This window comes from Aeromonas sp. FDAARGOS 1409 (assembly GCF_019048705.1).
GTDB classification, from domain to species: domain Bacteria; phylum Pseudomonadota; class Gammaproteobacteria; order Enterobacterales; family Aeromonadaceae; genus Aeromonas; species Aeromonas sanarellii.
Window position 1 is genome coordinate 4273038 of the sequence record NZ_CP077395.1, and the last position, 57671, is coordinate 4330708.

Genomic DNA, 57671 nt, shown 5'->3' on the forward strand with positions numbered 1-57671 from the left:
CAGCCTGCGGGCCTTTCTGACCTTGGGTCACAGAGAACTGTACGCGCTGACCTTCAGCCAGGGTACGGAAGCCGTTACCTTGGATGGCGCTGAAGTGAACGAAAACGTCCGGGCCGTTTTCTTGCTGAATGAAGCCAAAGCCTTTGGTTTCGTTGAAGAACTTGACGGTACCGGTGATCATGTTGGACATATCTTTAAACCTGTATTCAAAATAATTACTTATGCTTTTCAGCGGATAAAGCTCAAAAAACGGGATTACTTATGAACAACAGGAAAAGATGCAAAACATCATATTCATTGACATAACTATCGCCCTTTCAAGCTGGTTGAGATTATACGTGCCTTTGTCGATTACGCAAACAAATTTGTACCCCGCCAGCGGCAGGGTACAAACGCTTACACCTCCGCGGATTCCAGCGCCTGAACCAGAGCCTTGAGGAAGCGCGCGGCCTCGCCACCGGTGCAGGCCCTGTGGTCGAACGTCATCGACAGCGGCAGCGCCCTGACCGGACGCGCCTCCCCGTGAACGAACACCACCTTCTCGAACAGCTTGCCCGCCCCTATGATGGCCACCTGGGGCGGCGTGACGATGGGGCTGGCGTAACGGCCCGCGATGGCACCGAAGTTGGTGAGGGTGATCGTCGCCCCCTGCAGCATCTCCCGCGGTACCGCACGGGCCTTCACGTCGGCGATCATCCGATCCAGCCCCTGGCGGATGTCCGCCCTATCCCGCTCGGCCACGTTCTCCATCACGGGCACATAGAGCCCGTGTTTGGAGTCGACCGCAATGGCCACGTTGACCTCGCTGAACAGCCGCCGCGACAGGGTCTCCCCGTCAAACCAGGCATTCATGGAGGGCTCGGCCCGGCAGGCGACGCCGATCGCCTTGATGAGGCGCACCGTCACGTCTTCGTCGGACCGCCAGTGGCGCAAGTCCACCTCGTCCGTGATGCTGACCGGCACCACAGTCCTGTGGGAGTGCTCCATCGCCTTGGCCATGGCCCGCCGCGACCCCTTGAGGAACTCGTTGCCGCTCCCCTGCATCGCCTCGAAGGCGCTCTGCACATCCTGCTCGGTCACCATGCCGGCGCTGCCGCTGCCCTGGATCCTGTCGATGTCGAGGCCGAGTTTTTGCGCCAGCAGGCGCACGGCGGGCATGGCCTGCACCAGGGTGCCACCGGGCGCCATGGCCCCCACCACGAAGTGATCCTCGATGTGCTGCTGATGGGCACTCACCTTGCCCACCACGGTGCCATCGTCCTCACCGCCCTCGAATTCCACCAGGGGGGCGCCGATGTGGAGTATGTCCCCCTCCTGACCGCACAGCCGGGCGATCACCCCGGCCACCGGCGAGGGCACATCCACCAGCGCCTTCGCGGTTTCCACCGACAACAGCACCTGATCGACGCTCACGGTCTCACCGGCGCGTACCTTCCATTCGACGATCTCGGCTTCGGCCAACCCTTCGCCCAGATCCGGTAATTTGAAAAATTTCATGACCCGTTCTCCATCCGCAGGAACATCACCAAAGGTTGAAAGATCTCATGGCTCTTGCTTGCCGGGGCGCCAGCGCGCCAACCTGTGAAAAAGGTCATAGCCATTTGTTCTCCATCAGCTGGCGAGCCGCATCGGCGATCTCCTGCTCGGTGATGAGGTAGTACTCCTCGTTGCGATAGTAGGGCACGGCAACATCCACCCCGGTGAGGCGTCTGGGCGGGGCCTTGAGGGCGGTGAGCGCCTCCTCGGTGACCCGCGCCACTATCTCGGCGCCCACCCCGAAGCTGCCACAGGCCTCGTGCACCACCAGCAGGCGCCCGGTCTTGCGCACCGAGGCCAGTATGGTCTCCATGTCCAGCGGCTTGATGGTGGCCAGATCCAGCACCTCGCACTGGATGTCCTGCTCCGCCAGCAGGGTGGCGGCCCGCATCACCTCCTGGATACAGGCCCCCCAGGCGACCACGGTCAGATCCCGACCCGGTCTCAGGGTGAAGCAGACATCCAGCGGCAGGCCGACCCCGTCATCCACCACCTCCGACTTCATGGAGCGATAGATGCGATCCGGCTCGAAGAACATCACCGGATCAGGGTCGCGGATGGCCGACAGCAGCAGGCCGTAGGCCCGCCTCGGGCTGGAGGGGATCACCACCCGCAGCCCCGGGATATGGGCAAACAGTGCCTCCACGCTCTCGCTGTGGTGCTCGGGGGAGTGGATGCCGGCCCCATAGGGCGAGCGGTAGACGATGGGGCAGGAGAGCCGCCCCCGGGTGCGGTTGCGCATGCGCGCCGCCTGGCAGACGATCTGCTCCATGCCGGGGAAGATGAATCCCTGGAACTGGAATTCGGCGACGGGCTTGAGCCCCTGGGTCGCCATGCCCACCGCCACCCCGGCGATCAGCCCCTCGGCGAGCGGGGTGTCTATCACCCGCTTGAAACCGAACTTGTCGCGCAGGCCCACGGTGGCACGGAACACCCCGCCGTTGACCCCCACGTCCTCGCCCAGCACCACCACGTCGGGGTCGTGCTCCATCTCGTGGTGCAGCGCCAGATTGATGGCTTCGAGCAGCGTTATTTCACTCATGGTGAGCCTCCCCGCCGTGCTGCTGCATACCCTTGGCGATGATGCGCCGGCGCTGTGCGCGGTAATCCTTCGGCAGCTCGGCAAACTGGTAGTCGAGCAGGGTCTCCGGCGCCTGCGGCATCAGGCCCTCATAGGCGGCCACGGCGCGCTCGACTTCGCGGCTCGCCTCCGCCAGCAGCGCCTGCTCCTGCGCCTCGTCCCACCAGCCCTGCCCGGCCATGAACTGGCGCAGCCGCTTGACGGGCTCCCTGGCCCAGGCGGCCTCCACCTCGGCGGAGTCCCGATAACGGGTTGCGTCGTCGGCGGTGGTGTGATCCCCGAGCCGGTAGCTGACGGCCTCGATCAGGGTCGGTCCCTTGCCGCTGCGAGCCCGTTCGACGGCGGTGCGGGTCGCATCAAAGACGGCCACCACGTCGTTGCCGTCCACCTGGAGGCTGCGCACGCCGGCCCCAATCCCCTTCTGGGCCAGGGTCGGGGCGCTCGACTGCAGCTTGCGCGGCACCGAGATGGCCCACTGGTTGTTGTTGATGATCATCACCATGGGGAGATGCCAGACGCCGGCGCAGTTGAGCCCCTCGAGGAAGTCCCCCTTGGAGGTGCCGCCATCCCCTATGGTGACCACGGCGACCCTGGGCTGATTGCGCAGCTTGAAGGCGGCCGCGATGCCGGCGGCATGGGTGATCTGGGTCGCGATGGGCACGCAGATGGGCAGATCTTCGGAAAGTTCGCCATCTGCCTTGTAAAAGACGCTGCCCCGTTCATCCCCGCCCCAGTACTGCAGGTTCTGCTCCATGGGCACGCCCCGCACGTAGAGAGTGGGCATGTCCCTGTAGTAGGGCACGTAGACATCCTCCGGCTGCATGGCGAGACCGACCCCTATCCCGACCGCTTCCGCCCCCAGGTGGGAGGGAAAGGTGCCGAGCTTGCCGGTTCGCTGCAGTGCAATCGCTTTCTTGTCGTAGCTGCGCACCATCACCATGTTGCGGTAGAAGGTGTGCAGTATCGCCTTGTCCAGCCAGGTCGGCAGTGTCGCGACCGGGCGCCCCTCCTCATCGAGGTAACGAAGGAAGGGGATGTCGACATGGGTCATAACTGGCTCCTTGCCGTTGTCAGCGTCACCACCATGAGGTGACCCCTAAAATGTAAACAACATGTTAAGTGCAGGGCAATGGGATTCACTCAGGTAAGACCAGTAGAAACTTCTTTAATTTAAGAAAGACACTGAGATCTTCGGCGAGCAGAAACGAAAAAGGGAGCCCATTCAGGCTCCCTGTCACGGCGAGTTCGGGATCGCTCCTCCCATCACAATGGCGCTGCGGGCCGCCAGGGAGGCAGATCCTGCCAGCACGGGCGGACCGGGATCACTCCCACAGCCGGGTCGGCACCACCAGCAGCATGGTGCGCTGGCCGATGGCCACGTTGGCGTTGGGGAAGACCACCGCCTCCCGCGGTTTCTCTACCCTGTATTGCCGATCCCCGTCTTCGGCCAGCACAAAACCCTGGGGAAATTCGGTGAAATTGTCCACATCGCTGGCAAACAGGAAACGGAACTGCTCCGACTGCTTGTTGATCACCCGATCGATGGCGAAGAGGGTGAAATCATCCGCCCGCCAGGGCTCGAGCAACACCTCATCCTGGGTCACCAGCTCCTGCAACGCCTGGCGCACCTCGATGAAGCGGGTCATGTCGTTCTCGCCGAAGGGGCGCACCTTGCCCAGCTCCACCGTGAAGGCATGGGCCCCGTGCTGGTGCGAACTGTAATAGCTGAAGGTGGTGGTCGGGCCGCTCGAGAGCAGTATGGTGCGCACGCCGCAGGCACCGAGGAAGCGGACCTGCTCCTTGCAGTGGGGGCGCTCGTGGGGGAAGGGATAGACGGCAAACTTCTCGTGGCGCGAGCCGCGGATGGCGGTGTGCAGATCGTAGTGATAGCGGGGCCTGGCGGGATCGGCGAAGAAGCGGCTCACATACTGCTCCAGGCGCATGGCGCGAATGCGCTCCCGGTTGCACAGCCCCTCCCCCCTGCTGTGGGCACCGGAGAAGAGCCGGTTCATGTTCTCTTCCACCTCCCGCACACCCTGGTTCATGGCGGCGGGGTTGCCAAACAGAAACAGCACCCGGTGACGGGCCCTGAGTTCTCCCCCGAGCAAGCGGCTCAGCAACTGGTTGCAGATCTCGATGGGGGCGGTCTCGTTGCCGTGGATGCCGCAGGAGAGCACTATGTCCTTGCGCCCGCCCGGCCTATCTTCCGCCCCGTGGGCGGGCTCCAGGCAGATCACGCCGGTGTCCCACACGCTCACCCTGGTGCCGTCGGGCAGGTCGAAGTCGAAGGGATCGAGCTGCCACTCGTGGCGACGCGTCAGGGCCAAAAAGTCATGCTGGGGAATCATCCGTCTCACCCTCTTGTCTGGAATACCATGGCCGGATTATACGCAAGGCGAGCGGGCTTAAAATCAATTTTTAAACAAATTCAAACAGTAACGACACAAAATTGGCGATGGTTGATGACAAGTCATTCAACACCAGGGGACGCGAGAGCAATACGGGGGAGGAAAAACGACGGCAGACGGCAAGGGGAAAGGGCGGCTCTTCACGAGGGGCATCAGGCCCCGGGGATCAGCGAGAGAAACGAGGCATCCGTGCCCGGCTGATCAACCACGCCAGAACGGCTTGGTGGTCTCTTGATAGCGATCGGCTTCGTTCAGACCGATGTCCTTGAGCAGGTAGGCGGGCAGCTCGGAGAGCTGGCGACGGCTGCGGCTGCGTTCCAGCCAGGTCAGGACGGTCATCTTGGCGCGAGCAACCAGGTTCGAGTCGCTGGAGTGCTGGTAACCGGCTTCGGTATAGGTCATGTTGGCCATGGTGTGGCTCCTCTAAGTTCTGCACTGGGTTCGTATTTTCTTGCGCAAAGCTTAGTCAGCCCGGTGAGGTGCCTCAATTGACGAATTTTGATACATGACATTAGTAAAAGTAATGGCTATTCTCCCCAGCCATAAAAACATAACCATATGATTTTTATCATAAATGTCAGGGCAACTTTCCCCCGTGCAACCCGACAGCATTTTCTCCTGCATCACGGGTTTCTAACTATGCAGTTTCCTACGTTAGCTATGCACGGACCGGCGCCGGACCCAAAGCCGGCCAGCCCGGTCTCACCACCAATTGTTAACCGAAAGTTTCATTAAAGATCGTTATTTAACAGAACGATGCAGCAAGGCAACGCCTTCGCCACGCACCGCGAGGCGACCCCGATCAGGGGCAGAAAGGGACACTTGGCACCCTGTCGACATGCTGGTATGGTTATTTATACAGTAGTCAGTCATGCTGCCTTTCCCCTCAATGCCGGACAGGCGACACACAGGATCTGCCGATGGACACCTTTACCCCCGCCGCCGCCCTGCGCCAACAGATGGCCCTGCTGGAAGAGGCCCTGGCCCGCCTCGCCAGTCGGCTCGCCCGGCTCGACTTGCAGGAGGCCCATGTCTATCCCCTCCCCGCCGTGGCGCAGGGGGAAGAGCACGAGCCCATCGAGGCCATCGAAGTCGGCCATCTGCAGGGCGACGCGGCGCTGGCCGCGACCCTGGCGGCCTTTCAGGATCACAGCGCCCGCCCCGGCTGCTCCACCAAGGCGACTCATCGCCTGCCGGGCTGGCTGCGCTTCCCCGCCGCCTGTGCCGCTGATCTGGCCCCCCTGATCGAGGAGATCAACGGCCACAAGCTCGCCTTCAAGGCCCTGGTGCAGGCCGCCGGCGGACGGGACGAGAAGTTCGAGCTGGTGCACGGCGCCCTGCCCGGCGTCATCACCCTGCAGGTCTATCGCAAGCTGACCTGGCTTCAGGGGGCGCTCCACTCCCTCGGTTTCACCTGGGCCGACAAGCAGAGCATCAGCCGCCTCAGCCGTGAGCAGGTGCTGGAGATGCTGGAGCGCAGCCGTCGCTACATCCCGGCCCTGTCGGACAACGAGGAGTGGAGCAAGATGGTGGATCAGGAGGTGTACGACATTCGCCGCCTGCCGGCGGATGCCCAGCTGCGCATCCGCCGGCCGGTCAAGACCCACCCCATGATCAACCTGCTCTGGCAGGACAGGGAGCCGCGCAAGCAGCAACTCAAGGCGAGCCTGCCGTTGCTGCTCTGCTCCGATACCTCGCCCAGCGTCACCCACCTGGGCCACTACCCGCCCAAGCTGCGTCAGGCGCGCCGGGATCGCAAGATTGGCGGCGAGCCCATCATCGAGCGGCTGCACCTCTACCTCTATCAGGGGTAGCTCGCCCGCACGGCCCCAACGACAAGGGGAGCATCCCAGATGCTCCCCTTGTCTCGCTCACCCGCACAGGCTGTCAGCTCATCAGCAGCGCTCTCAGGCTCTCCACGTCCAGCCCCTTCACCTCGGACTGGCCGCTCAGGAGGCCATCGGCCAGGGCCCGCTTCTCGTCGTGCAGGGCCACTATCTTCTCCTCCACCGTCTGCTCGCACACCAGCCGATAGACGGTCACCGGCTGGGTCTGGCCCATGCGGTGGGCCCGATCGCTCGCCTGATCCTCCACCGCCGGGTTCCACCAGGGGTCCAGGTGCAGCACGGTATCGGCCTGGGTCAGGTTGAGACCCGTGCCCCCCGCCTTGAGACTGATGAGGAACAGGGGCACCGCTTCGTGGCGAAAACGCAGGATGGACTCCTGACGGGACTTGGCGGAGCAGCCGCCGTCCAGATAGCAGTAGTCCCACTGCTTCTGCGCGATGCGCGCGCGCAGCAGGCTCAGGAGATCGACGAACTGGCTGAACACCAGCACCCGGTGGCCGCCGTCGATGGCCTCCTCCAGCAGGTTCATGGCCTCGTCCAGCTTGCTGCTGGTCTGGGACCACTCCGGCATCACCAGCTGGGGCGAGCAGCAGAGGCGCCGCAGCCGGGTCAGGCCGCTCAGCACGTGCATCAGGGCGCGGCCATCGGCGCTCTGCACCTGCTGCACCACCTCGCGCCTTGTCGCCTCGTAGAGCTGGCGCTCCTCGGGGGAGAGGCTGATGTGGTGGATGATCTCGGTCTTGTCCGGCAGCTCGGTCAACACCTGCTGCTTGAGGCGGCGCAGGATGAAGGGGCTGATCACCGCCCGCAGCATCGCCATGTGGCGGGGATCCTTCACCGCCTTGCCGAAGCGGCGCTTGAACTCGCCGAGGCTGCCGAGCAGGCCCGGGTTGATGAAGGTGAACAGGCTCCACAGCTCGCCGAGGTGGTTCTCGATGGGGGTGCCGGAGAGGGCCAGGCGAAAATCCCCGTCGAGCTGGAACAGCAGTTTGGCACGCTGGGTGCCGGCATTCTTGATCTGCTGCGCCTCGTCCAGCACCATGCTCGCCCAGTGACGGGACTTGAGCGCCTGGGAGAGGCTGCCGAGCATGCCGTAGTTCACCAGGATGATCTGCCCGGCCCTGGCCTCCTGGATCAGGGTCGCCCGCTCGGCGGGGTGCTCGAACACCACCACCTCCAGCTCGGGGGCGAACCGAGCCACCTCCTCCTGCCAGTTGGTGACCACGGACTTGGGCACCACCACCAGGGCGGGGCCGAGGTGCTGGCGCATGCGCAGCACCATGAGCGCCTGCAACGTCTTGCCAAGGCCCATGTCGTCGGCGAGACAGGCGCCAAAGCCATGGTGGGCCAGGGTCGCCATCCAGCGCACCCCCTCCTTCTGATAGTCCCGCAGCGCCGTCAACAGCTCGGGGGCACACTCCACCTCCTGCTGCCACTCCTGCTGCAAGTCGTACCAGGCGTCATCCCCGGCGGTGGTCACCGCCGACAACAGGCGGGCCAGGGGATAGGCCAGCTTGTTGTTGATGCGCTGCTCGGTGTCCAGCATGGCCCCCAGCATGGTGAGACGCTCCACCAGCTTGTCGCTCAGCATCAGGCTGGTCTTCTCGTCGAGCTGGACGGTGCGCTGCCCCGGGGTCAGCTGGCGCAGGATAAGGCGAAGATCGAGGATCTGGTGCTCGTCCAGCGCCAGCGCCCCCTCCACCTGGAACCAGTCCTGGCGCCGCTCGATGCGCAGGCTCAAGGCCGCCTCGTCGAGGCTCTTGAGGCGGGCGCTGTCCTGGTGCCAGTGCACCACCACGCCGGCATCCACCAGCTCGGGCAGGGCGTTGACCAGGGTCAGCGCCTGCTCGCCATCCAGCTTCCACTCGTTGCCCGGCAGGCCGATGGGCAACTGGTTGCGCAGGCGCTGGGCCTCGGCCTTCTCGGCGGCCAGATCCCGCTGCCAGTAGTGGTACTCCCGGATCCCCTGGCGCACCATGGCCTCCCCCTTGCCAAGGGGCAAGGGGGGCAGATCCCCCTCCCGGGTCACCAGTTGGACCACCAGCTGGCCCTCCTGCCAATCCAGCTGGACCGAGGGGATGCCGGGCCAGGGGGCCAGCTCGGCGTTGCCCTTGAGCCCCGCCACCTGGCTGTGCCAGGGAAGATCCGGGATGGCATCCAGGGTGCGCTGGAGCTCGTCGAGCCCGGCGGGCGGCAACGCAGGGATAGCCTCCAGGGCCGGCAGCCTGTCGAGCAGCGCCTGCGGAGTCAGAATGAGCTGCCACAGATCCTGGGCCAGGGGCACGATGTGCGCGCCACGGGCCGCGGCGGCCGGGCTCAGCACGGCGCGCATCTGCCGCCCATCCGGGTGCTGTTCGTCGGGCTCGGCCGCGACTATCTGCAGCAAGGGGGCGCTGATGGCCAGTTGCAGCTTCTGCCCCTTGGCATTGAACAGGCGGGGGTGGTCCGCCAGGGGGCGCCAGGCCTCTCGCGGCAGCTTGCCCATATTGCGCTGCAGGGTGCGCACCAGCGCCCAGTCCGCCTCGTCCAGCAGGTTGGCGTACTGGGTGGAGAGCAGGGCCGGATCGACCCGGCGCCCGGCGGTCCACTCCCCCTTGGTGCTCTGCTTCTGGATCTTGCACTCGAGCTCGGGCCCCTCGGCGTGGAGCAGCCATACCAGCCGCTCCTGAGGCTTGCGCACACCGCTCGAGCGCCCCAGCCCCTGCAACCAGTTGAGCCAGCTCGCCGAGGCGGGCGCCTTGCCCTCCTCGTCCTGTGCCCCCTCCTCGTCCTCATCCAGGGGGGAGGCGCGCAGCGAATGCAGCGGGGCACGCACCGCCCCCTGCCCCAGCAAGAGCCGCAACAGATCCTGGCAGAAGGCCATCAGACGGTGGCGCGGCTCGGCCTCCTGCAGGTGGGAGAGATCCCACTTGTGCAATATGGTCACCTGGGGACTCTGTTCGCCGTGGCGGGCCAGGGCGCAGAGATCGAGCCAGAGATAGCCCCAGTGCAGCTCCTCCAGCGGCAGTTGCAGGGTATCGAACAGCCCCACCGCCTGACCGTGGCGATCGCCCGCCCACTGTCCCAGCAGATCCGCCAGCAGGGGGGAGCCATTGCCCAGGCTGCGCTGCCACTTCTTGCGCTGTTCGCTCCCCTGCACGGGATCCGCCTGCTGCAACCAGCCGAGCCAGAGCAGGGCGCTGAACATCCTGGGCCAGGACCCGGCCCCCTCCTGCACCTGCCACTGCCCAAGCGCCCTCTGGAGCCGTTCGGCCAGGGTCTGTTCATCCTCCCGCGCAGCCAGTTGTTGCAGCGACGGCCAGTGAGTGGTCACCTCGCCGGTCAGCGGTCCACAGAGCCACTCCCACTCGGTGGCCAGCGCCTCGACCCGCGCCGCCAGTGCAGGGGCGCAAGGGGTGACCAGGGACGCCAGCGGCCAGCTCGCCTCCGGCTCGGCATCCAGCAGGGTCTGCAGGGCGAAGTGTTCGAGCAGCAGGGTTTGCCAGGCGGGGCTGGAGCCAGGCAGCAGGCGATGGGCGTCGGGCAGATCCAGCAGGCTCAGGAGCTCCGCGCTCTGGTAATAGGCCGGGATCTGCCCCGCCTCCCCCAGGCAGAGCTCGCGCACCACCCCTTGTGCCACCTCCTGCCCCGTGACCGAGGGCACCCGGCGCCAGTCCGGCATGGGGCAAGCCCCCGAGCGTACCGCCAGGATCAGGGTCAGGGTCCCCTCCGCCGTCAGGCTCCACTGCTGCTCCGTGCGCTGGCGGATCAGCCCGAGCCGCTCCAGCCGGTTCAGGGTGTCGGTCAGCGAATGCTGCCCATGCAGCGTGTCTTGCAGGTAACGGGTGCTGGCGGCGCGCTGCAGTTGCAGCTCGCAGAGCAGGGCATGGCAATCCGAAGAGAGGGTGAAGGCTGACATCGGAACTCACGGGCAGATGCAAAGGCGGAATTTTAACGGGAAAGCGGCGGCGGCTCGACCCTTAAGCGCGAATTAGCACAAAAAAAGCGGCGCAGGGATCTGGAGGCACCGCCACGGCCAGGGCTCAGGCTGCCGGCGCCATAAAAAAAGGCGCCGCAGCGCCTCTTGATTGAGCCAGGAGTCACCCTCAGCCTTCGAGCCGTGCCAGGCGGGATTCCAGCGCCTGCAACTGCGACTTGAGGCGTTCGACTTCCTCTTCCAGCTGGCTCAGGCGATCGGCGGCAGGAGAGGCGTGGCTGACTACCGGTGAGCTCTGTGCCAGGGCCTCCAGGTCTATCTCCCCGCCGAACAGGTGGGCGTAGCGGGACTCCCGCTTGCCCGGCTCCCGGGGCAGCTTGACCACATAGGGCCCCCGCTCGACGAGGCCGGCCAGCACGGCATCCACCTCGGTCACGTCGTCGAAACTGCACAGGCGATTGGTGCGCGAGCGCAGTTCACCCGGGGTCTGCGGGCCGCGCAGCAAGAGTTCGCAGACAATGCCGAGCTCCTGGGCCGTGAACTTGAGCTCGCCAAATTCGGTGTTGCAGAAGCGGTGCTGATAGCGCGGCACCCGGGCGTTGAAACCGGCGGTATTGACCACCAGGCGGCGGCGGATCAGCTCGTCGATCACGGCGCGGATGTCCAGCTCGGCGAGCTCCAGCACGGGCTCGCGGTTGCTCTTCTGGTTGCAGGCGTTGACCAGCGCATTGAGCGAGAGAGGGTACTGATCCGGCGTGCAGATCTCTTTCTCTATCAGGCAGCCGATCACGCGCGCCTCTAATGGGCCTAGTACTATCTCCATGTCATACTCCCTTGCCAAACAAGACGTTAAGACGGTTATCTTAGCCAAGACGCTCCCGCCGTCCAGCACTCAAGCCCGTTTTTGCGAGCCGATGACCCCCTTGGTGCAACCTTGTACAGCTCCTGCCCCGACGTGGCTATACAGACTTGTCGACCCGGGTGTCCGCTCCCGTGGTCAGGATGCGCACCCTGTCCCCCTTGGCGAAGGTGAGTGCGGGATCCTGCTCCTGCACGACGTTGAGCAGTTTGCCCGCCTCCGTCTTGATCAGCAGCTCGACCGTCTGCCGGCCCTGCTCGCTCTGCTGGTTAGCCTGGCGGCGGCGGGAGACTTCGGCCCCCGCGACGGCCCCCACTGTGGTGGCGACGGTCTGGCCGGAGCCACCGCCAAACTGGCTGCCGACGGCAGCTCCCAGCGCGGCCGCCCCTATGGTGCGAAGGGGCCGGGTAGTTCCCTGCCGGGGCGCCTCCTGGGTGAGGAGGCGGCTCTCCTGTACCGTGCCGTATTCCACCTGGGCGCTGGTGCCCGCGACAGCGGGCGACCCCGTCAGGGCGAGCAGGCTGATGACAATGAATGCACTCTTCTTCACGATGTCGACTCCGGTGACGACCAAGACCCGATGACGCCGACCCCGCCTTGGGCCACGCCATCCCCCCGGGGAGACTACACCACCAAAGCTGACTGCCAGCTTGCCCGAGGTGGAAATGATCACGGCCGCGAGGCGGCCGTGATGGAAAGACACCGAGGGCTGTCACTCCGGACTATGAAGAGGGCTTGCGCTCCAGGGTCGCGGCAACGGATCTCGCCGCCGAGCCGGTGAGCAAGGGCTCACCTGGATAAAGCACCAGGGCCTCGGCCCGCAGGCGATCGGCCTCCTCACGCCTCCCCAGGGCATTGAGGGCGATCACCATGTTGGCGTAAATATTGGCCCTGGGGGTATGGCGCACGAACCCCTGTCCCCAGTCGAGATAGGCCTCCAGCTCTCCCTTGTTGTTGCTCTGCAGGCCCACCATCAGCCGCACCGCGTTCACGTCAAACTCCACCCGGGTCAGCCAGGCCATGGGATTGACGATGTCGAGCAGAAGCGCCGGCTGCTTGTAACCGCCCCGCTCATACTTGGTCACCACCCAGGCGGTGTGCAGGGCCGTCAGCATAAAGGGCACGACTATGAGGGGAATGGCGATGGCCGCGAAGCGCAGCAAGAGCCAGGGGCGACAGACATGCTCCCGCCAGTTGGCGTGGCCGGCCAGCCCCTCCTCCTCCACTTCCGCATCCACCACATGGATGAGCAACAGCAGCGCCCACCACTGGGCAATGGCGTGGTAGAAGGGATATTCGGTCTGGATATGCAGCAGGATGGGCGTGACCATGGCCAGCAAGGCCCCCCCTCTGACGATGCCAGCACGACCCAGCCGCCACAGCAGGGCGCCCCCCATCAGCACCATGCCGAGCATGGGGGCCAGCCCCCCCTCCACCGCCCAGTAGAGAAACTCGTTGTGGGGGTGGTCCAGGTTGTATTCGATCTGCACCATGGCGGGGTTCAGCGCCTTGTCGGCCATGTAGTGCTGAAGAAAAACGGACTCGAAGCTGCCGTAGCCCCAGCCGCTCCAGGGTGCCTCGGCGATGAGCCTGGCAGCATAGGGCCAGTAGATGGAACGCATGCCGCCGGACTGGTATATCTCCAGTCCCCGTTTTGCCCCCGCCATCCCGTACTGGGAGGCCAGCCCGAGCGCAACCCCCAGGGCCACCAGACCCAGCACCCGGCCCAGCAACCGCTCACGGTGCAACCGGGGCACGAGCAGCAGCAAGGCCAGCACCCCGCCGAGTTGCCCCACCCTGGATTGCACCACCACCAGCAGCAGGGACGTTGCCAGGATCACCCCATAGCGCAGCCCCCTGAGCCAGGGGCGCCCATGGCCCCGCAGCTCCAGCCAGATGGCCAGCGACAAGCCGGTCGCCATAAAACTCGCCATCACGTTGGGTTGCTGGAAGATGCCGTAGGGGCGGTTAACCTTGGTGTCATAGCCCAGCCAGTTGCCCGGCACCAGCAGGTAGTACTGCACCAGGCCGAGCAGCGCCTCTATGGCGACGGCACCCAGCAGCAGATAGAGCAGCCGGTCGCGTGCGCCACGATCCAGCCGCCACTGGTAGAGGCTGGCGAGGAACAACAGGCCGGCAAACAGCCCCAGCAGCCGGGGAATGGCGTAATCCTTGAGCTCGAAGCCGGGATAGGCCATGGGCAGCAACAGCAGCAAGCCGCCAAGCCACAGGGCCGTCAGCAGCGGCGAAACCATCAGCCGCTGGTTGAGGGTGACCTGCCACAGCCCCAGGGCCATCACCAGGCTCGCGAAGATCCAGCCCCAGGCGTTGAACGGCAGGTAGAGCCCGGCCCCGCCGGGGTTGTGCATAAAGAAATGCATGCCCAGCAGCCAGTACAGCACGCTGATCACCCCAAAGGCCCTTGCTGTTGACGTCATCTTCCCTGACCTCCATGCATTCATGTTCATAACACTATCCCCCAGGCAACAAAAAGGGGGCCGAGCCCCCTTTGATGCACTTGGCAACGATTATGCCTGTTCTGGCTCGGGCTTGCGAAACGCATGGCGAACCAGCACTATGCCCACCCCCAGCATGCCGCCGAGCAGGGTGGCCAGCACCACGACCAAGGAGCGCTTTGGCTTGTCGCGAGTCAGAGGCTCATCGGGGGCATCCAGATAAGAGAAGGGACGGAAGCTTATTCCTTCTAAAGAAATTTGTTTCAAACGTGCCATCTGTACCTTTAACTTTGGTAACTCAGGCTTATAGAGTTCAATATCAAGAGATTTGAGCAAAGCGAGTCTTTCATCCAATCCCTTAGTTCCCAGCGAGATTGAGAAACGTTCACGACTGTCGTAGTTTTCTAACGGAGCACTGACTCCTGCTGCCTTAGCAATGCTGTTGGCTAATGCCGTCTCAGAAACATCCTGTTTCAGAGCGCGCTTGGCATCTTCCTGCATCAGTACATATCGGGTAGAGATCCCCTCCAGTTGGAGCACACGCTCTTCACTGAGTCGGTGAACCACCCTCTGTTGCTGTAACTTGATGATGTAATCGATATAACCTTCTAACATTACCAAGGAGCCCTCAGCTGTAGGGGCAGAGAAGCTGATCTCAATACCCGGAACCTCCCCCTTCTTGTCTACAGGTGCGGCTGACACCAATTTGGCCCAGTCACGCAGCCAGCGCCGACGAGCCTTATCATCAAGCCCCAACTCTTCTACCTGCTCGGCAAACAGTGGGCTTGCTTTCAAATATTCCCGACGATTTTCGTAAGCATTAAATTCCTGAATAAACTCTTGGTAAAGAACCTTACCACTAGGGAACCCCTTAAGTCCCAAGGCTTCGGCTTGCATCGCAACCTTGCGCATTGGCAACAAATCTTCCGGCTTGGGAACTGTGATCACTGCCTTGGTAGACCACTGTTCGGAGGCGAGCAATGCATAACCAACTCCAACAACAGCAAACAGCACTGTGATGATAAGAATCAGCAACTTCTGCTGCCATAGTACCAGCACTAGGTCGCGTAGATCGACTTCATCACTGGAGGAAGCTTGCCAGCCTTGTGGCAGGCTGGCACCAGATTTGGGGGTTATCTCTTTATTGGTCATAACAGCTGTCATTTCCTAATCAGTTTGGAGAGTTAATAAAAGGGGCCTGACGATCCTTGTCAGACAAGATCAAGGGGATATGTTCCATAAGCGGCCACACAATAGCCAACTCGGGGTCAGCCCAATGGAGCGTCCGCTCATATTCAGGACTGTAATAATCAGTGCACTTGTAAGGCACTGTCGCCATCTCGCTCAACACATAGAAACCGTGCGCAAAGCCGGGGGAGATCCAGAGCGACATGGGCGAATCGGCATTGAGGTGTAGCCCTACCCATTGACCATAGGTAGGACTGCTCCGACGCAAATCCACCGCCACATCGAAGATGGCGCCAGAAATGACCTGCACCAACTTGCCCTGTGGTCGTTCAATCTGGTAGTGCAGACCTCGCAGTGTACCTTGGCGGGAGCAGCTCAAGTTATCCTGCACGAAATTCACATCACCACGATCACCTCGATTCCGACAACAATGAGCGACAAACTCCTGCTGACGAAATAGCTCCATAAAGCTGCCACGCTCGTCGTGATGACGCGGATGGATGATCTGTATCACATCCGGAATCTTCAATGAAATAAAGTGCATAGGTGTTTTCTTTAGGATAGTGGGCAAGGATATATCACCCTATGGTGTAGCTCATCAATCCCAACCGGGATGCATCTTTCCAAATGGCTCCTACAAGAGGCGCAACAGATAGCCGCCATAGCCGCTCTTTGCCAGGGGCTGTGCCAGCACCTCCAGCTCCTTGTCGGATACCCAACCATGGCGCCAGGCGATCTCCTCCGGGGCCGCCACCTTGAGCCCCTGGCGTTTCTCCAGGGTCTGGCTGAAGCTGCTCGCCTCCTGCAGGCTGTCGTGGGTACCTGTATCGAGCCAGGCCGAACCACGCCCCATGAAGCAGACATCCAGGCTGCCTTGTGCCAGATAGCGCAGATTGACATCGGTGATCTCGAGCTCTCCCCGCGCCGAAGGTCGCAAGGTACGTGCAATCCCGCTCGCCGTGCCATCGTAAAAGTAGATGCCCGTCACCGCATACTGACTCGCCGGAGAGGCCGGTTTCTCGACGATCGTCTCTACCCGCCCCTGTCCATCGAACCCCAGGACACCATAGCGCTCGGGATCCTGCACATGGTAGGCAAACAGGGTCGCCCCTTGCTCCTTGGCGCAGGCATGTTGCAACTGGCGAGGCAACTCAGCGCCATAGAAGATGTTGTCCCCCAGGATGAGACAACAGGGGCTGCCCGCCAGAAAAGGCTCGGCGATAAGCAGCGCCTGTGCCAGCCCGGCGGGCTCCTCCTGCACCGCGTAGCTGAAACGCATCCCCCACTGGCTGCCATCCCCCAGCAACAGCTCGAAGCGGGGCAGATCCAGCGGCGTGCTGATGATCAGAATATCGCGGATACCCGCCTGCATCAGGGTCGAGAGGGGATAATAGATCATGGGCTTGTCATAGACCGGCAGCAGCTGCTTGCTGATGGCCAGAGTCGCGGGGTAGAGCCGGGTGGCCGAACCACCGGCCAGGATGATACCTTTACGCTGGTACATGGCACGCCTCGAGATGGACGGAGAAGGTGATTCTGGCTCCGCTCATGTCTGCCCACCTTCACATTGGCTGGCTAGCCAGCGGGTCATCAGCACCTGCCAGGTGGGAATGGGAATGCCAAAGGCGGCGGCGAACCGTCGGCAATCGAGCCTGGAGTTGAGCGGTCGGCGGGCCGCCTGGGGCCAGTTCGCCGAAGGAATGGGTTTTATCGGAACGGGCCGCGCCAGCAGGCCAAGCCGACAGCATTCCTGCACCAGGGCCGACGCAAAGCCATGCCAACTCGCCTCTCCTTCGGGACTCAGATGATAGAGACCGCACTTGTCTGGCGCCTTCACGACCTGCTCCAGCGCCAGGAGCACGGTCGTCGCCAGCCAGTCCACCTGCGTCGGCGCCCCCCATTGATCCGCCACCACCTCAAGGGGCTGGCCCTCTTTGGCACGGCGCAGAATGGCACGCGCGAAGTGTGCCCCCTCCCCGCCATAAAACCAGCTGGTTCGCACAATTAGATGATGGGGACACAGGGCCTGGATGGCCTGCTCGCCGGCCAGCTTGCTGGCCCCGTAGACATTAAGCGGGGATGGGGCATCCGCCTCGCGCCAGGGTCCACTGCCGGAGCCGTCAAACACATAGTCGGTGGAGAAGTGCACCAGCAGCGCCCCCCTGGCACTGGCCTCCCGGGCAAGAAGTGACACCGCCTCATGGTTGATGCGCTCGGCGAGCGCAGGCTGGGCCTCTGCAAGATCGACTGCCGTATAGGCCGCGCCGTTGAGGATGACATCCGGCTGATAGCGCTCCAGGGCACCGATCAGCGCACCGGGGTCTGTGATGTCGCACTCCGCCCTACCAAGGGGCGTCACCTGCCAATGGGGATAATCCCGGCAGAGGGCAGAAAAAAGGGCTCGTCCCAACTGACCACGAGCCCCCAGCAACAAGATCCGCATCGAGGATTACCGCGCGCCAAAGCCGGTCAGAATGGTGCGGATGGTCTTGAACACGATGAGCACATCCAGCCAGAGGGAGAAATGCTTGATGTAATAAAAATCGTGCTCGATCTTGATGCGGGTATCATCGGCATCGGCGGCATAACCGTGCACCACCTGAGCCCAGCCGCTGATCCCTGGCCGCACGATATGACGATACATGTAAAAGGGGATCTCCCGCTCGAACTGATCGACGAAGGTGCGCTGCTCCGGCCTCGGCCCAATCAGGCTCATGTCTCCTTTGAGGACGTTGAAGAACTGCGGCAGCTCGTCGATGCGCAGCTTGCGGATCACCTTGCCCACCCGGGTGACGCGCATGTCGCCATCCTGAGCAAACTGGGCACCGGCCTTCTCCGAATCCTTGCACATGCTGCGGAACTTGTAGATGCAAAAATCCTTGTTGCCCTTCCCCACCCGGTTTTGCAGGAACATCACGGGACCCGGGCTCTCCAGCTTGATGAGGATGGCCGTCACCAGCATCAAGGGGGAGAACAGCGGGATCGCAATCAACGCGGCCAGGATGTCCATCCCCCGCTTGATGAAGGCATAAACGGGGGAAGGCAAGAGGGAGCCAAGCTGGTTCTCATGGAGATGGTCGATCTTTACGCGTCCGGTCAGGGTCTCGCTGATCTGCTTGATGTGATAGACGGGGATGTGAGCCAAAGCACAGCGTGCCAGGAAACGTTCCCATTCCCCCGCCAGCTTCTCATCTCGAAGATCTGCCACCACAGCGTCATAACGAACCTCCCCCAGATCCGGTTTATCAAGCAGACGCCATTGTACACTCTCATGTCTGGTCAAGGGCTGATAATCACCAAATGGGAGCAAGGCATACTTGGGTGTCCGGTAACGGCGACCGATGAAGTAGACCAGCCAGCAGCAGAGCAGGGCCACCACATACGATTCGAACAACACCTGACGACTGTAAGGCAGGCGCAGGAAGAAGAGAATACCGACCAGGACACCATAGAGGGTGGTCACCGTGGGGATCATATAGGCCACCGGACTAGCCCCCGGGTAGCGCAGGAAGCGATGCAGCACAATCCCGGTCAGCAAAAACGCCATGAAGGCACCGCTCAAGGTATTGATCCGGACAGCATCAAGGTGATGCCAAAACTCCAGGCCCCATCGCTCTACGGCTGGCAGGCAGACCGCAAGCAAGGCTCCAAAGATGAACAAGGCAGGAGGGTTGAATAACACACGCTCATACCAGCGTGAATGACGGCGTTGGTAGCTCAATGGAGGCCTCAAAGTACTTTTACAATAAAAAAACAGATAGATATCAGTCAGAACCAAACAGATCACGAGTGTAAAGTTTGTCGATTACATCATCAAGTTCAGCTACCCGTCTGTTCGCCAAGATCACATCGCAACTTGCTTTGAATTCTGGCAAATCAGTTATTACCTTAGAATGGAAAAATTCTTTCTCTACCAGTGTGGGCTCATAGATCACGACTTCAATACCTTTTGCCTTGATCCGTTTCATCACTCCCTGGATTGCTGAGGCACGGAAATTATCTGACCCTGCTTTCATCACCAGTCGATATATCCCAACACGCTTTGGATTTTTACGGATCACCGAGTCGGCGATAAAATCCTTGCGTGTAGTATTGGAATCAACGATGGCGCGGATCAGGTTATTAGGCACCTTGTTGTAATTGGCCAACAACTGCTTGGTATCTTTTGGCAAGCAATATCCGCCATAACCAAAAGAGGGGTTGTTGTAATGATTACCGATACGTGGATCCAGACCAATGCCATCAATCACTTGCCGACTATCCAACCCGTGCATTTGGGCATAGGTATCGAGCTCATTGAAAAACGCGACTCGCATCGCCAGATAGGTGTTGGCAAACAGCTTGATTGCCTCTGCTTCTGTGCTGTCAGTAAAGAGCACAGGCACATCCTGTTTGATAGCACCTTGCAGCAACAAGTTGGCAAACATCTGAGCCCGTTCGGAGCGCTCACCCACCACAATACGGGAAGGGTACAGGTTATCATAGAGCGCGCGACCTTCACGCAAGAACTCCGGTGAGAAAATCAGATTTTCGCAGCCCAGCTCTTCACGCAGCCGAGTAGTAAAGCCGACCGGAATGGTTGATTTAATCACCATAACCGCATCGGGATTTATGGCCATCACATCCTTAACTACCGACTCCACCGTGCTGGTATTGAAGTAGTTGGTTTCGGGATCGTAATCAGTGGGCGTCGCAATAATAACGAAGTCAGCCCCTTGATAAGCCTCCTCTTTATTAAGGGTTGCGCGTAAATTGAGATCATGGCTGGCCAGATAACTTTCAATCTCTTTATCGACAATAGGTGATCGCCCTTGATTGATCATCTCAACCTTGCTGGCAATCACATCAACCGCCACCACTTCATGGTGTTGCGCAAGTAAAACAGCATTTGATAACCCGACATATCCCGTGCCGGCGATAGCAATTTTCATTTTTATTTCCTGTACTTAATAAAACCGTTTATAGCGTACCACCCAAAATACCATACACTTTGCAAAATATTTAAACCAACCACATCACGATATAAACGCCACTGATAACCAGCGGCATTGAGTTTATTCTGCGACATGCCACTATCTGTGCGATACTGCGCCAGCACCTCAGGGATACCATGAGCCACATCACAAAGCTTCAGTAATTTAAGCCACAGCCCCATATCTTGTCGTTTGCGAATAAGTGGCATGGTTTGACGGCCTAACACCTCGGCATTATACATGGCCGTGAGGCAACCAATTACACACCCTTTAAGCAATTGATTATGAGTAACTCGCGTTGGCGGTATAATGACGCCACCCAAACCTGCATCAGAAAATTTTTGATACGCTGTATAACTGAACAAAGCCCCAGTCTGTTCCATATAAGCAACTTGAGTACTCAGCTTATTTGGCAGCCAGAGATCATCAGCATCTAAGAATGCAATATATTTCCCTGTAGAACGCTCAATTGAGTGATTCCGAGAGAAACCAGCACCACTATTTAGAGTGTTAACTTCTATACTGATTCTTGTATCTTTTTTAGAAAACTCTTGAAGCAATATTACTGTATCATCTGTGGAGCAATCATCAGTTATCAACAACTCCCAATTAGTATAATCCTGCTTAATAACACTACTGATTGTCTCGATTATGTTTTCTGAAGAGTTATATGTTGGCATAATAATTGAGACTAGAGGGTCTTGCTGAATCATATTATCCTCTTCTACATGACATCATCAAATATCTATGATGTTGCACAAGTAATGTCATCGCTACCAAGCGATGAAAAACAATAGCGTGCTTTCATAGAACCACTTTAATAAAATCTAAAAGCCTGACTTCCAATATATATGTGCATCACCACCAAATATTGCTGCCCATTTTGCAAAAGTAGAAAGGGACAGAACTTTATACTTTGAGTTCATTATGTATTTAAAGTTTTCTCGTGGATTTGGTTTGTGAATCTCATCAATTTCGCATAATCCATCCAACAATGAAGACGCATAATTAACATCGTCAGTAATAACATGAAAAATAGGCTCTTTAACCTTCTTCATTATATTTGAAATGGCATGCTTGTAATACTCCCTATCATCATCTGTTGACAGACCCAATCGTAAAAACTCCCCCCCCCTAACATTAATTACAACCAAGTTATCTGGCAAGATCATATTTAAATCGCATCTTATAATAGGCTTAAGCAATTTAAAATATTCATTTCTCACACGCACAGTTTCAAAGTATCCATCTAAAAACAAATTATCTTTCAGAGGATGGATACCTATGTCCTCCTCATTAAATTCATCCGAAAAAAATCCATATTTCGACAAAGAAACTCCTAATCGGCTACTTAACTTAGGAAGCCTAAACTTTAGAATGAAATGGCTTTTAAAAATAACGAATTTATCAAGTTCCTCTTTCGACAAAACCTCGTATAGCAGGAACCCCCAATATTCGTTATAGTTTTTCATGCCAGAAGTATCGATGACAATTCTGTCATAATTAAATTTCCTAAAGAGATAATATGCAAATGAAAATTGATAAAGTTGATTACCCAGTCCGCCGGAAATCCTTAAATATATGTTTTTCATAGAAGAGCCAGAGCAGCGAATAAAAGAATAAGCATCAAGGAAGAAAATACTCTTCCAACAATAAAACTTATAACAGCCGTCAATGCAAGATCGGCATTTTTGTCACAACTACGGGCTAACGTAGGATCAACATAAAATGCATGAGTCAATGTTCCTAGCATAGTCACAAATGCAGACATTTGAACTATCATCGCTCTATTATCAACAAAGACAGTAGCCAAATAATTAACAATTAATATACCACTAGCGGTCAGTAAAAAAGATACACATGAAGCCGCTATTAGTTTTTTATTTAACTCATTAATCAATACGGATGATGTATCAAAATAAACTACAGATTTCAAATTTGATTGCTTATTTAGCCAGCGATAAGACTTAACCAAAAACCTTATAACATTCGAGTTAAAGCTTAAAGAAAGAAACGCAAACACTAGAATAAATACCATGATGCCAATCATTGCAACATCACTTGAACTAACACCAGTATCAATAAGAAAGCCTAACAATGGAGCTGACAATAAAATGAAAAAACGGCCTAGTGTGGCAAACCTAACATGCGATGAATACCCTAAACTGGGCTCTGAGTTTACCGCTCCAATAAATCTCAACCAGACACCTAGTGATTCAGCTACAATTGAAGTGGCTATAAACAATGATATCAAATAGCTCATGACCATCTCACCATCCAGTTAATAAAAGATGGACGCCAAACTTGAATGAACTTGCGCTTAGAGTTAATTAACGCCCCTGTTGCTACGTGAGCATCATGACGGTATGACAAGTCAACTTTAATAAACTCACAATGGTGCAATTCCATGTAGCTTCCAAACTCTAACTCCTCAGAGTATAGAAATGAATTCTCGTTGAAGACTTCCATATCAGACAGGCACTTTTCATTAAAGCAAAAAAGGGAACCATGGACAGTCCAAACCTTACTTTTTACCATTCCTAAAAGTTTAAGAATCGAAGTGACAAAGATCAATACTATTGGAGAGTTGGTTTTTAATGTTAATACATGTAAAAATAAACCCTTTTTTTGTAGCCTTGTCAAAAAAGGGTTTCTGTCTCTATCCCCCTCAAGCGCTTTAGCTTGATATATAAATTTACCCGAAGGGAATACTGCAGGAACACTCATATATTTAATATCTAGATTACCTGCGAAATAAATTTTCTCCGAATCAGATGCTAGGCTTCCACAATATCTTATGGCCAAATTCAATGCTCTACCATAGCCAATATTATCAGACTCCAACAAGATAAAACCTAATTTACTAGACAAGAGCTGAACTCTTTCTCTTTCTTCTTTGGATTTAAAATTATCAACAATCAGAATCAATGCAGAGGGCTCAAAATTTTTTATATTTTCAACCCATTCATTAATTAACGCACTAGTACCATAGTTCACGGAGATAAAACACTTCATTAACCAGCCACCCTTAGAAATATTGAAAACTTATCGTTATGAATTCTATCCATATGATATCTGAGATAGCTTAACATGACAGCACCTTCTTATTAGAGGGTTTCGATTTTAATTCTTACAGAGTAATAAGATACAAATGAAAATATAAATAAAGCAACAAGGATTGTGTTATAAACAAAAATACTAGTGACAAATGACCATAGTAAAAATATAGTGATTGCGATGCAAAGGAAAGTAAATAATTTTTTGGTTTTTATATTTCTAGTTTTTATCAATACAGAAATTGAGAGGCCAAAAGATACATATAGCACAGCCATACCAAAAATAGTGATATCCTCGATGATTGGACGCAGAGCTGTATAAATGTTACTTATTCGACCATTTCCTATATTTACGCCCTCATAGATACCTATATTTCTTTCCTTGAATCCAATTAGGTCTGAAATTCCAGCAAAAGTATTCACTCCCAGTTGTGGTTGTTCACTCAAATCAATATTCTCGATCCAAATTGAAAAAACAGGTATATGCCCCACAAACCACGTTATTAAATGACTTAAAATCCCAATTAAGTCAAAGTCTTCTTTCCCCCCCCTAAATATTTGTATAATCAAAAAAAACAAAAATACTACTATTAATGCAAAAGCTAGCTTAAGAATTGTTTTTGTTGATAATGAAATAGCGCGACCAGACTCCTTCACCTGAGAAACAATGATATAAGATGAGATAAAACAAAAGGTCATCATCATCATACCAGCCCTGGCTGCCATTAAAAAACTATCTAACAATGCGATAAAAAACAACAATACTATAAGCGCCCACGTATAACGCAGTGGCGAGGTAATATTACTTTTATTTACAGCTAAAATAAAACCAAGCATGAAGGCTGAAAAATACGCAAAGATAGAGCCAATTTTGTATAGGAGAGATAAGTTCTGCTCTCCTGAGTATCTATCAAGAGCGCTATTATTAGAGATTTGGAGGTAATTTGAGATAGAGAAATTAAATAAGTCAGCTTGGCTGAAATTGCTTACAACGCCCACACCATAAAAAACAATGGATAAAAAAACAAAAAATAAAATATGTCTGAACTTAAATTCAAAAACCACCTTCGTTAAGGGTAAATCCAGCAAAGGAATTAAGCCAACTTGAATACAGATTATTGGAATGTATAATGTAATCAAAGCATAAAAACTCCATTCCAGACCAATAAAGTCAACTAAAACAAATGGATATATAAATAAGCACTCTAGGAATAATGGGATTAGAAAACCAACATTTCTTGATGTCCCATATAATATAAAAAAAGAAAATCTTACAATCAAAACTACCAATATGGCTATATATAGCACGTATAGGGGCCCACCAAAATAAACCTATTAGATTAGACAGCAGTTTTCATTTAAATAAAACAGCTGAGTTTATTGATGTAGCATTAAGGTCTTTACTTGATAGATTAGGCTGTTTGGTTATTGGCCACTGAATTTCTAGCTGAGGATCATTCCACAATATTGAAGCTTCACTCTGCACAGCATAGTAATTGGTTGTTTTATACAAAAACTCTGCACTTTCACTAAGTGTAACAAATCCGTGTGCAAAACCCTCAGGAATCCATAACTGTCTCTTATTATCACCGGAAAGATACACCCCCACCCATTTCCCAAATGTCGCAGAGCCTCTTCGGATATCAACAGCAACATCGAATACTTCGCCAGCTACACAACGAACCAACTTTCCTTGCGCATGAGGAGGTAACTGATAATGCAGCCCACGTAGTACTCCTTTAGATGACTTAGAGTGATTGTCCTGTACAAAAGTCACAGGGTAACCAACTGCCTCCTCAAACAACTTGTGATTGAAGCTCTCAAAGAAAAAACCACGTTCGTCACCAAATACTTTTGGCTCAAAGATAAGCACGTCAGGAATCGCTGTCTTGATTACATTCATCGTTATATCCATATTAAATTCAAGATTGAGGGAAACAGCCCCATAATATCACATCAGACTTTCGCAACCATTTTTAACAGATATTGCCCATAGGCATTCTTTACCAGTGGTGATGCAAGCTCACGTACTTGGTCAGCAGTAATAAACTTCTGGCGATAGGCAATTTCTTCTGGGCAAGATACTTTTAATCCTTGGCGAGTTTCAATGGTCTGAATAAAGTTACTTGCCTCAATCAAGCTTTCATGTGTACCTGTATCAAGCCACGCATAACCGCGCCCCATCATGGCGACCGACAGATTACCCTGTTCAAGGTAAATGCGGTTTACATCGGTGATTTCCAGTTCACCACGGGGAGAAGGCTTCAGGCCCTTGGCTATTTCGACCACACTGTTGTCGTAGAAGTAGAGCCCAGTCACCGCATAGTTGCTCTTGGGCTCCACTGGCTTCTCTTCTAGAGAGATCGCTGTGCCCTGCTTATCAAACTCCACCACCCCATAACGCTCAGGGTCATGAACGTGGTAAGCAAAGACGGTAGCGCCGCTCTCTTTAGCTGCGGCTGCTTCCAGCTGTTTCTGCAGGTCGTGGCCGTAGAAGATGTTGTCCCCCAGCACCAGCGCACAGGGGTCTGAACCGATAAACTCTTCACCCAGAATAAAGGCTTGTGCCAACCCGTCCGGACTTGGCTGCACCTTGTACTGCAAATTCAGACCCCACTGGCTGCCATCACCCAGCAATTGCTCAAAGCGGGGGGTATCTTGCGGCGTGCTGATGATCAAAATATCGCGAATCCCCGCCAGCATCAGGGTGCTGAGCGGATAGTAGATCATCGGCTTGTCATAGATGGGCAGCAGCTGCTTGCTCACCGCCATGGTCACCGGATAGAGACGGGTGCCAGAGCCACCGGCCAGAATAATGCCTTTACGTTTGGTCATGATGCTTGTTTCTTATTTTTAAATTGCAAAAGAAAAGGGTGGCTTGCGGCCACACCTTTCTGTTTTATCCCTGCCAGCCAGAGAGGCAGTCACTACATCCCTGGCCAGTGATTTACTTGCCGAGGATCTCGGTCAACATCCGCTCCACACCGACGGTCCACTCCGGCAGCACCAGATCGAAGGTGCGCTGGAATTTGCCGGTATCCAGGCGGGAGTTATGGGGGCGTTTGGCCGGGGTCGGGAAGGCGCTGGTCGGCACCGCATTGAGTTGTGTCACCGCCAGTTCAACGCCAGCCTCTCTGGCTTTGGCAAACACCAGCTGGGCGTAGTCAAACCAGGTGGTGGTACCGGAGGCAATCAGATGGTACAGCCCGGCGACCTCGGGTTTGCGCTGCGCCACACGGATCGCATGGGCGGTGCAATCGGCCAGCAACTCGGCGCCGGTCGGAGCGCCGAACTGGTCATTGATCACTGACATCTCGCTACGCTCTTTGCCAAAGCGCAGCATGGTCTTGGCAAAGTTGGCACCCCGAACGGAGTAAACCCAGCTGGTACGGAAGATCAGGTGACGGGAACAAAGCGCAGCCCCTTGCTCACCCGCCAGCTTGGTTTCGCCATAGACGTTGAGGGGGGCAGTTGCATCGGTTTCCACCCAGGGGCGCTCACCGCTGCCATCGAACACATAGTCGGTCGAGTAATGCACCAACCAGGCACCCAACGCTTCCGCTTCTTTGGCGATAGCGGCTACGCTGGTCGCGTTGAGCAGCTCGGCAAACTCCCGCTCGCTTTCGGCCTTGTCGACTGCGGTGTGGGCTGCGGCATTGACAATCACGTCCGGCTTGACCAGACGTACCGTGTCTGCCACCCCTGCCGGGTTGCTGAAATCACCGCAATAATCGGTGGAGTCAAAATCAACGGCGGTGATACGCCCGAGCGGCGCCAGCGCACGTTGCAGCTCCCAGCCTACCTGACCGTTTTTGCCAAACAGCAGAATATGCATCAGGCACGCTCCCCGTAATTCTGCTCAATCCAGGATTGGTAGGCACCGCTCTTGACGTTGTTGACCCACTGCTGGTTATCCAGATACCACTGCACTGTTTTGCGAATGCCCGACTCGAAAGTTTCTTGCGGTTGCCAAGCAAGTTCACGGTTCATCTTACTGGCATCGATGGCATAACGGCGATCGTGACCGGGGCGATCCGCCACATAGGTGATTTGATCGCGGTAAGAGCCCTCTTTGGGCACCATCTCGTCCAGCAAATCGCAGATGGTGTGTACCACCTCCAGATTCTGCTTCTCGTTATGACCGCCGATGTTGTAGGTCGCCCCGACCACGCCCGTGGTCACCACCTTGTAGAGCGCGCGCGCGTGATCTTCCACATAGAGCCAATCACGAATTTGGTCGCCCTTGCCATATACCGGCAGCGGCTTGCCATCCAGCGCATTGAGGATGACCAGCGGGATCAGCTTCTCGGGGAAGTGGAACGGGCCGTAGTTGTTGGAGCAGTTGGTAACGATGGTCGGCAGGCCGTAAGTCCGACGCCAAGCGCGCACCAGATGGTCGCTGGAAGCCTTGGAGGCAGAATAGGGGCTGCTGGGGGCATAGGGGGTGATTTCGGTAAAGAGCGGCAGTGCAACACCGGGGGCGACTTCATCCGGATGGGGCAAGTCACCATACACCTCGTCGGTGGAGATATGGTGGAAGCGGAAGGCCGCCTTGCGTACCTCGTCCAGACCGTTCCAGTAGGCGCGAGCCGCTTCCAGCAGCATGTAGGTGCCGACGATATTGGTCTCGATAAAGTCGGCAGGGCCTGTGATGGAGCGGTCAACATGGCTCTCGGCGGCCAGGTGCATCACAGCATCCGGCTGGTGCTGGGAAAACACTCGGTCCAGTTCGGCGCGGTTGCAGATATCCACCTGTTCAAAGGCATAACGTTCACTGTTTGCGACACTGGCCAAGGATTCCAGATTGCCCGCATAGGTGAGTTTGTCGAGGTTGATCACTGAATCTTGGGTATGTTGAATAAGATGGCGAACAACAGCCGAACCGATAAAACCGGCACCGCCGGTTACAAGGATCTTCATTGAAAGGTTCCCGATTGCAATCTAATGAAAAGGAAAGATTTTTGGTTAGGGTTTGCTACTGTGCATCGCTCTGGCTGGTTTTTCTCTTCATAGGGCAAAGTGATTGCGCTGAGTTCACAAATGCTTAGACCCACTCAACGAAATTCGTTGGGTGATGTTTGTCTGTCTGCATGCAGAAAGACTCTCAAAGCAAGAGGATTAACGGCGATGAACCAACGCAAGATTGAAATGGATAAATGATCACGCTACCGCCCGTAGGTTACAGCTCCCAACATGCTGCTTTTAACCTGATTGTCAGTGCTGTTGGCCATCACATCCTCCAGCTTCTTGTTTTGATTGATGTTTAACAATGTTGTCGCATTACATTGCACACCCAGGCAGTCCGCAGTCCGCAGTGTGCATTGCTCACATCTTGGGCTATCTGTGCCTTAAACCCGATTTTGGGCCAGATTCTATCTTGTTTGACACTGGTATTAATAGTCATAACCGCAGAAAACCTCTCGTAGGGTAGGGATTCAAAATTGCCACTCATTCGACCTTCTGACCCTTCTCGCGCAACATCCATCCCTACGCCACACTGGGAGTTGTTCCCAATCACCGGCGTCAAACAATAAAATTGAATATGTTCAGGCGATTACAACTGCATGCCTGCGTTACCCTGATGCTCGGAGCCAAGTTGTGACGATGAGCTCTGCTGCAACAGTACAGTGAGTCCCCATACCCACCAGTGCGATCAGAACAGTCGCAAGTAGTCACCAATGGAACCCCGGCAGTCCTCATCTGATTCGACAGCATGATTCACAATAAAGCACGAAAGGCATGGCTGCCGATGCAAGGACGGGTAGAGGAGACAAAGGTTGGCATGATTCAGTCCTGATACAGGGGGGTCAAGTAGGATCCGCATTGACTCTCCTTCTTGTTGACCCTCTAATTGACAGCCTGGACCCTTATCATCATGCATCTTATGAAAATCCTACTGGTCGAAGACGACAAGCTGCTCAATCACCACCTCTCCACGCTGTTGACCGAGGCCCAGAATCAGGTTCACAGCACGGACAATGCCCAGGTGGCGCTGCACTATGCGACCGACTACCCCATCGACGTGGCCATCATCGATCTCGGCCTGCCGGACATGGACGGCCTGCAGCTCATCAGCCGCCTGCGCGAGCAGCAGATCCCCTTCCCCATCATAGTGTTGACCGCGCGGGGCAACTGGCAGGACAAGGTGGAAGGGCTGGAAGCCGGGGCGGACGACTACCTGGTCAAGCCCTTCCAGAAGGACGAGCTGCTGGCCCGCCTCAATGCCCTGGTGCGCCGCAGCGCCGGTTTCATCTCCCCCAGGGTGAAGGCGGGTGACTACGAGCTGGATCTCTCCCGCAAGGAGCTGACCATCGCCGGCGAAGTCACCGTGCTCACCAGCTTCGAGTATCTGATCCTGGAGTACCTGATGCGCAACGCCCGCCAGGTGGTCTCCAAGCAGCAACTGCTGGACCAGCTCTACGGGGATGGCGAAGGGGATCCCAACACCATAGAGGTGATGGTGAGCCGACTGCGCAAGAAACTGGATCCGGAAGGGCTCATCCAGCCCATTTCCACCATCCGCCGCCAGGGTTACATCTTCAACCTCTCCTGCAGTTGATGCCCCTTGCCATGCTGCACCCCATGACACTGATCCGTCGCTCGCTGCACCTCAAGCTGATGCTGAGCGCCATGCTGGTCATCGCGCTCATCATGGCCTTCTCCGTCTATATCCTCTACCTCGGCCACGCCGAGGAGCAGGCCCAGAAAGCCAGCATCCGCATGCAGGAGAACCTCTCCAAGCTGTTCTCCTCCAAGCAGCCGGAGCCCCACGCCATCACGGATCTCGGCGGTCTGACCCCGGATGCCATCGACCCCAATCTCGACACCCTGATCTGCCGCTCCGATGGAGAGTTGAGCTGGTCCAGCCTGCACATGCCCGAGGTAATCACCATCAAGGAGACCATCTGCCGGGATCTGATGAAGTACCTTGGGGGCCTGGATCAGGACTATTTCTTCAAGCTGCACACCATCAAGAATGGCGAGAGCTACTTCATCTACAGCCTGCGCTTCCTGCGCAACCACGGCGACGGCCCCACGACCTACTACGTGGTGATGGTCGATTCCGCCAAGCGCTACCAGGCCCAGACCCGGGACTATCTCTACCGGTGCATTCGCCAGGCCTTGCTCGCCTACAGCCTGCTCGGCGCCCTGCTGCTGCTCACCAGCTTCTGGAGCCTCTCTTCCCTGCGCACCATGGCGCGGCAGATAGACGAGATCCGTGCCGGCACGCGGGAAGCGCTCTCCAAGGACTACGAGCGGGAGCTGACGCCGCTGACCGAATCCGTCAACCAGTTGCTGGAAAACGAGCGCCAGCAGACCCAGCGCTATCAGCATGCGCTCAACGATCTCGCCCACAGTTTGAAGACCCGGCTGGCCCTGATCCAGATCACCGCCCAGGAGCTCAAGCTCGGCCACGACATCCATGACAACATCAGCGAACAGATCACCACCATGGATCAGATCATCCAGTACCAGCTGCGCCGTGCCGTCACGGGTCGCAAGCGCCTCGCGAGCAAGGGCACCGAGCCGGTACCGCTCATCGAGAAGCTGCTGGCCAGCCTCGCCAAGGTCTATCGCCACAAGAAGCTGCAGACCGGCTTCCAGTTCGATGACGATGTCTTCTTCCACGGCGAGCAGGGCGATCTGATGGAGTTGATGGGCAACCTGCTCGACAACGCCTGCAAGTTCGCCATCAGCGAGATCCGGGTCCATGTCGGCCACCAGGACAACGGCCTGCTCATCGTGGTGGAGGATGACGGCCCCGGCATCGCCCCCGGCAAGTCGCAGCAGATCTTCCAGCGCGGCGTCAGGGCCGACAGCTCCCCGGGCCAGGGAATAGGGCTCGCCGTCGTCACCGAAATCGTGCACAGCTACGGCGGCAAGATCCGGGTGGATGAGTCTCCCCTCGGCGGCGCCCGCTTCCATATCACTCTCCCCTGACAGATCGGGGCCAGGCCAGTGCCTGGCCCCTGCCGCATTCGGGCATCGCCATCCCGGCGCTCACCTTCTCCCACCATTTCCCCTATGCTGCCGGGCGATGCCTTGCCGAGGGCAATGGTGCTGACAAGCTGCACCCCATCAGAAACCGATGGGCCTCTCCCCTCACCCCCTGCTCGAGCAGAAACGACGGGCATAAAAAAACCGGCCGCGAGGGCCGGTGAAACAGTTCAGGCTTGTCAGGTGACAATTCGCACCCAGCGGATGAAGACAGCTTCCAATTCCCTGTGAAACCCTGTCCTCTTGAGTACGTGAGCCTACTCTACGCCAGGGCCACTGAATCAGGGCTGAACCACGATGAAATCGTTTCCCTAGCCTGTCAGAGACGGATCCCGAGGGACTGGCGCAGATAGGCGCCCGCACCGAGCAGGCCCGGACCTTCGTGGGTGATGAGGAACACGGGGATGTCCTTGAGGTAGGACTTGAAGCGCCCCTTGTCCTCGAACGCCACCCGGAAACCGGAGGCGATAAAGAACTCCTGGAAGCGCGGTACTATGCCGCCGGCGATGTAGACGCCGCCAAAGGTGCCCATGTTGAGGGCCAGGTTGCCGGCAAAGCGCCCCATCAGCACGCAGAAGAGGCTCAGGGTACGGCGACAATCCAGGCATTCCCCCGCCAGCGCCCGCTCCGTGATGTCCTTGGGTTCGAACGCCTCGGGCTCCCGGCCGTCGGACTTCACCAGCCCGCGGTACAGGTTCACCAGACCCGGACCGGAGAGGAAGCGCTCGGCCGACACATGGCCCAGCTCGCCGCGCATCACCTGCAGCACAGCATCTTCCTCTTCCGTGTTGGCGGCGAAGTCCACGTGCCCGCCCTCACCCGGCAGACTGAGCCACTGTTCGCCGGCCTGCACCAGGTGGGCGACCCCGAGGCCGGTGCCGGCACCATAGATGGCGATGGGCTTGCCGGCCACTGGGGCCGCGCCCCCCAGCTGGATGCGATCGCTCTCGCCGAGCACGGGCACCGCCATGGAGACGGCAGTGAAGTCGTTGATCACCTGCAGACGCGCCAGGCCGAGGTTGGCCTGCATCTCGCTGATGGAAAACTCCCAGCTGTGGTTGGTCATGGCGACCCAGTCGCCGTTGATGGGACAGGCGATGGCGATGCAGGCCTCGCCCACCTTGGCACCATGTTCTTCCAGATAGAGGCGCACCACGGCCTCCAGGCTGGGGTGGGCCAGCCCTGAATAGGTCTTTGCCTGGGAAATGGCGCCGGTCGCCAGCTCGCACAGGGCCAACCGGGCATTGGTACCGCCTACGTCGCCCACCAGCGCATGGGTATGCTGCATAACAAACTCCTTCGTTACCGACTCGGGGCGGCCCTTACCGTCCCGACCTTGTTATTTGGCTGCAATACTACTCGAGCCCACTTCCCGGCGGCGCGTTTTATGAATGCAACTGTGCGCCCGCTCACAGTGTTGTTGCTTTGCAACATTTGTAAGCGTTTTCAAGGGCGGGATGGAAGTTTGTAACTAAAAACACGAAATAATTAGACATGAGTCATACTTTGTATGGACGAGATTAGTTCCGATAAGCGCTTGTCTTGTATAGTCATCGCGGAGATTGGAAACCTGCTTGAGCTGTGAATTTAGTGCACAGACACTGAAGTTAAATTACAAAAATGCCTGGTGGTAATGATGAATACCCTCGATAAAATTACGAACAATTTGGAAAGTTTCAGTAAATCAGAGCGTAAGGTGGCGGAAGTGATCCTGGCATCCCCCCAGACCGCCATTCACTCCAGCATCGCCACCCTGGCCAAGCTGGCGGATGTCAGCGAACCCACTGTCAATCGCTTCTGCCGTCGCCTCGATACCAAGGGCTTTCCCGACTTCAAGCTGCACCTCGCCCAGAGCCTGGCCAACGGCACCCCCTATGTGAACCGCCACGTGGAAGCGGAAGACGGGCCCGACACCTACACCGCCAAGATCTTCGAGTCCACCATGGCCTGTCTCGATGCCGCCAAGAACAGCCTGGACATCTCCGCCATCAACCGCTGCGTCGACATCCTGACCCAGTCCAAGAAGATCAGCTTCTTTGGCCTGGGCGCCTCTTCCGCCGTCGCCCGGGATGCCCAGAACAAGTTCTTCCGCTTCAACATCCCCGTGGTGAGCTTCGACGACATCGTCATGATGCGCATGAGCTGCATCAACAGCAGCGAAGGGGACGTGGTGGTACTCATCTCCCACACCGGACGTACCAAGGCGCTGGTGGAAATTGCCGCCCTGGCCCGTGAAAACGATGCCACCGTGATCGGCATGACCGCCAAGGACTCCCCCCTGGCCCGCGAGTGCAACCTGGTACTCTCCATGGACGTGCCGGAAGACACCGACGTCTACATGCCCATGGCGTCGCGCATCGCCCAGCTCGCCCTGGTGGATGTGCTGGCCACCGGCTTCACCCTGCGCCGTGGCATGAAATTTCGCGAAAACCTGAAAAAAGTCAAAGAAGGTTTGCGCGAATCCCGCTTTGATACCCCGCACTCCTCCTGATCATTCGGGGGTTCGCCCCCGACTGTCTAAGCCACCGGGCTTGGTGTAGTATCGAAATTCAATCACAGAAGGCCACCCAGATGGCCTGCAAGCCGGCGCCATGCCACATGCTTGACGGGGCAGTATTTCAAGTCATATCAACTTCACATTGGAGTCTTTCATGCCAAGACGTACAAAGATTGTAACCACACTCGGTCCGGCGACCGATCGCGACGGCATCCTCGAGGGGATCATCCGCGCCGGTGCCGACATGGTGCGGATGAACTTCTCTCACGGCACTCCTGAAGACCATATCCAGCGCGCCAACCAGGTGCGTGAAATCGCCGCCAAGCTCGGCCGCCACGTGGCCATCATGGGGGACCTGCAAGGTCCCAAGATCCGCGTCTCCACCTTCAAGGATGGCAAGATCTACCTCGCCATCGGTGACAAGTTCATCCTCGACGCCGCCCTCGGCAAGGGAGAAGGCTGCCAGGAGCAGGTCGGCATCGACTACAAGAGCCTGCCAAACGACGTCGTGCCAGGCGATATCCTGCTGCTGGACGATGGCCGGGTACAGTTGAAAGTGGAACAGGTGGAAGGCACCCGCATCCACACCACGGTCACCGTGGCCGGCCCCCTCTCCAACAACAAGGGCATCAACAAGAAGGGGGGCGGCCTCTCCGCTCCGGCCCTGACCGACAAGGACAAGGAAGACATCAAGACCGCCGCCCGCATGAACGTGGACTACCTGGCGGTCTCCTTCCCCCGCAGCGGCGATGACCTGCGCTACGCCCGCGAGCTGGCCCGCGAAGCCGGTTCCAACGCCAAGATAGTGGCCAAGGTCGAACGCGCCGAGACCGTCGCCAGCGACGAGGCGATGGAGGACATCATCCTCGGCTCCGACGCCGTCATGGTGGCCCGGGGCGATCTCGGCGTCGAGATCGGTGATCCCGAGCTGGTGGGTGTGCAGAAGAAGCTCATTCGCCACTCCCGCCGTCTGAACCGCGTGGTCATCACCGCGACCCAGATGATGGAGTCCATGATCAACGCACCGCTGCCGACCCGCGCCGAAGTGATGGACGTGGCCAACGCCGTGCTGGACGGCACCGATGCGGTGATGCTTTCCGCCGAGACTGCCGCCGGCCAGTTCCCCATCGAGACAGTCACCTCCATGGCCAGCGTCTGCGTGGGCGCCGAGAAGCACCCGAGCCTGAACGTCTCCAACCACCGCATGAGCTACACCTTCACCTCGGTGGAAGAGGCGGTGGCCATGTCCACCATGTATGCGGCCAACCACCTGGAAGGGGTCAAGGCGATCGTGGCGCTGACCGAATCGGGCACCACCCCGCTGCTGATGTCCCGCATCAGCTCCGGCCTGCCGATCTTCGCCATGTCCCCCCACAACAAGACCCTGGCCTGGGCCAACCTCTACCGCGGCGTCACCCCTGTGCTGTTCGACGGGGACGAGACCAAGCCGGTCTACGAGGTGTGCCGCGACGCCCTGGACGTGCTCAAGGCCAAGGGGCTGCTGCAAAGCGGCGACATGGTGTTGCTCACCCACGGCGACAAGATGGAGACCGTCGGCAGTACCAATACCTGCAAGGTGATGATGGTCGAGTAATCGCCCAGCCACCGGCAACAAAAACGGCTCCCGCGGGAGCCGTTTTTCATGGTGACCAGGCTGGATCAGCCGCGAAACAGCTCCACCTTGTCCCCATCCTGCAGGCTGCCGGCGCCGCGCACCACCACCCTGTCCCCCTGCTTGAGGGCCCCGCTCACCGCCACCTGCCGGTTGTCGCCAAACAACACTGTGACCGGCACCCGGTTCACCTTGAGATCCGCGCCACTCTGCTCCACCTGGTAGACCACGCTCCCCTCGGTGCCGAGCACCAGAGCATCCCGCGGCAGCAGCATGGTCTGCCGCTCCCCCATCGGCAGCGCTACCCGCACCGGCGAGCCTATGATGAAACGCCCAGGCTCGGGTCTGAGGCGCAGCTCGATGAGGCGGGATTTGGGATCGGCGCTCGCCGCCCGCTGGTAGTAGACGGCGTGGCTGCTGAGCTGCTCCCCCTCCACCCGCAACCGGGTCTGGGCGGCCAGTTGCTGGGCCCAGGCGATGGGCGCCCGCAGCCGGATGTCCGGCTCGTCGGGATTGACCAGCTCCAGCGCCTGCTCCCCTTCATCCACGTGCTCCCCCGGCTGGACGAAGTGCTCGTTCACCACACCATCGAACGGCGCGAAGATGCGGCTTCTGCGCAGCTGCTCCTCGATCTGGCGCACCTGTACCCGGGCCAGTTGCTCGGCCAGTTCCGCCTGCTCCACATCGTAGCGCGCCTTGTCGTACTGGCTTTGGGAGGCGCTCTTCTGCTGGTGCAGCCGCTCCAGACGCTGGAACTCTGCACGGGCGTAGCGCAGGTTGCTCGCCTCCCTGGCTTGCTCCGCCCTGGCCTGCTCCAGCGAGAGGCGCAGGGTCGCGCCGTCCAGGCGCAGCAGCTCGTCCCCCGCCTTCACCCGGCTGCCGAACTCGGCAACCCACTCCACCCGTCCGCTGACCTCGGCGCTGAGCGCCGCCTGCTGACGGCTCGCGACCGTGCCGCTGACCCAGATGCTGGCCCCCGCCTCCCCCTGGGCCACCTCCGCCAGGGTCACCATCTTGCTCTGCGCCTGCGCGGGCAACGCGCCCGCCAGCAGCAGGGCGCCCACTGCCATCCTTGTGAAACCTTGTGTCATCGTGAGCTCCTTGCTCAGGCCCGCTGCCGAATGGCCTGCGGCACGTCGACCCGCTCACCCAGCCGCAGGAAGGCGGGTAGCAGGATCAGGGTAAACAGGGTGCTGCAACTCATGCCGCCGACGATGACGGTGGCCAGCCCCCGGTAGATTTCGCTCCCCTCGCTCGGGCTCAACATCAGCGGCAACATGCCGAAGATGCTGGTGAGGCTGGTCATGGCGATGGGGCGCATCCGGCTTTGCAGGGCATCGGCCACCGCCAGCTGGCGACTCAACCCCTCCCGCTCCGCCGTGCGGGTCTGGTGCACCAGCAGGATGGCGTTGTTGACCACCAGCCCCAGCAGGATGACGAAGCCGATGATGGTCAGCAGATCCATCGGCAGCGGCACCAGCAATCCGCTCAGGCGCAGTGCCAGCACGCCACCAACCGCAGCCAGCGGCAGGGTCAGCAGCACCAGGATGGCGTCTTTCAAGGAGGCGAATACCCCCCACAGCAGGATGAGCAGGATCAGCACCGCAAACAGGAAGATGCTGCCGAGGTTGTCCAGCGCCTGTTGCAAGCTGTCGGCATTGCCGGCGACTTGCAGCTCCCCACCGGCCGGCAGTATGGGCCGGATGGCGGCAAAGCTTTTGCTCTGCAGGGTCTCCAGCACCTGCTCCATGCTCATGCCGTCCGGCGGGGTGATGAAGAGCTGGATGCTGCGCCGGCCATCGGCCCGAAAGATGCTCTCCGGCCCCAGGCTATGCTCCACCCGCAGCAGTTCGCCCAGCGGCACGATGCGCCCGGACGGGGTTGCAAGTGGCACGGCTCTGAGTTCATCCGGATTGGCCGAGCGCTGGCCCATCAGCAGGATGTCCAGCCGGTCTTCGCCGTCGAAATATTCGCCGACCCGCAGGCCATCCCCGAAGGTCTGGATGATGGTGGGCATGGGGGTGCGATCCCAGCCAACCTCGGCCAGACGCCTGTCTTGCGGCACCAACCTCAGCTCGGGGGCGGTGAAGTCGAGACCGGGATCCGGCCTTATCTGGGCCCCCGGCAGGTCTTTCTGTACTATGGCCATGCTCTCGCGAGCAGCCCGATAGAGCTCGGGCAGGGTGCCCCCCTGAATGAGCAAGGAGATGCTGTTCTCGCTGTCAAAACCGCCAAACAGGGAGCCCTGGCCGCCGAAGGCCCGGGTATCCGGGATATTGGCGAGCAGCTTGTCCATCAGCAGGCGCTCGAGCACCTTGATCTGGGTCTCGTCTTTGGGGCGCACCCCGATCTGGGCACCGCCCGGGTAGCGCAAGATGTAGTAGTTCTTGAGGGCTGGTTCCTTCTCTCCCTTCATATAGGGATCCAGCCTGGCAATCAGGGTATCTATTACCTCCTCTCGCTGGGCTTTGGGGTTGACCCCTGGGGTGAAGGTCATCCAGACGTCGATGGCGTCCCGTTTCACGTCCGGCAGGTAGTTCATCTTGGGCAGCAGCAGCCAGCTCGCCAGCACGGGCAGACTCATCATCAGGGTGATGATGGTCCAGCGCTGGCGAGGCGTCGCTGTCCAGCGGATCACATGGCGAGTGGTGCCCTGCCACAGCTTGTCATAGGGATCGGTCAGGCGCTCGCGCCCCATCCAGCGCGCCGCCACCGCCGGCAAGACGGTCACGGCCACCACCATGGAGACGGTGACCGCACAGGCGATGGTCAGCGCCAGATCCGCAAACAGCTGCCCCTCGACGTCGTTGAGCAGCAGCACCGGCAGGAAGATGGCGACCGTGGTCAGGGTGGAGGCCACCAGCGCCGTCCACACCCGATTGGTTCCCTCGAGCGCCGCCTCCGACTTGCTGATATCCCCCGGCTCGGTGCGGCGGTAGATGCTCTCCAGCACGACGATGGCGGCATCCAGCACCATGCCCACCGCGAAGGCGATGCCGGCTAGGGAGATGACGTTGAGGGTGCGCCCCATCACCTTGAGCAGACAGAAGGTGAGCATGATGCTGATGGGGATGGCGATCGCTATCATCAGGGTCGCCTTGATCTGGCGCAGGAAGACCCAGAGGATGGCGCAGGAGAGCAGCACCCCCAGCCCCAGATTGGCGGTCACCATGCCCACCGCCCGGTTGATGTACAAGGAGGCGTCAAACGACTGCTCCATGTGCAGGCCGACCGGCTCCAGCACCTCCCGGTTGAGCTCCCCCACCTTGGCCTTGATCCCCTCCAGTGCCGCCAGCGCATTGGCGCCGCTCTCCTTGAAGATCTGGGCCGCGATGGCGGTATTGCCGTTCTGGATGCGCAGCACAGGATTCTCCTCCCGGGCCAGCCGCACCTCGGCCACATCCCGCAGATAGATGGGCAGGCCATCGCGCCAGTCCACCACCTTGTCCCCCAGGGTCTCGACGTCGTAGCGACCGGCGAAGCGCAGCTTGTACTCCCAACGGCCGATGTCGAGGGTGCCGGCGGAGACGTCCCAGTCGGTGCTGGCCCGACTGGCAAGCACCGGGATCTCCACCCCGAGCTCGGCGGCACGATAAGGGTCGAAGCGCACCTGGATCTGACGCTCGTTGATCCCCTCGATGTCGACCGTCGACACCCCGGGGATCCGCTCCAGCTCTGGCTTGACCCGCGCCTCGATCAGCGCCTGATGATCGTCGATCAACCCCTTGGCGCCGGGCAGTTGCTGGATGAAGAAGAAGGTGAGGGTGTCGTTGGTGCTGTAGTTGTTGACGTAGGGGCCGTCGATGTTGTCCGGCAGGCCGGAGACCCGGTTCAGGCGCGAGATGACGTCGAGCTGGGCCCGCTGCATGTCGGTGCCGAGGGCAAATGCCATGTTGATCTCGGTGAAGCCGGGGTAGCTGTTGCTGCCGATGCTTTTCAGCCCCTGCACCCCCTGCATCTCCTGCTCGATGGGGTCGGTGACCTCCGACTCCATCTCCTGGGGCGAGGCGGAGCGCCAGCTCACCGAGATGTTGAGGTGGGGACGATCGATGTCGGGGAACAGCTGGATGGGCAGTCCCCGGATGCTGAGCAGGCCCAGCAGGAAAATAAGCACGACCGAAACCGCCACCCAGATGGGGCGTTCGATCGCCGTTTTGGCGAGGTTCATTCACTCTTCCTGAGTTGTTGTTATCGGCCATTCCGCTGGCCTGGCTTCCTGCCCAAGGGTGAGGGCCATTGCATTAAACTGGAATTAATCGGCATTGTAAATGCCTGGTTAAACAACAAAAAACCGGCCACATGGGCCGGTTTTTCAATCTAGCGTCAGACTCAGGCGGCATGCACCGCCGGGGCCGGTTGAGACAGCCCTTCCAGCTCTCCCGGGGCGAAGTTGTCCACCTGTATCGCTTCGTAGCGCAGGGCATCGGCGGCCAGCAGCTTGTCCGCCTCGTCCTGGCTCAGGATGGATTGGGACAGGGCGGCGGCGACCAGCTCGCTCAATGCCATCTTGCGCGGCAACTTGCCCTCTTTCTGGGCCTGCACCAGCTTCTTCTCGATGGGCTGGACGGCGACCATGGCCTGGAAGGCGCGTTCCATCAGGCCGACCGGATCCGCGTCGTCCTTGCCCACGTAGCAGAGGGCGGTCAGACGGTCGCGGAATTCGCCCGGCTTCATCATGGCCAGACAGATGGCGTGGCAGCGATCGTCTGCCGGCATCTTGTAACCGACACCAAACGGGAACACCACGCGCTTGAGCACGGCACCCGCCACCTTGTTCGGGAAGTTCTGGAAGAAACCCTCGAACGCCTTGCCGATGAGATAGAGGTTGCGCTCCACCGCGTACTGCACGAACGGCAGATCCGAGACCATACGGCCCTGATCCTCGTAGTGCTTGAGGGTGGCGGAGGCCAGATAGAGGTGGCTCAACACGTCACCGAGGCGGGCGGAGATCATCTCCTTGCGCTTGAGATCCCCCCCCAGCATCAGCATGGAGACGTCGGCGCACAGGGCCAGCCCTTTACTCATGCGGGAGAGCTGCTTGTAGTAGCGAGCGGTCTCGCCGCCCACAGGGGAACTATTGAACTGACCCAGGGTCAGCCCCTGGAACAGGGCGCCGAAGAAGTTGCCGGTACCAAACGCAATGTGTTTCATCAGCAGGGCGTCGAATTTCTCGAGGCCACGCTCCACGTCGGTGTCGGCGGCGGCTTCCAGCTCGGCGAACACGTAAGGGTGACAGCGGGTCGCCCCCTGGCCGAAGATCATCAGGTTGCGGGTCAGGATGTTGGCCCCTTCCACCGTGATGGCCACCGGAATGCCCATGTAGGCGTAGCCGGTGTAGTTCTTCGGACCGAGCTGGATGGCGCGACCGGCGTGGATGTCCATGGAGTCGTCCATCACCTGACGGGCCATCTCGGTCATGTGGTACTTGGAAATCGCGGTAACGATGGCCGGTGCCTGCCCCAAGTCCAGGGAGCCCGCTGTCATGCGGCGAGCCCCTTCCAGCTGATAGGTCAGGCCGCCGATGCGAGCCAGCGCCTCCTGCACCCCTTCAAACTTGCCGATGGACATGCCGAACTGCTTGCGCACATAGGAGTAGGCCCCCACGGTGCGGCTCGCCATGTGACCACAGGCGGTGCCAAGGGCCGGCAGAGAGATGCCACGACCGGCGGAGAGGCACTCCACCAGCATGCGCCAGCCGCGACCCGCGTATTCCGGGCCGCCGATGATCCAGTCCAGCGGAATGAACACATCCTTGCCGAAGGTCGGGCCATTCAGGAACGCCAGCCCCATGGGGTAGTGGCGATCGCCGACCCGCACACCCGGGTGGTTGGTCGGGATCAGGGCACAGGTGATGCCGATCTCCTCCTTGTCCCCCAGCAGCTTGTCCGGGTCATACATCTTGAATGCCAGCCCCAGCACGGTGGCGCGCGGCGCGAGCGTGATATAGCGCTTGTTCCAGTTCAGGCGAAGCCCGAGCACTTCCTCCCCCTTGTACATCCCCTTGCAGACGATCCCCTTGTCCGGGATGGCGCCCGCATCGGAGCCCGCTTCCGGACCGGTCAGGGCAAAGCAGGGCACTTCCTTGCCGTTGGCCAGCCCCGGCAGCCAGAAGTCCTTCTGGGCCTGGGTGCCGTAGTGCATCAGCAGCTCGCCCGGGCCCAGGGAGTTCGGCACCATGACGGTGACCGCCACGCTCAGGCTCTTGGTGGCGATGCGGGTGACGATGGTGGAGTTGGCTATCGCCGAGAACTCGCGGCCGCCGTAGGATTTCGGGATGATCAGGGCGAAGAAGCCTTCCTTCTTCAGGTAGTCCCAGACCGGCTCAGGCAGATCCTTGGTCTCGTTGACGATCTTGAAGTCGTCCACCATGGCGAGCAGGGTTTCGACCTGGTTGTCGATGAAGGCCTGCTCCTCGGCGCTCAGGGTCGCCTTGCCGTAGCCGTGCAGCTTCTTCCAGTCGGGGTTGCCGCGAAACAGCTCGCCATCCCACCAGACGGAGCCGGCCTCCATGGCCTCCCGCTCGGTGGCCGACAGGGGCGGTAGTATCTTCTTGAAGATGCCGAATACGGGGCGGGTCACCACCTTTTTACGGATGGCGGGGACACCGAGCACCACGGCTATCGCCAGCACCAGCAGGACAAGCAATGTGATCATACCGAAGTTCCTTCTATTTCACTGTTTCCGTTGATTATTGTTAGGTGTTACACGGCCAGGGAGAGCCTGGTCGACTCCACGGGCGCCCCGACACCGGACGCCAGATAAGGAATGACGTTGCGCACCAGCCCTTCCACATCGAGCTGCTGGCCAAAATCGGCCTGGGCGATGTCACGCAGGGCATCGGCGGAGGCCATGGTGAACACGACGGTGCCCAGGGTGAAGTGCAGGCGCCAGAAGAGATCCGCCGGCGACAAGTCCGGGTTGGCCTTGGAGATGGCCTGGGTGATCCCGTGCAGGGTCGCCCCATAATGGGTGGTGATGAAGCGGCGCAGGTGGCCCTGGCTGTCGATGTAACCGCGCCCCAGCAACTGCATGAAGAGCGCAGGACCGTTTGGGCGCACCGCCACCAGATTCATCAGGGGGTCGACGAAACTTTCGAACACCTGCAGCAGGGTCAGCTGCTCCTGCGCCATCAGGGTCTGCAGGCGCGCATCCAGCTCCGGCATGAAGAGGCTCAGATAACGGTCGAGCACCGCCTGGATAAGCTCCTTCTTGGAGCCGAAGTGATAGTTGACCGAGGCCAGGTTCACATCGGCTTCGCTGGTGATCAGACGCAACGAGGTATCGGCGAATCCCCGCTCGGCAAACAGCACCTCGGCGGCATCGAGAATACGGTTCTTGGTATCGATTTTACTCACTGGACACCTCACTTAAACGAATGTTTAAAAAGTACGTTTCATGCCCAGCCATGTCAAGAGAATGTGAACGAGTGTTGGCGAAATGTTTTTAATCAAAAAAGAGGGAAGAGGACGGGAACTTCGCGGCGAGAGGGGACTCTATATCTATGCCACTGCAATTAAACATTAAGTCTCGCCCAACCTGCGCCATGCTAGTTGGGCATTTTTTTGTCCGCGTGGCGCCAATATCATCAGGGCAAAAAAAACCGTCGCAGGGGCGACGGTGGGGAAACGGGTCAGACCATCCAGTGTCGACCCATCGATGGGTGTTCAGGCTTGCATCGATAGGGTCATCCTCGCAGGCAAACGTCATCAGACTTTGTCAGCTACAGCCTAATTTGTGACAAAGTATGGCAAGCCGTTTCGTGGCCCCTCCCCACCATTTTTGCTATGCTGGCGCCTCATGCCAGAGGGGAGAGAAGATGAAGTACACGGTCGATACCCACACGCACACCGTCGCCAGCACCCACGCCTACAGCACCATTCACGACTACCTGCCCATCGCCAGAGCCAAGGGGATCAAGCTGTTCGCCACCACGGATCACGGCCCCGACATGGCCGATGCCCCGCACTACTGGCACTTCGTCAACCTGCATGTGCTGCCCAGAGTCGTGGACGGCGTCGGCATCCTGCGCGGCATCGAGGCCAACATCAAGAACATCGACGGCGAGATCGACTTCCCCGAGCGCTACGAATCGCGACTCGACATGATCATGGCGGGCTTTCACGAACCGGTGTTTCCCCCCTGCGATCGGGCGACCCACACCCAGGCCATGATCAACGCCATCAAAAGCGGTCGAGTCGACATGATAAGCCACCCCGGCAATCCCGCCTTCCCCATCGACATCCAGGCCGTGGTCAGGGCCGCCGCCGAATACCGGGTAGCGCTGGAGATCAACAACTCCTCCTTCAATCATTCCCGCCCGGGCAGTGAGAGCAATTGCCGCGCCATCGTCGAGGCGGCGCGCGACCTTGGCGCCTACCTCACCTTCGGCTCCGACTCCCACGTGGCCTTCAGCCTCGGCGATTTCGATCACTGCCACCGTCTGGTGACCGAGGCCGACTTCCCCGAGGAGCGGATCCTGGCACGCTCCCCCCGTGCCCTGCTCGCGTTTCTCGAGAGCCGCGGTCGTGCCCATATCCCGGAGTTCGCCGACCTCTGACGGTTTCCCGTAACTCCATGAGCTCACTCATAAAACTGAGTTCAGCTCATTGACTTGCTACCTATTTTTCGGGAATCTAGCGGCACGCCGGTATAGCTCAGTTGGTAGAGCAGCGCATTCGTAATGCGAAGGTCGTAGGTTCGACTCCTATTACCGGCACCAGATAAAACAAAGGGTTAGCCTCATCTAGAAGCTAACCCTTTGTGCTTTTTATCGCCTGGATCTTGCCAGGGCTCCCAGTCTAACCACGCGAGAGCCCTTCCCACTTCCTGTCATGAGCCGCTCTTCGATTCTGCCCCTGACACGCCAACCGGGAGATCCGTCAGGGCGTGAGCCACCAGGTGGCTCGCCCCGGCATGGTGACACCTGGCCGGCCTTTTTCTTGCCAGACGCGTCTTACTGCACGGCATAGATCTGGTCGAACACACCGCCCTCCTTGAAATGAGTGCGCTGGATGACAGGCCACTCGCCGAAGGTCTTTGCCACATTGAGGAAGGTGGCTTTCGGAAAGCGATCGGCGAACTCGGCGAGGATCGCCGGGTTGCGCGGGCGCAGGTAGTTGTTGGCGGCGATGCGCTGCCCTTCGTCAGACCACAGGTAGGTCAGGTAGGCCTCGGCCTCCTTGCGGGTGCCCTGCTTGTCGACGACCTTGTCCACCACCGCCACCGGCAACTCGGCCACGGCGGTGACGCTCGGGTAGATCACCTCGAAGCTGCCACGACCGAACTCGCGGGCGATCATCTCGGCTTCGTTCTCGAAGGTGATCAGCACATCGCCTATCCGGTTCTGGATGAAGGTGCTGGTGGCGGCGCGGCCACCGGTGTCGAGCACGGGAACCTGCCTGAACAGTTTGCCCACAAACGCCCTGGCCGCCTTCTCGTCGCCACCTTGCTCCAGTACATAGCCCCAGGCCGACAGATAGGTGTAGCGACCGTTCCCCGAAGTCTTGGGATTGGGCACTATCACCTTCACTCCCTCCTTGAGCAGATCAGGCCAGTCCTTCAGCCCCTTGGGGTTGCCCTTGCGCACGATGAACACGGTGGCCGAGGTGAAGGGCGCGCTGTTGTCCGGCAGGCGGGCGGCCCACTCTTTCGGGACCAGGCCGCCATGCTCGGCGAGGGCGTTGATGTCGGTGGCCATGTTCATGGTGATGACATCGGCGGGCAGGCCGTCGATGACGGCGCGCGCCTGCTTGCTCGAGCCGCCGTGGGACATATTGATCTGCAGCGGCTCGCCGCCTTCCGCCTGCCAGTGTTTCTGGAAGGCGGCGTTGTAATCCTTGTAGAAGTCGCGCATCACGTCATAGGAGGCGTTGAGCAGGGTGGCCGCCTGGGCCAGCGGGGTCAGGGCCAGGCCTGCGGCGAGCAGGGTGGCGGGCACGAGTCGTTTCATTGCACGTCCTTGGAATGAGAGTCGAGTGACCAACTATAAGAGCCACGCATTTATTCTTTGAAAGAATAATTAGTGCGCAGCTTATGCGATAAATGGCATCACCTGGGTACGACTCGCCAAGGGCGACGGAGGCGACAGCGATGCGGCCGTCGATGCTCGCAGGTCGATGATGACGGTAGGGTCAGACGCACAATATCGAGAGCGCTGGTGCGGGCTCATTCCCGGACTTGGTGAGCGGCCATCCCGCGCCACCTCTTCCGTCGCCGATGTGCGGTTTGCGGGGCGGCAGCACACATAGAAACGGGGCGAACCAGATGGTTCGCCCCGTGCTTGTCGACACCGACAGTGCCTCCTTTCTCCTGCCCGCGTCAGCCGGCCGGCTTCTCCTCCTCGGGGGCCTGCCAGCCGCCGCCGACTGCCTTGTAGAGGGCGACCTGGTTGCTAAGTTGGGCGAGCCGGGTGCTGATGAGCCCCTGCTTGGCGCTGAACAGGGTGCGCTGGGCATCGAGGCGGGTCAGATAGCTGTCCACCCCCTGCTCGTAGCGCACCTCCGCCAGCCTGAAGTAGGTCTGGTTCGCCTCCACCAGCGCCTGCTGGGCCTGCAGCTGTTGCTGGTAGTCAGCCTGTGCGCCGAGCGCATCCGCGACCTCCTTGAAGGCGGTCTGGATGCTCTTCTCGTAGCTCGCCACCGCCTGCCTGGTGCCCACTTCCGCCACGTCCAGATCCGCAACGCGCTTGCCACCGTCGAAGATGGGCAGGCTTATCTGGGGCATGAAGGTCCAGGTGCCGGTGCCGCCGTCAAACAGGCCGCTCAGCTGGTTGCTGGCGGTGCCCGCCGTCGCGGTGAGCGAGATGGTCGGGAAGAAGGCGGCGCGGGCCGCGCCGATATTGGCGTTGGCCGCCTTCAGGCTGTGCTCCGCCGCCAGGATGTCCGGGCGCTGCTGCAGCAGGCTGGAGGGTGCCCCCACCGGGATCGGCGCCAGTTTCACCTCGGCCAGGGTGGCCGGCTGTGTCGCCAGCACGGGCACCTCGGTGCCAAGCAGCAGGGCCAGGCCGTTTCTGTCCTGTTTCACCAGGCGCTGGTATTGCGCCTGGCTGACCCTGGCGTTCTCGAGCGCCGTGCGCCCCTGGGCCAGCTCCATCTCGGAGGCGGCCCCCAGCCGGTATTTGTGCTGGGTCAGGGCGTAGCTCTCCTGCTCGGTGGCCAGGGTCGCCTGGCTCAGGGCCAGCAGCTCCTGATCCGCCAGCAGGGTGAAGTAGGCGTTCGCCACCGAGGCGATCAGCGCGATCTGGGTGCTGCGCCGGGTCTCGATTTGCGCCAGGTAGTTCTCCAGTGCCTGATCCTTCAGGCTCTGGATCCGGCCAAACAGGTCCAGCTCATAGGCGGTGATGCCGATGTCGGCGCCGTACTGGCTGCTGATGGTGCCCTGCCCCGCGGTGCTGAGATCGTCGGATCCCTGCTGGCGGGTGCCAGAGCCGCTGGCGGCCAGGGTCGGCAACTGGGCCGCCCGCTGGATCCGGTATTGCGCCTCATAGGCCTCGACGTTGAGGGCAGCGATGCGCAGATCCCGGTTGTTCTCAAGGGCCGTGCCGATCAGCGTCTGCAGGGCCGGGTCCTGGAACTGCTGGCGCCAGGGGGCAAGCTCCCCCTTGGCGGCCAGATTGTCCTGCCAGGAGGCCCCTCGGGGCAGCTCGGGGCGCTGGTAGTCGGGGGCCATGGAGCAAGCCCCCAGCAGCAGGGTCACACTCAGAGCGATCAATGTCTTAGCCATGGTTGATCTCCTTGGCGTGGGTGATGCGCTCCTCGGCGCTCTGGTGCTCGGTGAAATAGCGCATCACCAGCACGAAGAACAGCGGCACGAAGAAGATGGCGAGCACGGTGGCGCTGATCATCCCCCCCATCACGCCGGTGCCGATGGCGTTGCGGCTGCTGGCACCGGCCCCAGTGCTGATCACCAGCGGCAACACGCCGAGGATGAAGGCGAGCGAGGTCATCAGGATGGGGCGCAGGCGCTGGCGCGAGGCCTCCACCACCGCATCCCCGAGCTTCATCCCCTTGTCGTGCAGCTCCTTGGCGAACTCGACGATGAGGATGGCGTTCTTGGCCGACAGCCCGATCGTGGTGAGCAGGCCCACCTGGAAGTAGACGTCGTTCTCGAGCCCGCGCAGGGTGGCGGCCAGGATGGCCCCCAGCACCCCGAGCGGTACCACCAGCATGACGGAGAACGGAATGCTCCAGCTCTCGTAGAGGGCCGCCAGACAGAGGAAGACCACCAGCAGCGAGATGGCGTAGAGCGCCGGCGCCTGGGAACCCGCCTGACGCTCCTGGAAGGAGAGGCCGGTCCACTCGATGCCGATGCCTTCCGGCAGCTGCTTCACCATCTGTTCGATGGCCGCCATGGCGTCGCCCGTACTCTTGCCCGGCGCCGCCTCACCGACGATCTCCATGGCGGAGACGCCGTTGTAGCGCTCGAGGCGAGGCGAACCATAGCTCCACTCGGTGCTGGCAAAGGCGGAGAAGGGCACCATCTGGCCCGCACTGTTGCGCACGTACCACAGTTTCAGATCTTCCGGGTTCATCCGGAACGGTGCGTCAGCCTGCAGGTAGACCTTCTTGACCCGGCCTCTGTCGACGAAGTCGTTCACGTAGGAGGAGCCCCAGGCCGCCGACAGGGTGTTGTTGATGTCGGCGATGGAGAGCCCCTGGGCCAGCGCCTTCTCATAGTCGATCTTGATGTCGAGCTGGGGGGTGTCCTCCATCCCGTTCGGGCGCACCCGCACCAGGTTGGGATCCTGCGCCGCCATGCCGAGCAACTGGTTGCGGGCCGCCATCAGCTTCTCGTGACCCAGACCACCGCGGTCCTGCAGGAAGAAGTCGAAGCCGGTGGCCGTGCCAAGCTCCGGGATGGGGGGCAGGTTGAAGGCGAACACCTGGGCTTCCTTGATGCTGAACAGGAACCCCATGGCGCGGCCTATGATGGCGTTGGCGCTGCGCTCTTCCCCTTGCCGCTCGCTCCAGTCCTTGAGCTTGATGAAGGCCATGCCGCTGTTCTGGCCGCTACCGGCGAAGCTGAAGCCCGCCACCGTCAGCACGGAGTCCACGTTCTCCTTCTCGTTCTCGAGGAAGTAGTCGCGCATCTCGGCGAGCACCACCTCGGTACGCTCCTTGGTGGCCCCCACCGGCAGCTGCACCATGGACATGATGACCCCCTGATCCTCTTCCGGCAGGAAGGAGGTGGGCAGGCGCATGAAGAGCACCGCCAGCACCGCCAGCATGGCGACGTAGATGATACCGTAGCGGGCCCCCTGCTTGATCACCTTGCGCACACCGTTCTGGTAGCGATTTGCGTTGGTGTCGAAGAAGCGGTTGAACCAGCCGAAGAAGCCGCGCTGGGCACCGAACTCGCCGTGCTTCATGGGTTTGAGCAGGGTGGCACAGAGCGCCGGGGTCAGGATCAGGGCCACCAGCACCGAGAGCACCATGGCCGAGACGATAGTGAGGGAGAACTGGCGATAGATGGCGCCGGTGGAGCCACCGAAGAAGGCCATGGGCACGAACACAGCGGACAGCACCAGGGCGATGCCCACCAGGGCGCCGGTGATCTGGGTCATGGACTTGCGGGTCGCCTCCAGCGGGGAGAGCCCCTCCTCGCTCATCAGACGCTCCACGTTCTCCACCACCACGATGGCGTCATCCACCAGCAGGCCGATGGCGAGCACCAGGCCGAACATGGTCAGGGTGTTGATGGAGAAGCCGAAGGCCGCCATGACGCCGAAGGTCCCGAGCAGCACCACGGGCACGGCGATGGTCGGGATCAGGGTCGCCCGGAAGTTCTGCAGAAACAGATACATGACGCAGAACACCAGGAAGATGGCCTCGATCAGCGTCTGCACCACCTCCTCGATGGAGATCTTCACGAACGGCGTGGTGTCGTAGGGGTAGACGATCTCCATGTTGGCCGGGAAGTAGGCCGACAGCTCGCCCAGCTTGGCGCGCACGTGCTCGGCGGTGTCCAGGGCGTTGGCACCGGTGGCGAGCTTGATGGCAACCGCCGCGGTGGCCTGACCGTTGTAGAGCGCGGTGGCGTCGTAGCTTTCGCCGGCCAGCTCGACCCGGGCCACGTCCTTGAGCAGCACCTTGGAGCCGTCCTGGTTCACCCGCAGCAGGATGTTGTTGAACTCCTCCACGGTGGAGAGCCGGGTCTGGCCCATGATGGTGGCGGTAAATTGCTGATCGCTCACCGCAGGGGTGCCTCCCAGCTTGCCGAAGGCGACCTGGGCGTTCTGGGCCTTGATGGCGGTCTGGATGTCGGCCGGGGTCATCTGCACCCGATTGAGCTTGTGGGGATCCAGCCAGACGCGCATGGAGTACTGGCTGCCGAACAATGTGATGTCACCCACCCCGTCCAGCCGGCTCAGGGGCTCCTTGATGTTGGCCACCACGTAATCGGCGAGATCGTCGTTGGTCATGCTGCCATCGGTGGAGATGAAGGCGGCCACCATGAGGAAGCTGCTGGAGGTCTTCTGGACGCGCACCCCCTGCTGCTGCACCTCCTGGGGCAGCAGCGACATGGCCTGCTGCAGCTTGTTCTGCACCTGCACCTGGGCGATGTCGGGATCGGTACCCGGCTTGAAGGTGAGGGTCACACTGACATTGCCGGACGAATCGGACTGCGCCGACATGTAGAGCAGGTGATCCAGCCCCGTCATGTTCTGCTCGATGATCTGGGTGACCGAGTCTTCCACCGTCTTGGCGGAGGCCCCCGGGTAGCTGGCGGAGATACCCACCGCCGGCGGGGCTATGGTCGGGTACTGGGCCACCGGCAGGCTGATGATGGCCATGGCCCCGGCCAGCATGATCACCAGGGCGATCACCCAGGCGAAAATGGGTCTATCTATGAAAAATCGTGCCATGAGGCGACTACTCCATCCTACTGCTTGGTTGCCGGGGTCTGCTGAGCCTGTACTGTGTTGCTGGCGCGTTCAGTGGGCGCCACCGCAGCCCCGGGTTTGACTTTCTGCAGGCCGGCGACGATCACCTTCTCGCCGGCATCGAGGCCGGATTCCACCACCCAGCTGTCGCCGGACATGCGACCGACCTGCACCTCGCGCAGCGCCACCTTGTTGTCCGCCGTCACCACCATGACGGTGGCCCCGCCCTTGGGCGTGCGGGTCACCGCGGTCTGCGGCACCAGCAGGCCTTCGGGGCGCTCGCCCTCCTGCAGGGTGGCGCGCATGAACATGCCGGGCAGCAGCAGCTGATCCGGGTTCGGCACTATCACCCTCAGGGTCACCATGCCGGTGGTCTCGTCCACGGTCACGTCGGAGAACTGGAGCGAGCCTTTCTGGCCGTACTGGCTGCCATCTTCCAGCTGGAAGCTGACGCTGGCACCGTCCTGCTCGCCCTGGGTCAGCTTGCCCGCGGCGACCTGGCGCTTGAGGCGCAGCAGGTCGGCGGTGGACTGGCGCACGTCCACATACATGGGATCGAGCTGGGAGATGGTGGTGAGGCTGGCGGCCTGCTGGGCGGTCACCAGGGCCCCCTCGGTCACCGCCGACTTGCCGATGCGGCCGCTGATGGGGGCCGTGATGCGGGTATAGGCCAGGTTGATGTTGGCACTCTGCAGGGCCGCCTTGGCGGCGCCGATCTCGGCCACCTGCTGTTTCCAGGTGGCATCGGCGTCGTCATACTCCTGACGGCTGATGGCCTTCACCTTCACCAGCTCGGCGTAACGCTGGGCCTTGAGGCGAGCGCTGCGCTCGTTGGCCTCGGCCTTGGCCAGGTTCGCCTTGGCACTGGCGACGGCGGCCTGATAGACGGCGGGATCGATCTGATACAGCAGCTGGCCGGCCTTGACGTCGCTGCCCTCGGTGAACAGGCGCTTGAGGATGATGCCGTTCACCTGGGGACGCACCTCGGCCACCCGCAGGGGGGCGGTGCGACCGGTGAGCTCGGACATGAGCTGCAGCGGGGCGGTATGAAGGGTGACCACGTCCACGGCGGCGGGAGGCATCTCCATGGCCTGCTGGGCTTCTCCCTTGTCACCACAGCCTGCCAGCAGGCCACTTGCCAGCAAGGCAAGGCCGACCGAACGTGCGAGAATATGTTTATGCATGAAGTCTCTGAGCCTCTGTTTCAACAAAATAAAAAACGACAAAACCACAGGGTTTATAAGGTGCCTGTTGGTAAAATGGCGAAGATGAGGCAATATACATACATTCACGAATGTATGTAAGAAACTTTTTTCACTGATCGACAGGAACCGAGCCCATGGCCAGACGCACCAAAGAAGAGGCACAACAGACCCGCTGCCACATCATGAGCACGGCGCTGGATCTCTTCTGCCAGCAAGGGCTGGCGAGGACCAGCCTGACCGACATCGCCAAGGCTGCGGATCTCACACGGGGCGCCATCTACTGGCACTTCAAGAACAAGGAGGAACTGTTCGTCACCCTGTGGGAGGAGCTGTGCGCCCCCCTCTCCCACCAGCTCGACGCCTGCGTCGACGAAGCGGAGCCGGACCCCCTCGGCAAGCTGCGGATCTTCCTCAAGGAGGTGATGGTCAAGATCGGCACAGAGCCCGCCCACCAGCAGATGTTCACCATCATCTTCAGCCTGGAGGCCCTGGAAGGGGAGGCCAGTGCCCTGCGGGATCACATGCGCCAGCAGTCCATCAACTTCTTCCGGGATCTGGAGATCACCCTGGCCAATGCGGTGCGCCACGGCCAGCTGCCCCAGGGGCTGGATCTGCGGCGCGCCACCACCCTGCTGCACTGCACCCTGGACGGCTACATCATCAACTGGCTGCACTTCCCCGATCGCATCGACCTGATCCGGGAGTCGGACACCCTGCTCGACACCCTGTTCGGTCTGATCGCCAGCGCCCCCCTCCCGCTGCGCCGGCAAGCCTGATGGCCCGGGCGCAGATACCCTTTCATCGGGGCTGAACAGTCGGGGGCGAATTTGCTAGAGTAGCCGCCCACCGCAGAGATGAGCCCATGATAGCGCCCCACACCCCAGCCCCGAGCCCAGATACCCGTCCCGCCCTCGTGGCCGGAGCCCATGCCCCCTTCCTCGCCCTGCTGCCCGCACGAGGCCACCTGCTGGAGGCCGGCTGCGGCGCGGGTGAGGATCTGCGCCTCTTTCGGGAGCGGGGGCTGATGGTGACCGCCTTCGATGCGAGCCGGGAGCAGGCGGCGGCCGCCTCGCGCCTTTGCGGCCAGCCGGTGCGGGTCTGCCGTTTCGAGCAGATGCGAAGCGTCGTCCCCTATGACGGCATCTGGGCCAGCGCCTCCCTGCCCTGCCTGCCCGGGGAGGAGATAGCTCCGGTGCTCCGGCACCTCGCCGCCCTCCTCAAGACCGGCGGGCCCCTCTACTGCTCCTTCCCCCATGCCGATGGCGAGTCGCCGGCCAGCGGGCCGCCCCAGGCGTATCCCCTGCTGACCCGGCTCGACGAGGCCGGGCTGCTTCGCCTCGTCACCCCCCTACCCTTGACGCTGCACCGCCACTGGTGCAGCGAGGATGGGGCGAACGGCCGCTGGCTGCACGCATTGCTGCTGAGATGCTGAGATGCTGAGATGCTGAGCGCAGCAAAGAGAGGATGAGGGGCCGCAGGTAGCCCGCTCTGTTCCCCGCGGCTCGGGCGCTGACGCAGCGAAGACAGGATGAAGGGGCGTTGGGTGCATGCATTGCTTCCTGCGGCCCTGGCACTGCGTCCAGAGGCCGCCACGCTCCAGTTCAAAACGCGATAAAAACCCTCAACATCAAAATTTAACGCCACATTAACCAGCGCAAGACAGACAAGATGCGGAGTTTGTGTTAAAAAGCGCCATCAAAATCATTATTTAATCACAACACAGACACCAACACCTGGATTCCCCCATGAAACTCGTCCTTAACCTGATCGCCGGCATCCTCGCCGGTCTGCTGCTCGGTCTCTATGCCCCGGAATGGGTCGCTCGGGTGCTGTTCACGGCCAAGACGGTGATAGGCCAGCTCATCACCTTCACCATTCCGCTCATCATCCTCTTCTTCATCATGAGCGGCATCGCCAGCCTGCCGAAGAACTCCGGCAAGCTGCTGGGCAAGACGGTGGGACTCTCCTACTGCTCCACCATACTGGCGGGCCTGTTCGCCTTCACCGTGGCGAGCCACCTGATCCCGCGCCTGACCACGGCCGCCGAGCCCACGGCGCAAGCCGCCATCAAGCTCGCCTCCTACATCAATCTCGAGATCCCGCCCCTGTTCGGGGTGATGTCGGCCCTGGCCGCCGCCTTCGTGTTCGGCATCGGCATCAGCGCCACCCAGGCCACCGACCTGCGCCGGGTCGCCGATCAGGGTCGTGACATCATCGACCGCCTGCTGGCACGCGTGATCATTCCCCTGCTGCCTTTCTACATCGCCGGCGTCTTCGTCGAGATGACGGTGGAAGGCACCGTCTTCGCCACCCTCAAGACCTTCGGCGTGGTGCTGGTGATGGCCATACTGATGCACTGGATCTGGCTCTGCGTGCTCTTCGTCGGCACCGGACTGGCCCTGGGGCGCTCCCCCGCCATGCTCATCAAGAACATGCTGCCCGCCTACTTCACCGCGCTCGGCACCATGTCCAGCGCCGCCACCATCCCGGTGGCCCTGCAGGCCAGCAAGCGCAACGGGGTGAGCGAGGGCATCGCCAACTTCACCGTGCCCCTGTGCGCCACCATCCACCTGTGCGGCTCCACCATCACGCTGGTGACCTGCGCCACCGCCGTCATGTTCCTCTCCGAACACCTGGCCATTCCGGGCTATGACACCATGCTGCCCTTCATCATGATGCTGGGCGTCATCATGATCGCCGCTCCCGGTGCCCCGGGGGGCGGCGTCATGTCCGCGCTCGGCCTGCTCACCTCCATGCTCGGCTTCGGCGAGGCCTCCATCGCCCTGATGATCGCCCTCTACCTGGCCCAGGACAGCTTCGGCACCGCCTGCAACGTCACCGGTGACGGCGTCATCGCCCTCTGGGCCGACCGCTTCGCCCAACGCGACCAAGGCGCCCCGCTCCCCGAGCAGGATGCCGCCTGATCACTCAGGCCAATAAAAAACGGGAGCCGATGGCTCCCGTTTTTTATTGCCTAGTGCCGGCTTGTCAGCCCCGGCGGCGGATCACCCCTTCCTGCATGGTGCTGGCCACCAGCACAGCGTCGCGGGTGAAGAACTGGCCGCGCACCAGGCCCCGGCCGCCGCTGGCGCTCGGGCTGTCCACCACGTAGAGCAGCCAGTCGTCCAGCCTGAACTCCCGGTGGAACCACATGGAGTGATCTATGGTGGCCACCTGCATGTCCGGCTCCCAGTACGACACCCCGTGGGGCTGCAGGGCGGCGAACAGGAAGTGGAAGTCGGAGGCATAGGCCAACAGGTAGTTGTGGACCCGCTGATCGTCCGGCACAGGGCCGTTGGCCTTGAACCAGGTGTAGCGCAGGGGCTCGTGCACGTCCGGGCGGATGGGGTCCACCAGGGTCACCGGGCGGATCTCGATGGGCTTCTCGCACAGGATCTTGTCCCGCAGGGCCGCCGGGATCAGCTGCTCGTAGGGGCGCACCAGCTCCAGCTCGCTCTTGAGCTGCTCGGGAGGCGTGATGCCTTCGGGCATCTGCGCCTGGTGCTCGAAGCCTTCGGCCTCCACCTGGAAGGAGGCGTTGAGGTAGAAGATGGGCTTGCCGCCCTGGATCGCCTTGACCCGGCGGGTGGAGACGGTCTGGCCGTCGCGGATGTTCTCCACGTCGTAGACGATGGGCTTGTTGGCATCGCCTGGGCGCAGGAAGTAGGAGTGGAAGCTGTGCACCTGGCGATCGACGGCGACCGTCTGCTTGGCGGCTGACAAGGCCTGCCCCATCACCTGTCCGCCAAACACGGATCGCAACCCGAGATCCTGGCTCTGGCCCCGAAACAGGCCCTCCTCGATCTTCTCCAGCGCCAGCAGTGCCAGCAGTTCATCCAGTACCTTGCTCATTGGTTTCTCCTGTATCAGTGCGGGAAAGGCTAACAAGCCCGTCCCGGCAGGGCAACCTTCCTGGCGCGCATCCCGGCCGCAACCCCCTCCCGGCCTCCCCCTTCAAAAGGGGGAGGAGCATGAAGCTCTCCAACCCACACAGAGGCAACTCTGGCCCCCTCCCCTGGCAAGGGGAGGGCTGGGGTGGGGTCAGACGTGATCAAGCCATGCCCGAATCGATACAACCACTCCGGGTAGATTTTGCATCACCTCCCTGTTGCTAAATCTCAGTACCGTCAACGACAGGGCCGCCATATAGGCATCCCGTTGCTTGTCATGGCTCAAGCCTCGCTCGTCGAAATGGCTGTCACCATCGACCTCTATCATCAATAACCGCTCGGGACAGTAAAAGTCGGCAATGTATGGGCCAATGCCCTGTTGGCGACGAAACTTGACCCCCAGTTGCCCAGCCCGCAGCAGCTGCCACAGTCGCCGCTCGGGCTCTGTTGGATTGCCTCTTTGTTCACGTCGTTTGTCCAGTGTGGCCTCACGGTTGAAAATACGGACAGGCCTCTCGCTCATAGTTGTACTCCTTATGGCTACAAACTATTTCAGCGTAAACCACAGCCACCCCCTCCCGGCCTCCCCCTCTCTGAGGGGGAGGAGCCTGTCTGGCCCTTTCTCTCCCCGTGCGATTGAGTCTCAAGGAGCCCGGCGGGAACAGGCAACAAAAAGCCCGCACCATAAGGTGCGGGCTTGGGTTGTTCCAGGCCGACAGGGCGGCGGCGACGGCTTACTTGCTGCCGGTGCCGGAGTTGCGGGTGGAGGAGGTCGGCTTGCGACGGGCTGTGGTGCTGCGCGCGCGCGGCTCCTTGCCCTGCATCTCCTTGTGGCGCTTGACCGCGCGACGGATCTGGGCGGCCTGCTTGTGGCGACCGGCCTTGCCATCCTGCTGCAGATCCACCTTGGACTCGGTCTCGTTCGGCAGATTCACCAGGCCGCGCAGGTAGTTCACCTCGGGGAGCTTCAGCTCCTGCCAGCCACCGCGGGGGATACCGCGATCCAGGGTGACGTCGCCGTAGCGGATGCGCATCAGGCGGCTCACCTGCACTTCCTGGGATTCCCACAGGCGGCGCACTTCCCGGTTGCGGCCCTCGGTCAGGGTGACGTTGAACCACTGGTTCAGCCCCTCGCCGCCGGCCGGCTTGATCTTGTTGAACTTGGCCATGCCGTCTTCCAACTGCACGCCCTTGCGCAGGCGCTGCAGCATGGCTTCGGTGATCTCGCCAAAGACCCGCACCGCATATTCCCGCTCCACTTCGTGGCTCGGGTGCATCAGGCGGTTCGCCAGCTCGCCGTCTGTGGTGAACAGCAAGAGACCCGAGGTGTTGACGTCGAGACGACCGACCGCGATCCAGCGGGCGCCATCCATCTTGGGCAGACGATCAAACACGGTGGGGCGACCCTCGGGATCGTGGCGGGTACACATCTCCCCTTCAGGCTTGTGGTACGCCAGCACGCGGCAGATCACTTCCTCTGCGGCGCGGGTCTTGACCTGGTGGCCATCCACCCGGATCACGGCGTTCACTTCGACGCGATCCCCCAGCGTGGCGACCTTGCCGTCCACGCTGACCCGACCTGCGGTGATCAGGGCCTCCATCTCACGACGGGAGCCTTGACCCGCGCGGGCCAATACTTTTTGCAGTTTTTCACTCATCGGGGTTACCTGATTGTTGATCGCTGCCCGCCGACATCGCGGACAACCTTGGTTCTTGTGCGAAGGCCCCATTGGCCTCCCCACCATCTTCATGCTCAGGACGGCCAACCAGAGGCTGACCGTCACCGCCCTCGCCCGGCATGAGCGACAAGGGGGTCTGCAGTTCGGGATCCAGCTCGGGAAGCTGTTCCAGACTCCGCAGATTGAAATAGTCCAGAAATTCCCGGGTGGTGGCGAGCAGCTCGGGGCGACCCGCCACCTCCTTGTGGCCTATGCTGCGCACCCAGCCACGTTCTTTCAGGGTGTTGACGATCTGGCTCGACACCGCCACCCCGCGGATGGCCTCTATCTCGGCCCGGGTGATGGGCTGACGATAGGCAATCAGGGTCAGGGTTTCCAGCACGGCGCGGGAATAACGGGGCGCCCGCTCGCTCCACAGGCGAGACAACTCCTCGGCATACTCCTGACGGGCCTGGAAGCGCCAGCCGGAGGCCACCTCCTTGAGCTCGACCCCCCGCGTCTCGTAGTCTTTCCTGAGCTCCGCCAGCAGCAGCTGGACGTAGCGGCCGGTGACCGGGTAATCCGAGAGCACCCCGGCCTTGAGCTCGTT

General features: G+C 59.9%; 47 protein-coding genes and 1 tRNA gene (2 of these 48 cut by a window edge). 10 read left to right on the forward strand and 38 right to left on the reverse strand.

Features of this window, described 5'->3' with window-relative positions; translation table 11 throughout:
- From I6L39_RS19775 to I6L39_RS19800, 6 genes are all read right to left on the reverse strand, one after another.
- Positions 1 to 190 carry the 5' portion of a cold-shock protein gene (locus I6L39_RS19775; RefSeq protein WP_005302803.1) on the reverse strand. 20 nt of this gene lie to the left of the window's left edge, so only the first 190 of its 210 coding nucleotides appear in the window; the start codon lies at positions 188 to 190; its stop codon lies off the left edge, out of view.
- 206 nt (positions 191 to 396) lie between these two features.
- A complete protein-coding gene (locus I6L39_RS19780) occupies positions 397 to 1497 on the reverse strand; it encodes a dihydrolipoamide acetyltransferase family protein (protein WP_209793047.1) in 1101 nt (366 codons plus the stop codon).
- Positions 1498 to 1591: 94 nt separating this feature from the next.
- Positions 1592 to 2578: an alpha-ketoacid dehydrogenase subunit beta gene (locus I6L39_RS19785; protein WP_128295953.1), complete on the reverse strand. Its 987-nt coding sequence runs from the start codon at positions 2576 to 2578 to the stop codon at positions 1592 to 1594.
- The gene (gene pdhA, locus I6L39_RS19790) at positions 2571 to 3668 is read right to left on the reverse strand and encodes a pyruvate dehydrogenase (acetyl-transferring) E1 component subunit alpha (protein ID WP_216990601.1); all 1098 of its coding nucleotides are present in this window, start codon (positions 3666 to 3668) and stop codon (positions 2571 to 2573) included. Before pdhA ends, I6L39_RS19785 begins: the two co-directional genes overlap by 8 nt.
- A 271-nt stretch (positions 3669 to 3939) precedes the next feature.
- Positions 3940 to 4965, reverse strand: coding sequence for a succinylglutamate desuccinylase (gene astE / locus I6L39_RS19795; RefSeq protein ID WP_042076690.1), 1026 nt, complete (start codon positions 4963 to 4965; stop codon positions 3940 to 3942).
- A gap of 261 nt (positions 4966 to 5226) precedes the next feature.
- On the reverse strand, positions 5227 to 5436 hold the full coding sequence (locus I6L39_RS19800; RefSeq protein ID WP_042076692.1) for a DUF1127 domain-containing protein: 210 nt from the start codon (positions 5434 to 5436) through the stop codon (positions 5227 to 5229).
- Positions 5437 to 5945: 509 nt separating this feature from the next.
- Here I6L39_RS19800 and I6L39_RS19805 point away from each other — a divergent pair.
- Complete coding sequence (locus I6L39_RS19805) at positions 5946 to 6839, forward strand: DNA replication terminus site-binding protein (RefSeq protein ID WP_042076693.1); 894 nt, start codon at positions 5946 to 5948, stop codon at positions 6837 to 6839.
- A gap of 73 nt (positions 6840 to 6912) precedes the next feature.
- On the opposite strand, the gene I6L39_RS19810 is transcribed toward I6L39_RS19805, so the two are convergent.
- The 19 genes from I6L39_RS19810 to rfbB all read right to left on the reverse strand — a co-directional run bounded on the left by I6L39_RS19810 (position 6913) and on the right by rfbB (position 28240).
- The gene (locus tag I6L39_RS19810) at positions 6913 to 10770 is read right to left on the reverse strand and encodes a DEAD/DEAH box helicase (RefSeq protein WP_216990602.1); all 3858 of its coding nucleotides are present in this window, start codon (positions 10768 to 10770) and stop codon (positions 6913 to 6915) included.
- Between the two features lie 187 nt (positions 10771 to 10957).
- A complete protein-coding gene (locus I6L39_RS19815) occupies positions 10958 to 11611 on the reverse strand; it encodes a YceH family protein (RefSeq protein WP_216990603.1) in 654 nt (217 codons plus the stop codon).
- A gap of 136 nt (positions 11612 to 11747) precedes the next feature.
- Positions 11748 to 12197: a glycine zipper 2TM domain-containing protein gene (locus I6L39_RS19820; protein WP_216990604.1), complete on the reverse strand. Its 450-nt coding sequence runs from the start codon at positions 12195 to 12197 to the stop codon at positions 11748 to 11750.
- A gap of 172 nt (positions 12198 to 12369) precedes the next feature.
- Positions 12370 to 14085 (reverse strand): PglL family O-oligosaccharyltransferase, encoded by a 1716-nt coding sequence (locus tag I6L39_RS19825; protein ID WP_216990605.1) that lies wholly within the window; start codon positions 14083 to 14085, stop codon positions 12370 to 12372.
- A gap of 90 nt (positions 14086 to 14175) precedes the next feature.
- Positions 14176 to 15255 carry an LPS O-antigen chain length determinant protein WzzB gene (locus I6L39_RS19830; RefSeq protein ID WP_216990606.1) on the reverse strand — a complete coding sequence of 360 codons (1080 nt, stop codon included), beginning with the start codon at positions 15253 to 15255 and terminating at the stop codon, positions 14176 to 14178.
- A 19-nt stretch (positions 15256 to 15274) separates the two neighbouring features.
- The gene (gene rfbC / locus I6L39_RS19835; RefSeq protein WP_216990607.1) at positions 15275 to 15835 is read right to left on the reverse strand and encodes a dTDP-4-dehydrorhamnose 3,5-epimerase; all 561 of its coding nucleotides are present in this window, start codon (positions 15833 to 15835) and stop codon (positions 15275 to 15277) included.
- A gap of 90 nt (positions 15836 to 15925) precedes the next feature.
- A complete protein-coding gene (rfbA, locus tag I6L39_RS19840; protein ID WP_216990608.1) occupies positions 15926 to 16795 on the reverse strand; it encodes a glucose-1-phosphate thymidylyltransferase RfbA in 870 nt (289 codons plus the stop codon).
- A gap of 42 nt (positions 16796 to 16837) precedes the next feature.
- Positions 16838 to 17734: a dTDP-4-dehydrorhamnose reductase gene (gene rfbD, locus I6L39_RS19845; protein WP_216990609.1), complete on the reverse strand. Its 897-nt coding sequence runs from the start codon at positions 17732 to 17734 to the stop codon at positions 16838 to 16840.
- 6 nt (positions 17735 to 17740) lie between these two features.
- A complete protein-coding gene (locus I6L39_RS19850; RefSeq protein WP_216990610.1) occupies positions 17741 to 19012 on the reverse strand; it encodes a sugar transferase in 1272 nt (423 codons plus the stop codon).
- A gap of 43 nt (positions 19013 to 19055) precedes the next feature.
- Complete coding sequence (locus I6L39_RS19855) at positions 19056 to 20222, reverse strand: nucleotide sugar dehydrogenase (protein ID WP_216990611.1); 1167 nt, start codon at positions 20220 to 20222, stop codon at positions 19056 to 19058.
- A 2-nt stretch (positions 20223 to 20224) separates the two neighbouring features.
- Positions 20225 to 20977 (reverse strand): glycosyltransferase family 2 protein, encoded by a 753-nt coding sequence (locus I6L39_RS19860; protein WP_216990612.1) that lies wholly within the window; start codon positions 20975 to 20977, stop codon positions 20225 to 20227.
- 114 nt (positions 20978 to 21091) lie between these two features.
- A complete protein-coding gene (locus I6L39_RS19865; RefSeq protein ID WP_216990613.1) occupies positions 21092 to 21856 on the reverse strand; it encodes an alpha-1,2-fucosyltransferase in 765 nt (254 codons plus the stop codon).
- Positions 21853 to 22527 (reverse strand): DUF2837 family protein, encoded by a 675-nt coding sequence (locus I6L39_RS19870; protein ID WP_216990614.1) that lies wholly within the window; start codon positions 22525 to 22527, stop codon positions 21853 to 21855. Before I6L39_RS19870 ends, I6L39_RS19865 begins: the two co-directional genes overlap by 4 nt.
- Positions 22524 to 23261 carry a hypothetical protein gene (locus I6L39_RS19875; RefSeq protein ID WP_216990615.1) on the reverse strand — a complete coding sequence of 246 codons (738 nt, stop codon included), beginning with the start codon at positions 23259 to 23261 and terminating at the stop codon, positions 22524 to 22526. The genes I6L39_RS19870 and I6L39_RS19875 overlap by 4 nt, the downstream gene beginning before the upstream one ends.
- A 110-nt stretch (positions 23262 to 23371) precedes the next feature.
- The gene (locus I6L39_RS19880) at positions 23372 to 24628 is read right to left on the reverse strand and encodes an O-antigen polymerase (protein ID WP_216990616.1); all 1257 of its coding nucleotides are present in this window, start codon (positions 24626 to 24628) and stop codon (positions 23372 to 23374) included.
- A 46-nt stretch (positions 24629 to 24674) separates the two neighbouring features.
- Positions 24675 to 25223, reverse strand: a complete 549-nt coding sequence (gene rfbC, locus I6L39_RS19885; RefSeq protein WP_216990617.1) for a dTDP-4-dehydrorhamnose 3,5-epimerase — start codon at positions 25221 to 25223, stop codon at positions 24675 to 24677.
- A 53-nt stretch (positions 25224 to 25276) separates the two neighbouring features.
- Positions 25277 to 26155: a glucose-1-phosphate thymidylyltransferase RfbA gene (rfbA, locus tag I6L39_RS19890; RefSeq protein WP_216990618.1), complete on the reverse strand. Its 879-nt coding sequence runs from the start codon at positions 26153 to 26155 to the stop codon at positions 25277 to 25279.
- A 112-nt stretch (positions 26156 to 26267) separates the two neighbouring features.
- Positions 26268 to 27155 carry a dTDP-4-dehydrorhamnose reductase gene (gene rfbD / locus I6L39_RS19895; RefSeq protein ID WP_216990619.1) on the reverse strand — a complete coding sequence of 296 codons (888 nt, stop codon included), beginning with the start codon at positions 27153 to 27155 and terminating at the stop codon, positions 26268 to 26270.
- Positions 27155 to 28240, reverse strand: coding sequence for a dTDP-glucose 4,6-dehydratase (gene rfbB / locus I6L39_RS19900; RefSeq protein WP_216990620.1), 1086 nt, complete (start codon positions 28238 to 28240; stop codon positions 27155 to 27157). Before rfbB ends, rfbD (I6L39_RS19895) begins: the two co-directional genes overlap by 1 nt.
- Before the next feature lie 964 nt (positions 28241 to 29204).
- Between rfbB and I6L39_RS19905 the strand changes: the two genes are divergently transcribed.
- Together I6L39_RS19905 and I6L39_RS19910 are read left to right on the forward strand one after the other, a co-directional pair.
- Positions 29205 to 29879 carry a response regulator gene (locus I6L39_RS19905; protein WP_010675337.1) on the forward strand — a complete coding sequence of 225 codons (675 nt, stop codon included), beginning with the start codon at positions 29205 to 29207 and terminating at the stop codon, positions 29877 to 29879.
- Positions 29879 to 31261: an ATP-binding protein gene (locus tag I6L39_RS19910; RefSeq protein WP_010675338.1), complete on the forward strand. Its 1383-nt coding sequence runs from the start codon at positions 29879 to 29881 to the stop codon at positions 31259 to 31261. The genes I6L39_RS19905 and I6L39_RS19910 overlap by 1 nt, the downstream gene beginning before the upstream one ends.
- Before the next feature lie 376 nt (positions 31262 to 31637).
- Here I6L39_RS19910 and glk read toward each other — a convergent pair whose 3' ends face one another.
- Positions 31638 to 32606, reverse strand: a complete 969-nt coding sequence (glk, locus tag I6L39_RS19915) for a glucokinase (protein WP_104454424.1) — start codon at positions 32604 to 32606, stop codon at positions 31638 to 31640.
- A 348-nt stretch (positions 32607 to 32954) separates the two neighbouring features.
- Here glk and I6L39_RS19920 point away from each other — a divergent pair, with 348 nt between their 5' ends.
- Both I6L39_RS19920 and pyk read left to right on the forward strand, forming a co-directional pair.
- Complete coding sequence (locus I6L39_RS19920) at positions 32955 to 33809, forward strand: MurR/RpiR family transcriptional regulator (RefSeq protein ID WP_029314760.1); 855 nt, start codon at positions 32955 to 32957, stop codon at positions 33807 to 33809.
- Between the two features lie 160 nt (positions 33810 to 33969).
- Positions 33970 to 35409: a pyruvate kinase gene (gene pyk / locus I6L39_RS19925; protein WP_200164110.1), complete on the forward strand. Its 1440-nt coding sequence runs from the start codon at positions 33970 to 33972 to the stop codon at positions 35407 to 35409.
- Between the two features lie 65 nt (positions 35410 to 35474).
- On the opposite strand, the gene I6L39_RS19930 is transcribed toward pyk, so the two are convergent.
- The 4 genes from I6L39_RS19930 to I6L39_RS19945 form a co-directional block, all read right to left on the reverse strand.
- On the reverse strand, positions 35475 to 36518 hold the full coding sequence (locus tag I6L39_RS19930; protein ID WP_042076740.1) for an efflux RND transporter periplasmic adaptor subunit: 1044 nt from the start codon (positions 36516 to 36518) through the stop codon (positions 35475 to 35477).
- Between the two features lie 14 nt (positions 36519 to 36532).
- Positions 36533 to 39595, reverse strand: coding sequence for an efflux RND transporter permease subunit (locus tag I6L39_RS19935; RefSeq protein ID WP_216990621.1), 3063 nt, complete (start codon positions 39593 to 39595; stop codon positions 36533 to 36535).
- A 161-nt stretch (positions 39596 to 39756) separates the two neighbouring features.
- Entirely contained in the window at positions 39757 to 42081 is a 2325-nt protein-coding gene (locus tag I6L39_RS19940; RefSeq protein ID WP_216990622.1) for an acyl-CoA dehydrogenase, read from the reverse strand.
- 47 nt (positions 42082 to 42128) lie between these two features.
- Positions 42129 to 42782 carry a TetR/AcrR family transcriptional regulator gene (locus I6L39_RS19945; protein ID WP_216990623.1) on the reverse strand — a complete coding sequence of 218 codons (654 nt, stop codon included), beginning with the start codon at positions 42780 to 42782 and terminating at the stop codon, positions 42129 to 42131.
- 461 nt (positions 42783 to 43243) lie between these two features.
- Between I6L39_RS19945 and I6L39_RS19950 the strand changes: the two genes are divergently transcribed.
- Positions 43244 to 43984, forward strand: coding sequence for a phosphatase (locus tag I6L39_RS19950; protein ID WP_216990624.1), 741 nt, complete (start codon positions 43244 to 43246; stop codon positions 43982 to 43984).
- Positions 43985 to 44070: 86 nt separating this feature from the next.
- A tRNA-Thr gene (locus tag I6L39_RS19955) sits at positions 44071 to 44146 on the forward strand.
- 234 nt (positions 44147 to 44380) lie between these two features.
- Here the strand turns inward: I6L39_RS19955 and I6L39_RS19960 are convergent.
- From I6L39_RS19960 to I6L39_RS19975, 4 genes are all read right to left on the reverse strand, one after another.
- Entirely contained in the window at positions 44381 to 45376 is a 996-nt protein-coding gene (locus I6L39_RS19960) for a sulfate ABC transporter substrate-binding protein (protein WP_209794924.1), read from the reverse strand.
- A 368-nt stretch (positions 45377 to 45744) separates the two neighbouring features.
- Positions 45745 to 47148: an efflux transporter outer membrane subunit gene (locus I6L39_RS19965; RefSeq protein ID WP_216990625.1), complete on the reverse strand. Its 1404-nt coding sequence runs from the start codon at positions 47146 to 47148 to the stop codon at positions 45745 to 45747.
- Entirely contained in the window at positions 47141 to 50290 is a 3150-nt protein-coding gene (locus I6L39_RS19970) for an efflux RND transporter permease subunit (RefSeq protein ID WP_216990626.1), read from the reverse strand. Before I6L39_RS19970 ends, I6L39_RS19965 begins: the two co-directional genes overlap by 8 nt.
- 17 nt (positions 50291 to 50307) lie before the next feature.
- Positions 50308 to 51492 carry an efflux RND transporter periplasmic adaptor subunit gene (locus tag I6L39_RS19975; RefSeq protein ID WP_042074658.1) on the reverse strand — a complete coding sequence of 395 codons (1185 nt, stop codon included), beginning with the start codon at positions 51490 to 51492 and terminating at the stop codon, positions 50308 to 50310.
- Positions 51493 to 51647: 155 nt separating this feature from the next.
- Here I6L39_RS19975 and I6L39_RS19980 point away from each other — a divergent pair, with 155 nt between their 5' ends.
- The 3 genes from I6L39_RS19980 to I6L39_RS19990 all read left to right on the forward strand — a co-directional run bounded on the left by I6L39_RS19980 (position 51648) and on the right by I6L39_RS19990 (position 54437).
- Complete coding sequence (locus I6L39_RS19980) at positions 51648 to 52289, forward strand: TetR family transcriptional regulator (protein WP_209794927.1); 642 nt, start codon at positions 51648 to 51650, stop codon at positions 52287 to 52289.
- A gap of 86 nt (positions 52290 to 52375) precedes the next feature.
- The gene (locus tag I6L39_RS19985; protein ID WP_216990627.1) at positions 52376 to 52945 is read left to right on the forward strand and encodes a bifunctional 2-polyprenyl-6-hydroxyphenol methylase/3-demethylubiquinol 3-O-methyltransferase UbiG; all 570 of its coding nucleotides are present in this window, start codon (positions 52376 to 52378) and stop codon (positions 52943 to 52945) included.
- Positions 52946 to 53258: 313 nt separating this feature from the next.
- Complete coding sequence (locus I6L39_RS19990) at positions 53259 to 54437, forward strand: dicarboxylate/amino acid:cation symporter (RefSeq protein WP_042074654.1); 1179 nt, start codon at positions 53259 to 53261, stop codon at positions 54435 to 54437.
- A gap of 64 nt (positions 54438 to 54501) precedes the next feature.
- On the opposite strand, the gene tesB is transcribed toward I6L39_RS19990, so the two are convergent.
- The 4 genes from tesB to scpB all read right to left on the reverse strand — a co-directional run.
- On the reverse strand, positions 54502 to 55365 hold the full coding sequence (gene tesB, locus I6L39_RS19995; RefSeq protein ID WP_216990628.1) for an acyl-CoA thioesterase II: 864 nt from the start codon (positions 55363 to 55365) through the stop codon (positions 54502 to 54504).
- 189 nt (positions 55366 to 55554) lie between these two features.
- Positions 55555 to 55926, reverse strand: coding sequence for an endonuclease domain-containing protein (locus I6L39_RS20000; RefSeq protein WP_216990629.1), 372 nt, complete (start codon positions 55924 to 55926; stop codon positions 55555 to 55557).
- A 211-nt stretch (positions 55927 to 56137) separates the two neighbouring features.
- Positions 56138 to 57061, reverse strand: a complete 924-nt coding sequence (gene rluB / locus I6L39_RS20005) for a 23S rRNA pseudouridine(2605) synthase RluB (RefSeq protein WP_042074648.1) — start codon at positions 57059 to 57061, stop codon at positions 56138 to 56140.
- A protein-coding gene (scpB, locus tag I6L39_RS20010; protein ID WP_216990630.1) for an SMC-Scp complex subunit ScpB crosses the window boundary here: on the reverse strand, positions 57054 to 57671 show its 3' portion. 75 nt of this gene lie beyond the right edge of the window; the window shows 618 of its 693 coding nt (coding positions 76-693); its start codon lies off the right edge, out of view — the gene reads right to left on this strand; the stop codon is at positions 57054 to 57056. Before scpB ends, rluB begins: the two co-directional genes overlap by 8 nt.

Excerpts from the sequence above, each read along its gene's own strand:
- I6L39_RS19940 (WP_216990622.1), bottom strand. The coding sequence starts at position 42,081 with ATGATCACATTGCTTGTCCTGCTGGTGCTGGCGATAGCCGTGGTGCTC.
- I6L39_RS19910 (WP_010675338.1), top strand. The coding sequence starts at position 29,879 with ATGCCCCTTGCCATGCTGCACCCCATGACACTGATCCGTCGCTCGCTG.
- I6L39_RS19805 (WP_042076693.1), top strand. The coding sequence starts at position 5,946 with ATGGACACCTTTACCCCCGCCGCCGCCCTGCGCCAACAGATGGCCCTG.
- I6L39_RS19860 (WP_216990612.1), bottom strand. The coding sequence starts at position 20,977 with ATGATTCAGCAAGACCCTCTAGTCTCAATTATTATGCCAACATATAAC.
- I6L39_RS19980 (WP_209794927.1), top strand. The coding sequence starts at position 51,648 with ATGGCCAGACGCACCAAAGAAGAGGCACAACAGACCCGCTGCCACATC.
- glk (WP_104454424.1), bottom strand. The coding sequence starts at position 32,606 with ATGCAGCATACCCATGCGCTGGTGGGCGACGTAGGCGGTACCAATGCC.
- rfbD (WP_216990619.1), bottom strand. The coding sequence starts at position 27,155 with ATGCATATTCTGCTGTTTGGCAAAAACGGTCAGGTAGGCTGGGAGCTG.
- I6L39_RS19810 (WP_216990602.1), bottom strand. The coding sequence starts at position 10,770 with ATGTCAGCCTTCACCCTCTCTTCGGATTGCCATGCCCTGCTCTGCGAG.
- I6L39_RS19825 (WP_216990605.1), bottom strand. The coding sequence starts at position 14,085 with ATGACGTCAACAGCAAGGGCCTTTGGGGTGATCAGCGTGCTGTACTGG.
- tesB (WP_216990628.1), bottom strand. The coding sequence starts at position 55,365 with ATGAGCAAGGTACTGGATGAACTGCTGGCACTGCTGGCGCTGGAGAAG.
- I6L39_RS19815 (WP_216990603.1), bottom strand. The coding sequence starts at position 11,611 with ATGGAGATAGTACTAGGCCCATTAGAGGCGCGCGTGATCGGCTGCCTG.
- I6L39_RS19975 (WP_042074658.1), bottom strand. The coding sequence starts at position 51,492 with ATGCATAAACATATTCTCGCACGTTCGGTCGGCCTTGCCTTGCTGGCA.
- I6L39_RS19990 (WP_042074654.1), top strand. The coding sequence starts at position 53,259 with ATGAAACTCGTCCTTAACCTGATCGCCGGCATCCTCGCCGGTCTGCTG.
- rfbC (WP_216990617.1), bottom strand. The coding sequence starts at position 25,223 with ATGAATGTAATCAAGACAGCGATTCCTGACGTGCTTATCTTTGAGCCA.
- I6L39_RS19800 (WP_042076692.1), bottom strand. The coding sequence starts at position 5,436 with ATGGCCAACATGACCTATACCGAAGCCGGTTACCAGCACTCCAGCGAC.
- I6L39_RS19970 (WP_216990626.1), bottom strand. The coding sequence starts at position 50,290 with ATGGCACGATTTTTCATAGATAGACCCATTTTCGCCTGGGTGATCGCC.
- I6L39_RS19950 (WP_216990624.1), top strand. The coding sequence starts at position 43,244 with ATGAAGTACACGGTCGATACCCACACGCACACCGTCGCCAGCACCCAC.
- I6L39_RS19920 (WP_029314760.1), top strand. The coding sequence starts at position 32,955 with ATGAATACCCTCGATAAAATTACGAACAATTTGGAAAGTTTCAGTAAA.
- I6L39_RS19985 (WP_216990627.1), top strand. The coding sequence starts at position 52,376 with ATGATAGCGCCCCACACCCCAGCCCCGAGCCCAGATACCCGTCCCGCC.
- I6L39_RS19960 (WP_209794924.1), bottom strand. The coding sequence starts at position 45,376 with ATGAAACGACTCGTGCCCGCCACCCTGCTCGCCGCAGGCCTGGCCCTG.
- I6L39_RS19935 (WP_216990621.1), bottom strand. The coding sequence starts at position 39,595 with ATGAACCTCGCCAAAACGGCGATCGAACGCCCCATCTGGGTGGCGGTT.
- pyk (WP_200164110.1), top strand. The coding sequence starts at position 33,970 with ATGCCAAGACGTACAAAGATTGTAACCACACTCGGTCCGGCGACCGAT.
- I6L39_RS19865 (WP_216990613.1), bottom strand. The coding sequence starts at position 21,856 with ATGAAAAACATATATTTAAGGATTTCCGGCGGACTGGGTAATCAACTT.
- rfbA (WP_216990618.1), bottom strand. The coding sequence starts at position 26,155 with ATGACCAAACGTAAAGGCATTATTCTGGCCGGTGGCTCTGGCACCCGT.
- pdhA (WP_216990601.1), bottom strand. The coding sequence starts at position 3,668 with ATGACCCATGTCGACATCCCCTTCCTTCGTTACCTCGATGAGGAGGGG.
- astE (WP_042076690.1), bottom strand. The coding sequence starts at position 4,965 with ATGATTCCCCAGCATGACTTTTTGGCCCTGACGCGTCGCCACGAGTGG.
- I6L39_RS19830 (WP_216990606.1), bottom strand. The coding sequence starts at position 15,255 with ATGACCAATAAAGAGATAACCCCCAAATCTGGTGCCAGCCTGCCACAA.
- I6L39_RS20000 (WP_216990629.1), bottom strand. The coding sequence starts at position 55,926 with ATGAGCGAGAGGCCTGTCCGTATTTTCAACCGTGAGGCCACACTGGAC.
- rluB (WP_042074648.1), bottom strand. The coding sequence starts at position 57,061 with ATGAGTGAAAAACTGCAAAAAGTATTGGCCCGCGCGGGTCAAGGCTCC.
- rfbC (WP_216990607.1), bottom strand. The coding sequence starts at position 15,835 with ATGCACTTTATTTCATTGAAGATTCCGGATGTGATACAGATCATCCAT.
- I6L39_RS19870 (WP_216990614.1), bottom strand. The coding sequence starts at position 22,527 with ATGAGCTATTTGATATCATTGTTTATAGCCACTTCAATTGTAGCTGAA.
- I6L39_RS19905 (WP_010675337.1), top strand. The coding sequence starts at position 29,205 with ATGAAAATCCTACTGGTCGAAGACGACAAGCTGCTCAATCACCACCTC.
- I6L39_RS19785 (WP_128295953.1), bottom strand. The coding sequence starts at position 2,578 with ATGAGTGAAATAACGCTGCTCGAAGCCATCAATCTGGCGCTGCACCAC.
- I6L39_RS19855 (WP_216990611.1), bottom strand. The coding sequence starts at position 20,222 with ATGAAAATTGCTATCGCCGGCACGGGATATGTCGGGTTATCAAATGCT.
- I6L39_RS19780 (WP_209793047.1), bottom strand. The coding sequence starts at position 1,497 with ATGAAATTTTTCAAATTACCGGATCTGGGCGAAGGGTTGGCCGAAGCC.
- I6L39_RS19930 (WP_042076740.1), bottom strand. The coding sequence starts at position 36,518 with ATGACACAAGGTTTCACAAGGATGGCAGTGGGCGCCCTGCTGCTGGCG.
- rfbB (WP_216990620.1), bottom strand. The coding sequence starts at position 28,240 with ATGAAGATCCTTGTAACCGGCGGTGCCGGTTTTATCGGTTCGGCTGTT.
- I6L39_RS19965 (WP_216990625.1), bottom strand. The coding sequence starts at position 47,148 with ATGGCTAAGACATTGATCGCTCTGAGTGTGACCCTGCTGCTGGGGGCT.
- rfbA (WP_216990608.1), bottom strand. The coding sequence starts at position 16,795 with ATGTACCAGCGTAAAGGTATCATCCTGGCCGGTGGTTCGGCCACCCGG.
- rfbD (WP_216990609.1), bottom strand. The coding sequence starts at position 17,734 with ATGCGGATCTTGTTGCTGGGGGCTCGTGGTCAGTTGGGACGAGCCCTT.